Source organism: Peptostreptococcus anaerobius VPI 4330 = DSM 2949 (genome assembly GCF_000381525.1).
Taxonomy (GTDB): Bacteria; Bacillota; Clostridia; order Peptostreptococcales; family Peptostreptococcaceae; genus Peptostreptococcus; species Peptostreptococcus anaerobius.
On the sequence record NZ_KB906621.1, the window covers coordinates 1 to 42,081 of the forward strand.

Annotated in this window: 33 protein-coding genes; all 33 read left to right on the top strand. The window is 35.7% G+C overall.

Going from position 1 to position 42,081, the window contains the following annotated elements:
* On the top strand, positions 1-1,177 hold a 1,177-nt coding region (locus tag F823_RS11335; protein WP_242831489.1), incomplete at its 5' end, for a hypothetical protein.
* A gap of 575 nt (positions 1,178-1,752) precedes the next feature.
* Positions 1,753-2,328 (top strand): cell division protein ZapA, encoded by a 576-nt coding sequence (locus F823_RS0105970; RefSeq protein WP_002845400.1) that lies wholly within the window; start codon positions 1,753-1,755, stop codon positions 2,326-2,328.
* Between the two features lie 68 nt (positions 2,329-2,396).
* Positions 2,397-4,880, top strand: coding sequence for a U32 family peptidase (locus tag F823_RS0105975; protein WP_019595485.1), 2,484 nt, complete (start codon positions 2,397-2,399; stop codon positions 4,878-4,880).
* A gap of 33 nt (positions 4,881-4,913) precedes the next feature.
* Positions 4,914-6,530 carry a bifunctional ADP-dependent NAD(P)H-hydrate dehydratase/NAD(P)H-hydrate epimerase gene (locus F823_RS0105980; protein WP_002845398.1) on the top strand — a complete coding sequence of 539 codons (1,617 nt, stop codon included), beginning with the start codon at positions 4,914-4,916 and terminating at the stop codon, positions 6,528-6,530.
* 21 nt (positions 6,531-6,551) lie between these two features.
* Entirely contained in the window at positions 6,552-7,010 is a 459-nt protein-coding gene (locus F823_RS0105985; protein ID WP_002842768.1) for an NfeD family protein, read from the top strand.
* An 18-nt stretch (positions 7,011-7,028) separates the two neighbouring features.
* The gene (locus F823_RS0105990; RefSeq protein ID WP_002842825.1) at positions 7,029-7,976 is read left to right on the top strand and encodes an SPFH domain-containing protein; all 948 of its coding nucleotides are present in this window, start codon (positions 7,029-7,031) and stop codon (positions 7,974-7,976) included.
* A 117-nt stretch (positions 7,977-8,093) separates the two neighbouring features.
* Complete coding sequence (locus F823_RS0105995; protein WP_002842798.1) at positions 8,094-8,435, top strand: DUF6483 family protein; 342 nt, start codon at positions 8,094-8,096, stop codon at positions 8,433-8,435.
* Positions 8,436-8,647: 212 nt separating this feature from the next.
* On the top strand, positions 8,648-10,150 hold the full coding sequence (locus tag F823_RS0106000) for a DUF1846 domain-containing protein (protein ID WP_019595486.1): 1,503 nt from the start codon (positions 8,648-8,650) through the stop codon (positions 10,148-10,150).
* A 208-nt stretch (positions 10,151-10,358) separates the two neighbouring features.
* A complete protein-coding gene (locus F823_RS0106005) occupies positions 10,359-11,597 on the top strand; it encodes a 30S ribosomal protein S1 (protein WP_019595487.1) in 1,239 nt (412 codons plus the stop codon).
* A 154-nt stretch (positions 11,598-11,751) separates the two neighbouring features.
* Positions 11,752-13,254, top strand: a complete 1,503-nt coding sequence (locus tag F823_RS0106010) for a DUF3329 domain-containing protein (protein ID WP_002845395.1) — start codon at positions 11,752-11,754, stop codon at positions 13,252-13,254.
* Between the two features lie 12 nt (positions 13,255-13,266).
* The gene (gene ybaK / locus F823_RS0106015) at positions 13,267-13,752 is read left to right on the top strand and encodes a Cys-tRNA(Pro) deacylase (RefSeq protein ID WP_019595488.1); all 486 of its coding nucleotides are present in this window, start codon (positions 13,267-13,269) and stop codon (positions 13,750-13,752) included.
* Positions 13,753-13,763: 11 nt separating this feature from the next.
* Positions 13,764-14,603: a fumarate hydratase gene (locus F823_RS0106020; RefSeq protein ID WP_002845393.1), complete on the top strand. Its 840-nt coding sequence runs from the start codon at positions 13,764-13,766 to the stop codon at positions 14,601-14,603.
* Positions 14,604-14,612: 9 nt separating this feature from the next.
* Positions 14,613-15,152 carry a Fe-S-containing hydro-lyase gene (locus F823_RS0106025; protein ID WP_002845392.1) on the top strand — a complete coding sequence of 180 codons (540 nt, stop codon included), beginning with the start codon at positions 14,613-14,615 and terminating at the stop codon, positions 15,150-15,152.
* A 9-nt stretch (positions 15,153-15,161) separates the two neighbouring features.
* A complete protein-coding gene (locus F823_RS0106030) occupies positions 15,162-16,337 on the top strand; it encodes an NAD(P)-dependent malic enzyme (protein WP_002845391.1) in 1,176 nt (391 codons plus the stop codon).
* A 9-nt stretch (positions 16,338-16,346) separates the two neighbouring features.
* Positions 16,347-17,195, top strand: a complete 849-nt coding sequence (locus F823_RS0106035; protein WP_019595489.1) for a CvfB family protein — start codon at positions 16,347-16,349, stop codon at positions 17,193-17,195.
* 390 nt (positions 17,196-17,585) lie between these two features.
* A complete protein-coding gene (gene secA / locus F823_RS0106040; RefSeq protein ID WP_019595490.1) occupies positions 17,586-19,943 on the top strand; it encodes a preprotein translocase subunit SecA in 2,358 nt (785 codons plus the stop codon).
* Positions 19,944-19,964: 21 nt separating this feature from the next.
* The gene (locus F823_RS0106045) at positions 19,965-21,356 is read left to right on the top strand and encodes a hypothetical protein (protein WP_002845388.1); all 1,392 of its coding nucleotides are present in this window, start codon (positions 19,965-19,967) and stop codon (positions 21,354-21,356) included.
* A 12-nt stretch (positions 21,357-21,368) separates the two neighbouring features.
* On the top strand, positions 21,369-22,856 hold the full coding sequence (locus tag F823_RS0106050; RefSeq protein ID WP_002845387.1) for a stalk domain-containing protein: 1,488 nt from the start codon (positions 21,369-21,371) through the stop codon (positions 22,854-22,856).
* A 181-nt stretch (positions 22,857-23,037) separates the two neighbouring features.
* On the top strand, positions 23,038-24,885 hold the full coding sequence (locus F823_RS0106055; RefSeq protein WP_019595491.1) for an N-acetylmuramoyl-L-alanine amidase: 1,848 nt from the start codon (positions 23,038-23,040) through the stop codon (positions 24,883-24,885).
* 211 nt (positions 24,886-25,096) lie between these two features.
* Entirely contained in the window at positions 25,097-26,212 is a 1,116-nt protein-coding gene (locus F823_RS0106060; protein ID WP_002842834.1) for a cell wall-binding repeat-containing protein, read from the top strand.
* Between the two features lie 15 nt (positions 26,213-26,227).
* Complete coding sequence (locus F823_RS0106065) at positions 26,228-26,890, top strand: sugar transferase (protein WP_002845380.1); 663 nt, start codon at positions 26,228-26,230, stop codon at positions 26,888-26,890.
* A gap of 13 nt (positions 26,891-26,903) precedes the next feature.
* On the top strand, positions 26,904-27,674 hold the full coding sequence (locus F823_RS0106070) for a glycosyltransferase family 2 protein (RefSeq protein WP_019595492.1): 771 nt from the start codon (positions 26,904-26,906) through the stop codon (positions 27,672-27,674).
* Between the two features lie 99 nt (positions 27,675-27,773).
* Positions 27,774-28,586, top strand: a complete 813-nt coding sequence (locus F823_RS0106075) for a glycosyltransferase family A protein (protein WP_002842845.1) — start codon at positions 27,774-27,776, stop codon at positions 28,584-28,586.
* 20 nt (positions 28,587-28,606) lie between these two features.
* Positions 28,607-29,794: a CDP-glycerol glycerophosphotransferase family protein gene (locus F823_RS0106080; protein ID WP_002842837.1), complete on the top strand. Its 1,188-nt coding sequence runs from the start codon at positions 28,607-28,609 to the stop codon at positions 29,792-29,794.
* Between the two features lie 52 nt (positions 29,795-29,846).
* A complete protein-coding gene (locus F823_RS0106085; protein WP_002842833.1) occupies positions 29,847-30,941 on the top strand; it encodes a hypothetical protein in 1,095 nt (364 codons plus the stop codon).
* A gap of 58 nt (positions 30,942-30,999) precedes the next feature.
* A complete protein-coding gene (locus F823_RS0106090) occupies positions 31,000-31,773 on the top strand; it encodes a glycosyltransferase family 2 protein (RefSeq protein WP_002842843.1) in 774 nt (257 codons plus the stop codon).
* A 27-nt stretch (positions 31,774-31,800) separates the two neighbouring features.
* Positions 31,801-33,096: a UDP-glucose dehydrogenase family protein gene (locus tag F823_RS0106095; protein WP_002842842.1), complete on the top strand. Its 1,296-nt coding sequence runs from the start codon at positions 31,801-31,803 to the stop codon at positions 33,094-33,096.
* Positions 33,097-33,118: 22 nt separating this feature from the next.
* The gene (locus tag F823_RS10530; RefSeq protein ID WP_416389753.1) at positions 33,119-34,609 is read left to right on the top strand and encodes a polysaccharide biosynthesis protein; all 1,491 of its coding nucleotides are present in this window, start codon (positions 33,119-33,121) and stop codon (positions 34,607-34,609) included.
* 15 nt (positions 34,610-34,624) lie between these two features.
* Positions 34,625-36,184, top strand: coding sequence for a murein biosynthesis integral membrane protein MurJ (murJ, locus tag F823_RS0106105; protein WP_002842832.1), 1,560 nt, complete (start codon positions 34,625-34,627; stop codon positions 36,182-36,184).
* A gap of 109 nt (positions 36,185-36,293) precedes the next feature.
* Positions 36,294-37,766, top strand: coding sequence for a C40 family peptidase (locus F823_RS0106110; protein WP_019595493.1), 1,473 nt, complete (start codon positions 36,294-36,296; stop codon positions 37,764-37,766).
* A 347-nt stretch (positions 37,767-38,113) separates the two neighbouring features.
* Positions 38,114-40,240 (top strand): family 10 glycosylhydrolase, encoded by a 2,127-nt coding sequence (locus tag F823_RS0106115; protein WP_002845374.1) that lies wholly within the window; start codon positions 38,114-38,116, stop codon positions 40,238-40,240.
* 102 nt (positions 40,241-40,342) lie between these two features.
* On the top strand, positions 40,343-41,680 hold the full coding sequence (locus tag F823_RS0106120; protein WP_019595494.1) for an alanine/glycine:cation symporter family protein: 1,338 nt from the start codon (positions 40,343-40,345) through the stop codon (positions 41,678-41,680).
* A gap of 226 nt (positions 41,681-41,906) precedes the next feature.
* The coding region (locus F823_RS10875) for an IS200/IS605 family transposase (RefSeq protein ID WP_019595447.1) at positions 41,907-42,081 on the top strand (175 nt) is incomplete at its 3' end.

The window sequence follows — 42,081 nt, forward strand, 5'->3', positions numbered from 1 at the left end:
AGATGCACTTTCATCAATAAATATACTTAATGCCAAAGCGAATACATCAATTATGCTTGTAGGCTCTAGTATGTCAGAAAGCCAGAAAAACTACATCAAGGATATAAAGAGCAGGTTTATAATAGGTGGAATGTTATCTACTCCAGTTGAAAACATTATATATGGTAGAACATCAGTAAATCCAAAGCCAAATCCTGGTCCTGTAACACCTCCAAAGCCAAATCCTGGTCCTGTAACACCTCCAAAGCCAGCAGAAAACAAGTACACATATATAATAAAGTCAGTAGACAACAATAGCAATTTGAAAACTGTTGTTGTAGACAAGTTGAATTACGAATCAGTAGAAAAAAGTATACCATCTGGCTACAGCATATTAAGTACAAGAGAAGAGGTTAATGCTTTTAGGGTTAATGGTACAAGCGTTTTGTATGTTAAGCCTAGTTCAATGAAGTACTTTGCAACACAGCAGGATTATGATAGATATATATTCAATGGATTAAAAAATCAAGGTTTAGATAGTGAAAAAATATTATTGAACAGTTCAGTCACTCCAAAAAAATCATTTGGAATATTAGCTAGAGGTCTTGGTTTCTCATTATCACAGTATGAAGTATCTGTAGATAAGTATAAGGTTGTAGATATAAACATTTGTATAGAAAAGACTTTTTACACAATGGAATCTTATAGTAAGGAAAAATATGTTTCAAACTTAGCAAAAATAGATGAACTTATAACTAAGTCAGGTGCTGATAAAATGCCTAACGAAAAAGAAAAGTCACTGAAATTTGCTAGATTCTTAATGATGACATATCCATACAACGAAAACATCACAGATAACTCAGCTGAAAATCATAGAAAATCTAGAAGCCCATACTCAATAACTGATTACAATACAGCAGTTTGCGAGGGTTATGTATACACATTCAATCAAGCTATGCTAAGAATGGGAATAAAATCATTCGAAATACATGATGAAAAACATATGATGGCGTTCACTAAAACAGATGGTACATGGCATTTTATGAATGTAACTGGATTTGCAAAGAACAATATCCCTAGTGATGAAAAGACAATAAATGATGAAAAAATATATCATGGTTATATAATGAAGAATCCTATAGTAGGACCTAGGCATGTAATAACACCAACTGATGATATAGAATACCTATATAGGTAAATACATAAAAGAGAGAGGTTTAACTCTCTCTCTTTTTTTCTACCAACGTTAAAATGTGTAGAGCCCATTAAGGTGTTTATTTTTACCTTAGTTTCATATAATATATCTTATTTTTACAACTAGATATTAATTGTGATAGCTAGAGTGAATACTTTTAAGAAAACATTGGCGATGAATATTAGTAACTTCATGTGAGTAAACGGTTAAAAAATTCCAGTGCAAAGCACATTGGAATTTTGAGTGTCGAGCATAGAAGTTACATATTCATGCGACAGTTTTAAAAAGTATTCATTCAGCTCTACAGACAATACATTCAGCTATCTAAATAAGATATATTATATCAATATGCATATTCATGCGACAGTTTTAAAAAGTATTCATTCAGCTACACAGACAATACATTCAGCTATCTAAATAAGATATATTATATCAATATGCATATTCATGAGACAGCTTTAAAAAGTATTAAGAATCTACCAATGGAATTGATGTAAGATAAAGCCATAAATGTATGGTAATGGTCTTAATTATTTGATATACTAGAAAGTAGTATAAATATTATGACGAGGTGCATTATGAACAGAGTAAGTGTTAAGATAGATGGTGTTGATTACAATATAGCAGGTGAAAAGCCCGAAGCAGAAATAGTAAAGGTAGCAAAATACATAGACAATGAACTTAAGGAGATTTTCTCAAAGGCTCCAAGTCTTACAAAGATAAATGCAGCTATTCTTATGTCTGTAAATGTGGCGGATAAACTATTTGATGCTAGGAGTGAGAATGACCAGCTTAAGGATAAGATAGAAAAACTAGAATCTTCAATCACAAACACAAGTGAAGATCTTGAAAAGGAGTTTGACAGCGTATTAGAAAAATTGGCCCAGTCTGATGAAATGCTAGCCAAGGTCAAGTCTGAAAGGGATCAATTGAAACTTGACCTAGAAGAAAGAGACTCTAAGATAGAATCTATATCACTTGCAGGAGCTAGTGCTAGTGACCCTGATATAGAAAAAAAGATAAAGTCAATGCAGATGCAGATAAAGGAAATGGAGAACAAAGTAGCAGTTGCTGAAGCTATGGCTACTGAATTTCAAAATAAGGCCTATAATATTCAGCTAAATTATGAGGAATTAAAAAATAGCATAAAATAATGACATATACTAAAGGCTACAGAGATTGATCTATGTAGCCTTTTGTAACGAAAATAAGGTGGTAAAGTATGATAAATAAAAACTTAGAATTATTGGCTCCTGTGGGTTCTTTTGAGGCCTTAAAGGCAGCGGTTCAAAATGGAGCAAACGCTGTATACTTAGGCGGAAAGGACTTTAGTGCTAGGGCTAGTGCTAACAATTTTGACAGGGATGAATTGATAGAAGCTGTAAAATATTGCCATATAAGAGGATGTAGGGTATTTGTGACGGTGAATACTCTTATAAAGCAGACTGAGATAGAAGACTTTATAGAATATATAAAATTTCTGTATTCTATTTCTATAGATGCCCTTATTCTTCAGGATATAGGTATGGCTACAAGAATACACGAGATTTTACCTGATTTTGAATTACATGCCTCTACTCAGATGGCAGCCCACAGTCTAAATGATGTTAAGTACCTTGAAAGTCTAGGCTTTAAAAGAGTTGTACTTGCTAGGGAATTAAATGTAGGTGAGATTGCCCAGATATGCCAGGCTACAGATGTGGATATAGAGGTGTTTGTTCATGGAGCCCTATGCGTTTCTTATTCAGGCCAATGTCTGATGTCTTCTGTTATGGGGACTCGTTCAGGAAACAGGGGAAGGTGTGCCCAACCTTGTAGGCAAAAATATAAGATATACAATGAGATAGAAGAGACATATGTAGATACTGGGGGGGACTACCTACTCAGTCCAAGAGACTTAAATTCTATTGAATATATTGGAGATGTCCTTGAATCAGGCCTGATGTCACTCAAGATAGAGGGCAGGATGAAAAGACCTGAATATGTAGCCACTGTTGTATCATCTTATAGGGATGCTGTATTAAATTATCTTGAAATGCAAAAAAACAGGACCTCAAGTCTTGGTAGACGAGATATAAATATAAATGCAAAATCTATTAGAAAGCCTGTATCACAAGAAACTATTGATAACCTATACACAATATTCAATAGGAAGTTTACCCATGGTTATTTGCTAGGTGAGGTTGGCTCGGATATAATGAACAAGCAAAAGCCAAATAACAGGGGGCTATATATAGGTAAGGTTATAGGATTTAATTCAAAGTCTAAGAAACTGAAGATAAAGCTAGAAAAGGAACTTAAAAAAGGAGATGGCCTAAATATAGGTGGGGGCCAGATAGGAAGAATAATAAGGGGCAAGACTATAGACACAATAGGACATCCTGGTCAAGTCGTTGAAATAGACTATACCCAAAATATTCCTAAGGGAACTGAGATATTTAAGACAAGTGACAAGGACCTTATAGACAGGGTGCAGAAGACCTATTCTGAGGACAAGGACTATGTCAAGATTCCTCTAACTGCAAAGTTGTATTTGAGTTTGGGTGAGTATCCTTGCCTAGAAATGTCAGATCCAGATAAAAATCATGTCAGAGTGTATGGGGAATCTAGGGTTGAAAAAGCCTTAAAGGTTTCAATTGACCAAGAAAAGGCCTACAAACAGCTAGCCAAGCTTGGAGATACGCCATACTGCTTGGACAAGGCGGATTTTGAGATAGGACAAGGCCTAAGCCTACCAATTAGCCAGCTGAATAATATCAGGAGGGCTGCTATTGAAGAACTATCTGCTATGAGGGTTAAAATAAAAGAGAGGAATTATTTATCTCTAGGAGAGCACAAGGATAGACTGTCTAGCCACCATGAAAATAAGAACTATGTAGAAGAGATAAATGTTTCTTGCAAAAATATAGAACAATTAAAAGTACTACTAGACCTAGAGGTTGATAGGGTATATTATAGAGATATAAGGACTATAAAAGAGGCTATAAAAATATCTAAAGAAGCAGGTAAAAAAATATACTACTATATGCCTAGGATTATCAGAACAAATGAAAAAAATATATATTCATGTCTTGACCAGTTAGAAAGAGACTACCTAGACCAGCTAGATGGTTTTAGGCTGTCGAATTATGGTGAGATATACTATATTAGGAAGAACTTTGCTGACAAGGAAATACTTGTGTCATCTTGGCTTAATATTTTCAACGAGAGGTCTATACATTTTTACAGGGAAAACAATATGGGACTTATGTGCCTATCTCAGGAAATGTCTTTGAACCAAATCAGGAATCTGGCAACTAGCTGTCATGACCTAGAATACAGGGTCTATGGCTATACTGAAATGATGTTGAGTGAGTACTGTCCAATGGGAGTATTAACAAAGGCCTGCAAGAAAAACAAGAGGGATGCCCAATGTTCAAAGGCTGATTATTATCTTGAATCCAGTGATAATAGAAGGTATAGGCTATCCCAGGATGAAAACTGTAGGACTACAATATACTCAGACCAAAGAGTGAGCCTAATCCAAGATCTAGATAGGTTGGAAGATGCGGGCATATCAAAGTTTGAACTTGATTTTAGTTTTGAAGATTCTTTAGAGACGAAGAAAATAGCAAGGGCTTATATAGATAGGTTGAAGAATTCTAAAGAGGTTGACCTTGATATTAGAAATTATGATACAGGCCATCTCTACAAGGAAATAGACTAGAAGAAAAAGGTAAATATTAAAGGAGGTATTGTCATGATAATAGGATCAGCAGCTTTGACAAGAAAAATGGACGAAATGTGTATGGATACTTTTAAGATACCATCGATTGTTTTGATGGAAAATGCTGCATCAGCTGCCACTAAAAGAATAGAAGAGATATTGGATAGTCAAGGCCTGTGTGGTCAAAGGTTATTTACAATATTGAGTGGTGCTGGTAATAATGGTGGAGATGGTCTTGTTATAGCAAGAAAGCTAAGCATAATGGGTCATAGTGTAAGGGTCATTTTTATCGGTCAGGAAGAAAAGATGACAGAGTCTACTAGGACCAACATGGATATTATTAGGTCCATGGGGATTGAAATCCTATCCTTTGAACATGGAGACTACCATATGAATGATACAAAGATGACAGGAATCCTTAAACAAACTGACTATCTCATAGACTCCTTATTTGGTGTCGGTTTAAATAGGGACTTAGATTTTTCCTACATTGGCCTAATTGGAATGGTAAATAGGGCTAGAGAAATGTATTCTTTTAAAACAATAGCCATTGACACTCCATCTGGAATAGATCCTACAAGTGGTCAAATAATGGGAGATGCAATAGAGGCTGACTATACGATTACTTTTGAGTATTTTAAGGAGGGGTTCTTGAACTACTCTATAGAAGACTATCTTGGTCAAGTCTTTGTAGAGCCGATTGGAATACCTGATAAAGTATATAATTATATAGAAAGGCAAGATAGGACTAAGTTTGGAGCTAGTATAGACCAGTCCGCAGACAGACGAGACTTTATAAGTGGTAGATTTGTAGATATAGACTATATAAATGACATACTCAAAGATAGAAAGCCTTCATCTAACAAATCTGACCTTGGAAAAGTACTGATCTATGCTGGTTCTAAGGGCTATTATGGGGCTGCATATCTAGCTTCTAGGGCTGCAAGTAAAACAGGTTCGGGACTTGTTACCCTAGTTTCTGACGAGGATACTGTCGGGGTAAATGCTACTAGACTAGTTGAGGAGATGACATGTCTAGATGATGATAAGGAAAGACTGGAAAAGTTGCTAGCAAAGGCTGACGCAATTGCATTTGGACCGGGAAAGGCTGACAAAAGAATCAGTAAGGTTCAGTTGGAATCCTTGTTAGGTGACTTAGAATCAGGGACTAATAAGCCTAGTCTTGTTATAGATGCAGGTGGTTTGGATGTATTCGATCCTAGTAGAATGGCAAAAGGAAAAGATGTCATCATGACACCACACAGTGGAGAGTTTGCGAGGATGATAGGTCTTAGCCCGAGTGAGGTAGACCAAAATAGGTTTCAACTAGCAAAGGGCTACGCAGCTAGAAATGGTATCGTCTTAGTTTTAAAGGGTAAGAATACGATTATTAGCGATGGAAATAGGACATACGTAAATACAACTGGTAATCCAGCTATGGCAAATGGTGGTATGGGAGACGCCCTTACAGGTATTATAACATCCCTTTGTGGTCAAGGTTATGAAGCTTTTGAAGCTGCTGTTTTGGGAGTTTACCTACATGGATTAATTGGAGATGTAATATTTAAAAATAAATATGTTATAAACGCAAGAGATTTAATAAAAATGATACCAAAAACAATTAAAATATTATATAATAGAAAAAAATAGTTTTTTGTAAAGGAGGCTATCATGTTTGGGTTAAGTATAAAGGTTATTTGGATATTAATAGCAGTTGCCTTTGCTATAGGAGAGGCTGCAACTCTTAGTCTCGCCCTTATATGGTTTAGTGTGGGCTCATTGGCTGCACTAGCTGTATCATATTTTACACAATCACTGGCAATACAGTTGGCGGTATTTTTGATAGTATCTTTTGGTCTTCTATTTATAGCTACTAAAAAGCTGATTAAGATGGACAGGGATAAAAATAATACCCATTGGGCAAGTGTAGATACGAATACGGATGCCTTTATAGGCAAAAAAGGCTATGTTATTGGAAGAATAAGTCCTGAACAACCTGGTCTTGTCAAGGTCAAGGGTGAAGAATGGACAGCTGTTTCCAATGAAGAGGGGCAAATCCTTGAAGTAGGAGAAGAAATCCTTGTAAAGGGAATACAGGGTGTCAAACTCCTTGTAGAAAAAAGAAAATAATATTTTTGGAGGTAGTTTATGGTAAGATCAGTAATTACAACAGTATTAATCCTTTTGGTTTTGCTAGTAGTAGTCAGGTCAATTAGGATAGTAAAGCAGGCAAGGATGGGTATTATCATGAGACTTGGTAAATTCCATACAGAGGCCAAAACAGGTATTCACTTATTAGTTCCATTTATTGATACTATGTCTTATATGATTGACCTTAGGGAGATGGTAGTGGATTTTCCACCTCAGCCAGTTATAACTAAGGACAATGTAACTATGCAGATAGACACAGTTGTATACTACAAGATAACAGATCCAAAGTCATATGTGTTTGAGATAGCAAACCCTATATCCGCTATTGAGAACCTGACAGCGACTACTCTAAGAAATATAATAGGTGACCTTGATTTAGATGAAACTCTTACTTCGAGAGACCTTATAAATGCCAAGATGAGGACTATACTTGACGAGGCAACAGATATATGGGGTATTAAGGTCAATAGAGTTGAGCTTAAGAATATAATGCCACCAAGAGATATACAGGCTGCTATGGAAAAACAGATGCGTGCAGAAAGAGAAAGAAGAGAGGCTATACTTCAGGCAGAAGGAGAAAAGCAGTCTAAGATTCTTATTGCAGAGGGTGAAAAGCAGTCTGCAATCCTAAGAGCAGAAGCTAAAAAGGAATCAATGATAAGAGAAGCTGAAGGTGAAAGAGAATCTAAGATTCTTGAAGCACAGGGTGAAGCTGAGGCTATTAGAAATAAAAAACTTGCAGAAGCAGATGGTATTAGAAGTGTATTCACTGCTATGAAAGAAGCAAATGTGGATGATAATATACTTGCACTTAAGTCAATGGAAGCTATTGAAAAATTAGGTGAGAGTCCATCTTCTAAGTTAGTACTTCCATCAGATGCTGTAAATTTCCTAGGTACTTTTAAGGGCATAAAGGAAGTAATGTCTGACAAGGAGAGTAAATAGTTATATATATTATGGGTCCTCAACAATATGCTTGGGGACTTTTATATGTCTTAGAACTTTGTTTTTGAATTTAAGATGAAATTTTTTTTGAAATATAAATTAAGGAGATTATAAATTATGGGTTTAATAGACAGATTACAAAATCAAAAAAGAGAGCAAGTATTCAAGGAGCTCTTAGGGAAAAAATACTCTAGCCTAAATGATTTAAATTTTGCATATGATCCTATTGAAGAGATTCTTTTGATAAGAATTAAAAGACTCGTAATGGATGGTAAAATAAATGAGGCAGAGGATGTACTATTTGAATCAATAAAAAAGTCAAAGACAGCAAATTCAATCTATATAGCAGGTGAGTTTTATACTATGTTAAAAGAATTGAGTGAAGAACAGTTGAAGGAGAGAAACTTTAGTCCAGAGGAGATAGATGAAGGAATTGCAGATATTAAAGAGCTATTTTAGTTAGGTGATAGAATTCAATAAAAATAAAGGTAAATACCGTCTTGATTTTTACCAGAAAAAATTGTATAATAAATACTTATTGATGCAAAAAACATACAGCTAGGCCGTATGTCATGTATTAAAGAATTTGTGATGGAATTCTATTTTAATACATTTTATGGCTTTAGTCAAGAAGTTTTTTGAAAATAAAATTATAAAATAGGAGAGTTAATATGAAAATTGGATTTGATCACAACAAATATCTAGAGGAGCAGTCAAAATATATACTTGAAAGAGTTGATAACTTTGACAAGCTATATATAGAATTTGGAGGTAAGTTGATAGGAGACTTACACGCTAAAAGAGTTTTACCAGGATTTGATGAAAATGCAAAGATTAAGGTTCTTAGCCATATAAAGGACAAGGTTGAGATAATTATATGTGTTTATGCTGGTGATATAGAGAGAAACAAGGTAAGAGGAGACCTAGGCATAACTTATGATATGGAAGTTATGAGATTGATTGATGACTTGAGAGGTTATAATCTTGATGTCAATTCAGTTGTTATAACTAGGTACGAAAATCAGCCTGCAGCAACAATACTAATTAACAAGTTAGAACGTAGGGGCATAAAGGTATATAGACACGGACCAACAAAGGGGTATCCAGTTGACGTTGATACTATAGTAAGTGAAGAGGGATTTGGAGCCAATCCATATATTGAAACAACTAAGCCTATCGTAGTTGTGACTGCGCCGGGTCCTAATTCAGGAAAGCTTGGAACATGCCTAAGTCAGCTATACCATGAAAACAAAATGGGAAAAACTGCTGGCTATTCAAAGTATGAGACATTCCCAGTATGGAATCTACCTCTTAAGCACCCGGTAAACATTGCCTATGAAGCAGCAACAGTAGACCTAAAGGATGTCAATATGATAGATTCATTCCATTTAGAGGCCTATGGTGAGTCAACTGTAAACTATAATAGGGATATTGAATTATTCCCAGTTCTTAAGAAGATTATAGAAAAGATTACAGGTGAAGAATCTATGTTCCAGTCTCCAACTGATATGGGTGTTAACAGGGTTGGATTTGGTATAGTGGATGATGATGCTGTAAGGGAAGCTTCAATACAGGAAATAATTAGAAGATACTACAAGACAATATGTGACTACAAAAAGGGTAACTTGGACAAGGAAGCTGTAGATAGGATGAAGATGATAATGGAAGGCCTAGGCCTAAAGGGCGAAGATAGGGAAGCTGTCAACGTTGCTAGAGCCTATGTTGAATCACATTGTCCGAACAATGATAATTCTGCTTGTCAGGGACTAGGTATGGTATTAGAAGATGGTAGAAAAGTAACAGGTAAGTTCTCAGATACAATGAATGGGGCTGCAGCTGCTATCTTGAATGCAGTTAAGATACTTGCAGATATAAATGACGATATCCACCTTATATCACCATTGGTACTTGAACCTATTATAAACCTAAAGAAAAATGTCCTAAATAGCAGAAATGTCTCACTAAATGCTGAAGAAGTTTTGATGGCTCTTAGCATCAGTGCTGTAACAAATCCAGTAGCAAAGTATGCTGTTGATAAACTTGACTTGTTAAAAGGGTGTCAAGCCCACTCTACAGTAATTCTTTCAAATAGTGATGAACAGGTATTTAGAAAGCTTGGTGTAGATGTTACCTGCGATCCTATATACCAGTCAACTAACCTTTACGAGGGATAAGAGACTAATAGTAAGACAAAAATAAATAAAATGTCGTTTAGTAGGTCTACTTATGAGATGAAAACCAAAAAGTATAGGTCATATTTTTGAAACTATAGTAAAAAATCTGAAAATAAGTACAAAAAGTGAAATATTTTTTTACATATACATGAAGACTTGTGTTATAATATTAGATATGGATACTACGCGACGAAAGGATGTTATTATAATGGAAAATTTAACAATGCAAGAGCTTCTTGATATGCAAGAACAAGAGCTAAGTAAGATTAATGTAGGTGAGGAAATCACTGGAAAGGTAGCTAGAATAACAAATGATGAACTAACTCTCAAACTAGAGGTTGGTTTTGATGGAGTTATACCTGCAGGTGAAGTGAACCTAGCCAAGGGACAGACTTTAGCCGATGTTTACAAGCTAGACGAAGAAGTGACAGGTGTGATCACAAACGTTAGCTACAAGGATGCTACAATAAAGATCTCTATATTAAAGTTAGAGCAGCAGAAGGACCTAAAGGAACTACAGGTAGCAATGGACGAACACAAGACTATAACTGTACACACAGTTAAGGCTTTAGATAGAGGATTATACGCAAGTTACAAGTCTCACAATATGTTTATGCCAATATCTCAGATAGATACTAAGTTTGTAAAGGATACAAATGAATACGTTGGTATGGACCTAGAATGTTACATCAAGGAAATAAATGCAAGAAAGAACAGAATAATTATTTCTCATAGAGAAGTTGCTCAGGAAATACTTGATGCTGAAAGACAGGAAAAGAGAGAAAAATTCAAGGCAGAAAGAGAAGCTGAAAGAGCTAGAATTAAGGCAGAAAGAGAAGCTGCTAAGATTGCTAGAGAAGAACTATTCAATTCACTTGAAGTTGGAGAAAAGAGAACTGGTAAGGTTACAAATATAATGTCATATGGTGCATTTATAGACTTAGGTGGCGTTGAAGGTCTTGCTCATATAAACAACCTTTCTTGGACAAGAGTTGCAGATGTAGAATCTGTAGTTAGTGTTGGAGATGAAGTAGATGTATATATCCAGGATATAAACCCAGAAAACAAGAGAATCGCACTTTCTCTTAAGAACCCTGATGAAGATCCATGGAAGAAGATCGCTGAAGAAGTTTCAGTAGGATCTCATGTGACAGCTAAGGTTCTTAGAATAATAGACAAGGGTGCTTTTGTTGAAGTTAAGCCTGGTGTAGAAGCTTACTTACCAATAGGTGAATTAAGTGAAAACAGAGTTAACAAGGTTGAAGATGTTGTAAATATAGGTGATGAAGTTAAGGCAGCTATAATAAAATTCAACCCAGATACAAAGAGAATGATGCTTTCTATAAAGGAACTTACTAGAGAACCAGAAGAAGACTTCAGCCAGTATATGTCAGTTGGTGATGATTCTATGGGCACTATAGGTGAACTTATAAAGGAAAAGAACTAATCATCAGAAATTAAATCTAATCTATGTATTTTGAACTATAGTCAATTATACATAGTTTGAACATACGTAAAGAGGGAGTCTGATGGCTCCCTCTTTTAATAAAAAATTGTTATTTATCGGGTCTTTTAAGGACCTAAGCTAATAGGAGATTGTAATGGAAATACAAGACAAGTTAAGTGAGGGTGAATATATAGACGGTCAGTTTATAGACAGGGATTATATTGACCGTAAGATGAAAGATTATAATAAAAATAGAAGATATAAATTATATGACGAATGGTCATACAATTTTGGAATTATTGTTGTATTGTTGCTGATATTTTTCCTTATACTGCTCCTGAACTCTTATACAACCTTTGTTGCTGACGACTTCAACAACTTATTTACAAAAAGTGGTGAGAGGATAAGCTCGATTAAGGATATATTCTTAATCCAAAAAAACAGGTACTACTCAATAAATGGTAGGGCTATTGCACATGGAATGGGGCAGTTTATGTTGATGTTTAACAAGTCCTTTATAAACTTTTTTAATAGTATATTTTTCTGTACTTTTATTTATAGTATTTATAGGTTTGTCGTTATGCCAGATGCTTATGGCTTGACAGGGGATAGCAAATATCTTGAAAGTGTGATAAACAGCAATAAATATGGAAGGCACATATTTAAAACAGGTGTTTTGATTCTTGTGTTTTTACTTGTGTGGAACTATACGCCGGTATTTGGTCAGACATACTTATGGGTCATCGGTGCAGCCAACTATATGTGGACAAGTCTTATGATTTTAGCTGTTCTACATATATCCAGAAGAGTGGCTATAATAAATGATACAGGCCATTTATATATGTGGATTCCCCTTATAGTCATACTTTGCTTTTTGACAGGGTGGACCAATGAAAACACTGTAGTTGGATTGTTATTTGTCCTTGCCTATCAACTGATTAAGATGATGATAGACAATACAAAGGGTATAAGTATTATGGTTATGATGACAGTTTCTACTTTGATGGGATTTATCATTATGATAACTGCACCTGGAAATTTTGCGAGGATGAAATTGTTTAATGAGCCGGAGAATTTTAGTGTTAAGTTAATATTGAGATTTACAAAGATGAGCCAAGCTTATTCAAAATACATAATGGTATTATTTATAATTTGCCTTATTTTCGTAATTGTTTCGAGGATTATGGATATGAGAAAGAATTTGGAAACAGAGGTATATTTTGTAGCTGGCCTATTGTCATTTTGGTCAATGCTTGCGGCACCGACATTCCCACCTAGGGCTATGGTTGGTACAGTATTCTTTTTTATAGCTGCTATAGTTATGTCCATAGCTACTATTGATAGAAAAGACAACAAGTTGGCTGCCTTAATTGTCATGATTATGATATTGTTTGCTGGATACGGATTTGTAAAGACGGTTCCTGATGCTATACTAGCAAGTAGTGAGTATCTTTCAAAGTATAACGCTAGAGAACTTGTTATTCTTGATAACAAGTCAAGTGGTAAGGTTCAAAATGTAGAGGTTCCAGCCCTGCCAGCAGAAAATAAGTATATGGCTGGTTTTGGATTGGGGGACTGTGAACACGATCCTGAAAACTGGATTAATGTAACAATCGCTAGGTATTATGGTATAGGATCAGTAGTTTTAAGAAAATAATAGGAGTGTGTTATGTCTAAAAAAACAGTTAAAACTAATGCTATGAGGATACTTGATATAGAAAAAATAGACCATAAAGAGCTCTCATACCCTGTAGACAAGGACCATGTAGACGGGGTTACAGCAGCAAAAGGTCTTGGCAAAGACCCAGCAACTGTATACAAGACCTTGGTTACGCAGGGGCATAGTAAACAATACTATGTATTTGTCATACCAGTAGCTGAAAATCTAGATATGAAAAAGGCAGCTAGGGCTTGTGGTGAAAAGAGCATAGAAATGATAAACGTAAAAGATATAAATAAGGTGACAGGATATATTAGGGGAGGTTGTTCTCCTATTGGTATGAAAAAGTCATACCCAACATATATAGACGAGTCTGCAAAAGACATAGACACTATAACTGTCAGTGCAGGTAAAATTGGATTTCAGGTTGAACTTGAACCGAGCGACCTTCTTAGGGTTACTGGTTCAGAGTACGCTGACCTGTTGATGAAATAAGGAGTAGAGATATGAGAATAGTATCTTCAAAGAATATAGAAGATGCAGTCAGGGATATGTGCATAGATGGCTGTATAAATTTAGATGAAAATTTGATAAATACTATGCAAGAATATCGTGATAGGGAGTCTTCAGATGTTGCTAAAAACATATTAGGAATCTTGATAGACAACGCCAAAATAGCCAAGGAAACTCAGACTCCACTTTGTCAGGATACAGGTATGGCGGTATTTTTTGTTAAGATAGGCAACGAGGTCCTAGTAGAAGGAGATCTCATAGAAGATGCTATCAATAAAGGTGTTAAGAGGGGCTATACTGAGGGTTATCTGAGAAAGTCCGTAGTCAGTCCTATATCTAGGATAAATACAAAAGACAATACGCCAGCCATAGTCCACTATGAGTTTGTAAGGGGAGACAGGATAGAAATAGAGTACGCAGCCAAGGGGTTCGGCAGTGAAAATATGAGCCAGATGAAGATGTTAAAGCCATCTGACGGTATAGAGGGCATAAAGAAATTTATTATAGATGTTGTCAGAGAAGCTGGTCCAAATCCATGTCCACCTATGGTAGTAGGTGTAGGCATAGGTGGAACAGTCGACAAGTGTGCTACTATAGCTAAGAAGGCCTTGTTCAGAGAAGTCGGTGTCCACAACCCTGATCCTGAAATAGAGGCACTAGAGATTGAACTCCTAGAAAAGATAAACAAGTTGGGCATAGGTCCACAGGGCTTGGGAGGTATTACAACAGCCCTATTCCTGAATATAGAAACATTCCCAACTCATATTGCAGGTCTACCTGTTGTGGTAAATATAAACTGCCATTCATCTAGACACAAAAAAGTAATGATATAGGAGGCAGCTGTGATAAGACTAGAAACACCTTTAAAAGAGAAAGATATAAGAAAATTAAAAGCAGGAGACACGGTAAGTCTTTCGGGTATTGTATATACGGCAAGAGATGCAGCTCATAAAAGAATCTGTCAGGCCATTGACCAAGACCAGCCAACCCCATTTGATATAGAGGGACAGGCTATCTACTATGTTGGACCATCACCAACCAAGCCAGGGGAGATAATAGGATCTGCAGGACCTACAACTAGCTATAGGATGGATGACCTTACCTTGCCACTTTTGGAAAAGGGTCTAAGGATTATGATAGGTAAGGGCAAAAGAAACCAAGTTGTCATAGACGGCATGAAGAAGTATGGTGCTGTATACCTAGTTGCCATAGGTGGAGCGGGTGCCTACCTATCAAATAGAATCAAGTCATCAGAGGTGATTGCATATGATGATTTAGGGGCAGAAGCTGTTAGAAAAATTCGTGTTGAAGATATGATGCTTACCGTATGTATAGATTCAAAAGGAAACAACCTGTATGATAATATAAAAGCGATTGACTAGGGAGGATATATGAATTATTCAGAAGAAGCTCTAAGAGTTCATGAGGAGAAAAAGGGTAAAATAGAAGTAATAAGCAAGGTGAAGGTTGAAAATAAGGATGACCTATCAGTGGCCTATACTCCAGGAGTAGCCCAGCCTTGCATAAAGATAAGTGAAAATAAGGAAGATGTATATAAGTATACATCAAAGTCCAATATGGTAGCTGTTGTTAGTGACGGTTCTGCTGTATTAGGTCTTGGTAACATAGGTCCAGAGGCTGCTATACCAGTTATGGAAGGCAAGGCTATACTATTTAAGGAATTTGCTGGGGTTGATGCATTCCCTATATGTTTGGCTTGTCAGGATGTTGATGAAATTGTAAAGTCAGTCAAGATGATTGAGCCGGTATTTGGTGGAATAAACCTAGAGGATATAGCAGCGCCTAGGTGTTTTGAAGTAGAAGAGAGCCTAAAAAAAGAGCTTGATATACCTGTATTCCATGATGACCAGCACGGTACTGCTATAATAGTCACAGCTGGAGTTATAAATGCAGCAAAACTTATGAAAGACAAGGATATAGAAGACCTTGAAGTTGTTATCAATGGGGCTGGTTCTGCCGGTATAGCAATAGCCAAGATGCTTCTAAACTTAAATGTTAAAAACATAGTATTATGTGACAGGTATGGTATCCTAGAAGAATCATCACCTGACATAAATTGGGCTCAAAAGGAGATGTTGAAATATACAAATAAGAACAAGGAAAGAGGTAGCCTAAAGGACGCTGTTGTTGGCAAGGACGTATTTATAGGTGTTTCTAGACCCAAGATGCTTACTAGTGACATGATAAAGACCATGAATGACCAGCCAGTTGTATTTGCCATGGCAAATCCGGTTCCAGAGATACTTCCAGAAGAGGCCAAGGAGTCAGGGGTATTTATAATGGGTACAGGCAGGAGTGACTATCCTAACCAGGTCAATAACGTACTAGCATTCCCAGGAATATTTAAGGGAGCTCTTAGGTGTAGGGCTAGGCAGATAAACGAAGAGATGAAGGTAGCAGCAGCCATGGCTTTAGCCAACTTCATTGACGAAGATAAGTTATCTGTAGACTACATTTTACCATTGGCATTTGAAAAAGGAATAGCTGAGGCTGTAGCCAAGGCAGTAGAAGAAGCGGCTAGAAAAACTGGTCTTGCAAGAATTTAGAGGTGCAAATTGATTAATTTTGGAAATTACAACAACTTAAAGGTGATGAGAGAAAAAGAATATGGTTTCTTTTTAGATGGTCAGACTGGAAATACTAGTGATGACATACTATTGCCTAGCAAAAATATAGTACAAAAAGAAAAGATAAAAATAGGCGATGAAGTCAATGTATTTGTATACAGAGATTCGCAAAAACGTCTAGTAGCAACACAGAAGACACCAAAGGCTTGTGCAGGTGACATAGCAGTACTTAAGGTGTGCGACAACACAGAGATAGGTTCATTTGTAGATATAGGACTTGAAAGAGATGTACTAGTTCCATTTAGGGAAAGAACATACAAGATATTTGTCGATGAATCATATCCATTCTATGTTTACGTTGACAAGACTGGTAGACTTGCTGCAAGTCTTGATATTGAAGACCGTCTGTCTGTTGATTCTAGCCTACAACTTGGCGACAAGTGTAATGGATATGTCATAGGTTTTCAATCAAATGGAACTGCAGTAGTGTGTATAGATCCTGACAAGTTAGGGATAATTCTAAAGGATGAGTATTACTCAAGTCTCAAAGAAGGTGACTACCTAAAGGACCTAAGGGTTATTAGAGAATATGAGGATGGACGTTTGGGGCTTTCTACAAGGGGCGATAGAGTAGAAGAGATGTCTAGTCTTGAAAGATCAATCCTGAGTTACCTTGAAGGGAATGACGGCTATATGTCCTTTAATGACAAGTCTGATCCAGAAGATTTGAGGATAGTATTTTCTACAAGTAAGAAAAATTTCAAGAGAACACTAGGAACTATGATGAAAAAAGGTTTGATAAGACAGGATAGTGAAGGAACTTATTTAATAAAATAAGTCATATGAGCTATTAGAGCCGATTGGAGGAGTTAGTGTTATAAAAGTATTATTTAATTTTTGACAAAATATAATACAGATAATTCTGAAAATTTAAAAGGGCAAAAAAAGAAAGGGTGAATAATCAACCCCTCTTTTTTTGTGAGAAATACTTAAAAAGGAACATAATTTTTTAAGTACCTTTATTATACAATATTAATGAGCAAATGTCTAATAAAATTTATACTTTTTGGATATAAAAGGACAATATTTTCATAGTGACTAGTATTTGTGGATTTTATACTTGATAAATTATTAAAAAGACGCTTATAATCATCATGCATCTTAATTTTAATTATGTTTTGTGGTATAATAAAGTGGTTATTAACAAATGAAAGTAAGGGGGTTACTATGTCAGTAATTGATTCGTTCTTGAATAGACAAGATGAAATTGAAATAAAGAAATTAAATAAAATAGTAGATCAAATAGAAGCACTAGAATCGGAAATACAGACTCTTAGTGATTTAGACTTATCAAATAAGACTAAAGAGTTTAGAGATAGATTAGATAAGGGTGAGACCTTGGATGACTTGTTAGTAGAGGCTTTTGCTGTTGCAAGAGAGGCTACTAAAAGAGTACTTGGTATGAGACAGTATAGGGTACAGCTAATAGGTGGTATAGTACTTCATCAGGGCAAGATAGCAGAGATGAAGACAGGTGAAGGTAAAACCCTAGTTGCGGTTGCACCTTGCTACTTAAATGCCCTTAGTTCAAAGGGTGTCCATGTAATAACAGTAAATGACTACCTTGCAGACCGTGATGCAGATACTGTAAGACCTGTATTTGAGTTTTTGGGAATGACAGTAGGAACAATAATAGCAGGTCAGACTCCTAATATTAGGCAGGAAAAGTACAGATGTGACGTGTCTTACGGAACAAATTCAGAGTTTGGATTTGACTACCTAAGAGACAATATGGTTAAGGATCTTAGACAGAAGGTACAAAGAGAGCTTAACTACTGTATTATAGATGAGGTTGACTCAATTTTAATAGATGAGGCAAGGACTCCTCTTATTATTTCAGGTGAGGGAGAGGCAATCAACGAACTATACTATAGGGCAGATGACTTTGTGAGGACCCTAGTAGAAGAAGATTATGACCTAGATGAAAAAGAGCACACAGTATCATTTACTGAGTCAGGTTTTAAGAAGGCTGAAAAATTCTTTGGTATAAGAACAATCACAAATGTAAATAATATGTTCATCTACCACCATATCAATCAGGCCCTAGCTGCCCACAAGCTTATGCATATAGATGATGACTATGTTGTCAAGGACGATGAAGTATTTATAGTAGATGAGTTTACAGGTAGAATAATGGATGGTAGAAGGTTCTCTGATGGGCTACACCAGGCCCTAGAAGCTAAGGAAAAGGTGACTATTCAGTCTGATAACAAGACTATGGCAACAGTTACCTACCAGAATTTCTTTAGGATGTATGATAAGATGTCTGGAATGACTGGTACAGCCAAGACAGAAGAAGATGAATTTGAGCAGACATACCATATGAATGTTGTGCAGATCCCTACAAATAGGCCTGTAATAAGAGGGGACTTAAACGATAGGGTATACACAACTGAAAAAGAAAAATTTACAGCAGTTGTAGAAGAAATAGCTAAGATACATGAAAAGGGTCAGCCAATACTAGTGGGTACAGCTACAGTTGAAAAGTCTGAAATCCTATCTAGGATGTTAAAAGAAAGAGGGCTTGACCACGAGATTTTAAATGCCAAGGAAAATAAGAAAGAGGCAGAAATAGTCGCTAAGGCTGGGACACTTAACTCTATCACTATAGCTACAAACATGGCAGGTAGGGGTACAGATATCAAGCTTGGTAACGGCGACAAGGAAATGGAAGAAAAGGTCAGACAACTTGGAGGCCTATATGTATTAGGAACAGAAAGACATGAGTCTAGGCGTATAGATAACCAGTTAAGAGGTAGATCAGGACGTCAAGGTGACCCTGGTACATCTAGATTTTTTGTAAGCTTAGAAGACGAGATAATAAAATTATATGGTGGAGCTGCAATCAAGAAGCTAGGTAAGAAGTTGAAGCCAGACCCACATGGAGCAATATCAAGCAAGGCCTTGACTCGTGCTATAGAAAATGCCCAAAAGGGTATAGAGGGTAAGAACTTTGAGCAGAGAAAAGACGTCTTGAAGTATGATAATGTTATAGACAAGCAGAGAAAAGTAGTATATGGTGAAAGAGACAACGTACTAGAGGGAGTAGATCTTAAGGAGACAATTCTACAGATGGCTAGGATAGTCATAGATGAGAATGTTGCAAAATATATAGATACAAAACCAAGAAACTACTTTAAGTTCTATAGGACTATGTACAATCAATTTATGCCAGAAGGAACCCTATTGATACCAGATGCAAATGCCCTTACAAGTAAGGAATTTGCTGATACTGTTTATTCTATAGCTGAGAGAGTTCTTGATATGAAGGCTATGTTGATAGGTGAGCAGGAGGTTGCAAGACAAAGAGAAGAAGTCTTGCTTGAAGTAGTGGATAACTATTGGGTAGACCATATAGACCTGATGGACCAGATGAGACAGTCTGTTGGATTGGTTTCAGTAGCCCAAAAGGACCCTGTAAAGGAATATACTATGGAAGCCTACCATATGTTTAATGAATTGAACAGAAAGATAAGGCTTGAAACATTGAAGTTTGTGTTTTCTTTTGATAACGAGGAAGACTAGGATTAAGATAGGGTGGTGCATATGAGTATTAAAATAAAAAAAACAAATATGGCCAATAATGACGAAGAATCATGGATTAGAAAGATAGTTTATAATTATTATGAAAAACTCAAGTCATATTATGAATATAAGGCGGATTTAGATGCAAAATATGAGGATATGAGGGTTCAGTCAATAGATTATATGAGGGGACTTCTAGTAATATTATCTATGTTTATGATTAATCAGGGTTTAGAAAACCAGATTAGCTATGCTTTTCAAAATTCTAAGTGGAATGGCATGACTTTACTCGATATATTGGTTCCAATGTTTTTGTTGGTAATTGGTAGCTCGATACCATTTTATGTGAAGAAACATTATGAGGAAAATGAAGACCTTAGGCATATTGTAAAGATGTCCTTTATCAAGTCTATAATAGTTTTTGTGATAGGCTTGATTTTCTCTTGTATATACTATCCTGCAAATGACTATGTAAGACTTACTGGTCCCATACAAATGATGGCCTTTGTATATATTATGAGTTTGTTACTTTATATAGGCTTCCTAAAAATGAGGATAAAAAATAATGCATTGACTTATATATTTATTTCTATGGGAATTATAGTGTCCATAATATTCACTGCAATTGGATTTGCTCACTCTTTAAAAACAGGAGAGAGTAGTATATTTGTGGTGATGGATAAGGCTCTATTATCAACTTTTAAAAGTGTTTCAATGGCAGACCCAGAAGGAATACTTGTCTGTATATCAGGTGTATCTTTAGGCTTGATAGGTTTGGGACTGGCTTGCATATTGAATAAAAAGCCCGTAGAAAACAAGAGGTACATAAGATATAAGAGGACCAGTTGGGTCAAGGAATCAGGATATAGTAGAAAAAATGTCCTACATGATATAAAGTCATGGATAAATCCTAGGTCTATAAAGGCCATTCTTAGTAATTACTATAGGATAAATTTAGAGGCAAGAAAACTTGTAGACATGTTATTTATAGCCATCTTATTTTATATAGTGTCAAAAGTTATGGGCATATGGTTACCTTTGAATAGAAATATTCTTAGCCTAACATTTGTACTCAGGGTATCGTCATATTTTTATTTTATGATGTTTGTTCTATATATAATATGTGACATACTAGCTATAAACTTTGGTACTCTTCTTGTAAAGAGGTTGGGACTTAATTCTCTGGCTGTAATAGTTATAACTACTGTAATATATAAGCTGGTTAACCTTATTACGATAAAATCTATATACACTAGTACTTGGCTACACTTTAACAACTGGTTTACAGTAGATTTTATCCTTCCTATATTCGGTAGTGATTATGCATCAGGTGTATATGCAGCTATAATTACCGTGATTTGGATATTATTGGGTAACCTATTGCATAGGTTTGATATTAAGCTAGGTTTATAATTTGGAGGAGATATGTTAGAAAATATAGATAGAAAAAGGGCGAAAATCTGGATAAAGATGGCTATTATTATTTTAGCTACCCTTGTTCTAATTTTGAGTTTGTTTCGACTATTCCTCTATAATAGTAACCAGAGGAAGTTGATATCAGAATTTAAGAACACTAAAATAAGAGAAAAGTTAATAATAAATAACAAAAAGGCAAAGATGGATAAGCCCTATAAGATTAGGGATGGTATTGTATACGTACCTGTCCTAGAGTTATGTAAAAACTTTAATTCTAAGACTAGTTACAAGCTTGAGTCCAAGGGTGGCATTGAGTTTAGCTATAACAACGATGTATACAAACTTGCCAGAGGGTCTAATGAGGTAAGATTTAAAGAGAACAAGGATATCCTAAAAATGGACGGTATTGTCCAATACATGGAAGATACAATATATGTTCCACTAGATTTTATATACAAGGTATTGGATGTAAATGTTGTTCAGGCTAGTGATGGAACTGTATATATGGACAATTATCCTAAAAAGTTTAACTATGAGTGGGTTAAGGAGAATAGGTATATTGCACACGCAATGGGCGGCATAGGTGGAAATACCTACACCAACTCTAAAGAAGCTATGGAGAATTCTTATAAGAGAGGCATAAGGGTGATGGAGGCAGACTTTTCTCTTTCTTCTGACGATAAGCTTATCCTGTGTCATTCATTTGATACTAGCTCTTTATCATCACTGGGCTTACCACTTTCTTGGAATAAGGAAAAACCTGGTGAAAGGGAGTTTTTGAGCAAAAAGATATTGGGAACTTACCATACTATGAATTTTGAGGATGTAGCTAAGTATATGAAAGCCCATAAAGATATGTACTTGGTAGTTGACCTAAAGACTAATGATATAAAGTCTGTGGAAAAATCATATAGGGAACTTGTTAGAGTTGCAAAGAAAGTAGACCCAGATATAATGAAGAGAGTCATACCTCAGATCTACTATGAAGAAATGTATAGACCTTTGATGAATATATATAATTTTAAGTCTATGATATTTACTACATATAGGTTGGAGGAATTGAAGGCTCAGAAAATAGTTGACTTCTCTTATGAACATGGTATAAAAATTGTCGCTGTAAATAAATTTAAATTCTCTAATGTATTAACTAACAAGTTACTTGATAGGGGTATAAGTCTTTATATGTTTACATACAATGACGAAAAAATTGTAAATACACTTAGAAATAACTATGTTAGTGGCTTCTATACAGATTTTTTACCAAAGGACGGAATCAAGAGGGATGATGAGGGTAGAGTCATAATAGAGAAGAAAAATACAGAACAAGAGGGGCAAAATCTTAACCAGGACGGTCGATCACCAGATACAAATGGCCAGACTAATGATCCTAATGCAGCTGATTATAGCCAAGTAGGACAAGGAACAGGAAAAACAAGTGAAGATATAGAAACAAATAATAGAACATCAAATGATGAAAATTTAGGAAGTGTAAATTAATTCACTTTAAAGTCAAAATAAAAATAATAGTGGAGAATGGTTAAACCAATCTCCACTATTATTTTGGAAAAATCTTAAGAAAAATTAATAGAAAAATTAGATTAAAAGGTTACAGAATGTAACTATATGTGTTATAATATGCTTTAGGATAATAAGGTATGATTATAAGTAGGAGGATATGATGAGAAAAAATATTAAGAGAAAAGTCTTAGCAACGATTTCTGCACTTGCTCTAGCATTTAGTATGATTCCAACATCACTGGCTGATGAAGTGGATACAGATGCATCTAGGTCAGAGTTTGTTAATCAATTAGATTCAGTAAATATAGAAGAAAAAACTTCTGATACACAGGGTGTAGAAATAAAGTTAGAGATGGTAAATGTTGACAGTGAAGGAAAGCTAGAGAAGATAGGGTCGACAGGTTTGGAAACGGAATCTAAGCTTGATTCAGATAACCAAAAGCAGTCTGGAAATATGACTAGCCTATCAGGTAGCAATAGGTATCAAACTGCTGTGAAAATCAGTCAGAATGGTTGGCCTAGGGGTGCTCAAAATGTGGTTTTAGTTAATAGCTCAAGTACAATATCAGGTACTATGGCGACACCGCTTGCAACAACTTACAATGCGCCAATATTACTTTCAAGTAATCAGACGCTTAACCCGAATACCTTGACTGAGATAAAAAGGCTTAGACCTAGAAAAATATATATAATAGGTGATACGAGAGCCCTGTCACCAAATATAGAAAGATCTATTAAGAGTATGGGTATATCTACAGTAAGGTTATCAGGCGCTACTGTTGGTCAGACATCAGCAAAAATTGCCAATGAAATATCAAGACACCATGATGTTGATACATCATATGTTGTAAGTATTCAAAACGGATCTGCAGATGCACTTTCTATAGCTGCACAGGCGGGTAGGACTAAAAACCCGGTATTGGTGTCAAATGCTAGTGTCTTAAATTCTGATGCTATGAATTTTATAAGAAATAACACACCAAATGTATACTATATCGGTGGTACTGGATCAATAAATACTACATTACTATCTAGAATATCTTCTAGTGTAGCTAATGGTTCTGAAGCCAATAGAATCTCAGGTGTAGATAGACATGATACTAATGCTAAAATAATAAGTAAGTTTTTTGGTAAGGGACCATTTTCTAATATGCTAATAGCCAAGTCTGATGATATCGGAATGATAGATACAGTTGCAGCTGGTCCGCTGGCAGCTATGAAGAATGCTCCAATATTGATAACAAAGAAAGATAGAATACAGAGGACAACTAATACATATATATCAGGAATAAGGGCATCTAACCTAATTCAGGTAGGTGGAGGTTTCTCATATAGTGTTACTAGCGGCCTACAAAGAGCCTTATTTGGAATAAGCTCTAATCCAAGCCCGGCACCAAGACCTTCTCAGCCATCACCAAGACCTCAGGTAACTCCAAGTAGAGGTATAAAGGGCAAGACTATAATAATTGACCCAGGCCATGGAGGAAGAGATACAGGTGCTGTAGGATTAAATGGATACAAGGAAAAAGACTGGACACTTGTTACAGCCCATGCTTGTGCCGATTATCTTAGAAGGGCTGGAGCAAAAGTAATTATGACAAGGACTGATGACACATATCCAACTCTTCCTGAGAGAGCTGACTTGAGTAATAATGAGGGCGCAGTATTATTCTGTAGCATACACTACAACAAGGGCGGAAATTTAGTCAATGCTGATACAGGCGAACTAAGTGGTAATGGAGTTGAAGTCTATAAGGGTAAAGGTCAATTCGCAAATAGTGTAGCCAATAAGATATTGAATAATATACTAAATAACTTCAATCTTAGAAACAGAGGTGTGAAAGACGGTACTCACCTTTATGTTATATCAAACACAAATGCTCCTGCTATTCTTGTAGAGGGTGGATTTATGTCAAGTTCAAGGGATGTAAACCAGTTGAAATATAAGGATGCACAGAAGAAGATGGGTATACAGATTGCCAAAGGTATAGTGGCAGCTTTTAATTAAAAATATTAATATTATATAAAACAAAAACAGTCCATCAGGACTGTTTTTGTTTTATATAATAGAATACAAGCCTTTAAAAAGTGACTACAAATTATTAGAAGTAGAAGTATTTAATTTTTCCTATATTGTCATTAGGATTGCTTGTTACTGCTTATGGTGGTATAATATAATGTGAGTGAAAATGATTAAAAATAAGCAAATAGGAGTAGTTATGAGAAAATATTTAAAATACATAGTAGCTATTGTCATCTTGTCAGTAGTTTATATAGGAGGAGGCAAGGTCTTAGATAGGATGTATTTAAACAAATACCATATAGTAGACTATACAGGACAAACTAGGTACTCCACAGTTAATAGGGTTATTGATAAACGATTTAAAAAGGCGGACGAAGCTATAATTATAAATACCAATATGATTGACCATGCTGTCTCAGTGGCTAACTATGCCTATCAGTTAAATATACCAGTATTCTATACAATGGACCAAAAACTGAGCCCAGATACATACAAAGAGATAGAAAAATTGGGTATAAAAAAGATTAGGTTAGTGGGCGGAACAAGATTTATTGATGAAAAGGTAGAGAGAAGTTTCAAAAGAAATGGCTATAAGGTTAGCAGGATAATAGAGATTCCTAAGGTAGATATGTCTATAAAGATGGCAGATATGACTTACAAGGTCAAAAAGTTTACTCAAATAGCTGTTGTCACTAGAAATGAGATGGACTTGCCTAATGCAGTATCATTTTCTCCTATTTCTCAGGCAAGAAATATTCCCATTATTACAATAGATAATAATAAAAAGGATATAAGTAAGCTAGAGGCACTGGTTAAAAGATATGATATCAAAAAAGTATATTTGATAGGAAATAACTCCTATATCAATCCAAACATAGATAAACTATTTAAAACAGTGGTTAAGATCAATGGTAAGGATAGGTACGACGTAAATAGAAAGATAATAGATGAATTTTTTGTCGATGGAAAAAATGATAAAATATATTTATCTAAGGCTGGTGTCATAATGCATAAGAGGCATATTGAAGCAGGGCAGCTTATAAATGCCATGGCTATATCACCTCTAGCTGCTGATACAAGGTCTGCCCTATTATTTATAAATGAAGACTACTTTAACACTGAGGAGTCAAAACTTATAAAAGATAAGGGCTATAAGGAAATAAATGAGGTAGGTTTTAAGATAAAAAGAAGAGCATTCTTTAATGTAGAGAGATTTAGACTTCCATCTACAATTGCTTTGATTCTTATTTCAATAATTATAGCTTCTAGAGAGGTTAAAATAAAAGGTAAAAAAGATATAAATTCAATATAGATTTGGGGGTACAAGATGTCTTTTAACAAGTATAAAGGCGATGATAAGGTTCTAAAGGAATACATCGATACCATAGATTATTCGATCGTCAAGAGAGGAAAGCTATTTGAAGCATGTCAGAGGACTGTAGATATAGTTTTGTCCCTAATAGGTTGTATAGTAGGGATACCATTTATTATTATATTTGGACTACTGATTAAAATAGAAGATGGTGGTCCTATTACCTACAAACAGGAAAGACTTGGTAGGTATGGCAAGGAATTTTATGTATATAAGTTGAGGTCAATGAGGACTGATGCAGAAAAATTTGGTGCTCAGTGGGCTGAAAAAGATGATCCAAGAGTGACTAAGGTTGGAAAATTCATCAGAAAGACTAGGATTGATGAAATACCTCAGTTGTGGAATATCTTAAAGGGGGATATGGGGATTATTGGACCTAGGCCAGAGAGATCATTCTTTGTAAAGGAATTTGAAGAAAAATATGACCATTTTGTATATAGACTAGCTGTAAAGCCTGGTTTGACAGGTTGGGCGCAGGTCAATGGTGGTTACGAAATGGATCCAGGTGAGAAGTTAGTATATGACTTGGAGTACATTAGAAATAGAAGTTTACTGTTTGATATAAAGATAATACTAAAGACAGTAACAGTCTTGTTCACTGGAGATGGAGCAAGATAGAAAGGATAAATATATGAGAGATAAGTATGTAGATGGCTTGGTTTCGGTTATTGTTCCGGTATATAATGCCAAAGATTATCTTGGTGAAACACTAGAGAGTATATTTAAGCAGACCTACAAAAATATCGAAATTATTTGTATAGATGATATGTCAACTGACGGTTCAAGAGACCTAATAGCTGACTATGCTCAAAAACATGACAATATTGTTCCACTCTTGTTAGAAAAAAACGGTGGTGTAGCCAATGCTAGAAACAAGGGTATTGAGGTAGCTAGGGGGAGGTATATAGCCTTCTTAGATAGTGACGATATATGGCTTGAGTCAAAGATTGAAAAACAGATAACCTACATGCAGGAGAAAGACCTTGCATTTACATTTACTGGATACCAGTTCATGGATGAGAATAGTAAAAAAATGAATACAATAGTAGGTGCCAAGGATATGCTAAATTATGATAAGCTTCTTAAGCATAATGCTATTGCATGTTTAACTGTTGTAATAGATAGAGACAAGGTAGATAGGATACATATGCCTAATATACGTCATGAAGACTATATAACATGGTTAGACATACTAAAGGCAGGTCATATTGCACATGGTATTGATGAGACCTTAGCTCTTTATAGGACTAGGGCAAATTCACTATCAGGCAACAAGATCAAGGCAGCATCTTGGACTTGGAATATTCTTAGGAATGTTGAGAAGCTGAGCCTACCAAAGGCCTTGTATTGTTTTACATATTACGCAATAGTAAACCTGAAAAAACACGTTTTTTCAAAATAAAATAAGAAAACTTAAAGCGTCTGACTTGTAATTTAACTTGTATACTTAGGTATATTGTTGATATAGACTAGGGTCTTACTTAGCGATTAAGGAGGATATATGAAATTTAGTTTACTTCTAGGTACTTATGGCTCTAGGCTAAAGGACCTAGATTATTTATTTGATAGCTTTGATAGGCAGACCTACAAAAACTTTGAACTTATTGTAGGGTCACAGACAAATTTTGATGAGATAGAAAAACTACTTATGAAACATAGTTTTGAATATAAACACGTCCATGCAGATGGTATAGGTTGTGCCAATTCAAGGAATGCTACTATGGATCTTGCAACAGGAGACGTCTATACGTTTACTGATGATGACTGTTGGTATAGGGATGATGCATTAGAAGTGGTCAAGTCTTATTTTGACAAACACAATCCTGATGTGGCTATATTCCAGCACTACGATCCTATAAAAAAGAAGTCTACCCTGAATTATCCAGACAAGGAGATATTGGGTATATCTAAGAGACAGACCCTAAAACAGGCAACCCTTGATATGTGGTTTAATGCCCATTCTATAGATCCTCATACTCACAAGTTTGACGAGAGATTTGGAATAGGTACTAAGTACAATTCAGGTGAGGAAAATATATATATTATGGATGCCTACAATGAAGGTAAGACAAAAATGTACTCATTCCCTGAGATTGTAGCATATCATCCATACAAGGCAGTCAACTATATAGATGAAAAATCTATGTTGGGCAAGGGTCCCTTGTTTAAGAGGTTGTTTGGTCCATTTATGGGATTTTTGATATTTATAGCCTTTGGTTTAAAAAAGAGAAAAGAGATAAAGGCCAATAACGACGGTAGATTTATGTCTATTTTTATAAGGGCACTGAAAGAACAATTAATTTTCAAATTATAATATATGCGAAAGGAAAAACTATGTCGAAATTAGAGAAAATAACTAGACTATCCAAGCAGGCCTTGGATATGTATAAGTATAAAAAATTATCAAAAAAATACATAGATGATCCTAAGTATAAAGATATGTGGCTGATATCTGAGAGAGGGGTAGAGGCTAAGGATAACGGGTTCGCATTTTTTAAATATCTTAGGACCAACCATCCCGAGGTCAATGCTTGGTATGTAATAGACCCTTCTTATGAATTAGACTATGAAAAGGTCAAGCCCTATGGTAATATAATAGAGTTTAATAGTCTAGACCACAAGATTGCCTTTATCCTGTGTAAGTACGCAATATCCACTCATACAGGATATCTTGAGCCATGGAGCTACAAGCTCTACAAGATGCTAATAGATAGAAATGACGAGAAGTTCTTTGTATTTATGCAACATGGAGTAATCTTTGCCAACTTGAGTGACTACCTAAATGGGTCCAACAAGTTTGACCTATTTATCACTACTACCAAGAGGGAGTATGAATACCTATCCTCGGATGTATATGGTTTTGATGATGGAGTAGTTGTAAAAACAGGTATAGCTAGGTATGATAACCTCCTGGACTTCAAAACAAAAAATCAAATACTTCTTATGCCTACATGGAGGAAGGGGCTAGTGATTCCTTCCTATATGAACAAGGGAGTAGGAGATAAAGAAGCCTTTAAAAAGTCTGATTACTTCAAGGCTTGGAATTCATTTATCAATAATAAAAGACTTGTCAAGATGTTAGATGATAATGATATAGACCTTATATTTTATCCTCATTTTGAGATGCAGCCCTACCTAGACTGCTTTGATATGTCAAGTGACAGGGTGGTTTTTGCTGACAAGGATAAATACGATGTGCAGACCCTGCTAAAAGAGTCAAAGATGATGATAACAGACCTGTCTTCTGTGCTTTTTGATATGGCTTACATGAAAAAGCCTGTTATATACTATCAAAAAGTAAAGGAAGATTGTTACAGGGAAGGTTATATGGACTTTGCAACAGAAGCCTTTGGAGAACTGGTATTTGAAGAAGGTGACTTGATGGATTGTCTTGAATACTATTTTGAAAATGACTTTGTAATGAAAAAGGAATTTGAAGATAGGGTCGACGCTACCTTTACATACAGGGATAGCAAGAATTCACAGAGAATTTATGAGGAAATATTGAAACTTAAAAAATAAAATGTGAAAAACGTAAAAATAAACGTAAAAAGAAAAATGAAAGAGGTAGTCAATGTTAAAAGAAAAGTCTAAAAACTTGCTTGCGGGAATGCTTATGTTCCTAATGGTGACAAAATTTTATATAGTATATTTTGAGTTTGCAAGCGTATCAAAATTTTTGATGCTATTTTCTTTAGTACTATCTACTATTCTGATTATAGATAATAGGAAGAGTTACAATTGGGTCCACTTAGCATTTTTTGGGCTTGCTGGTATCCAGTTTTTTATGTCAAAGAATATTACGGTATTTTATACTTATTATATATGTCTTGGACTGGCAGCAGTTGATTTTAGGAAGTTGGCCAAGGTGTTTGTAGTTATAAACTGCATTTACTTTGCCTTGTTCTTGGTGTCAAATCTTATGGGCATACATCCAACTGAGTATATAGAGGCTAGAAATGATTTTGGGTTTGGTAATCCGAACTCAGCCTTTATATGCATGTACCTGATTTGGTCAGCTTTTTATTATCTTATATTTGATAGTAATAGAAAGTCTGATTACATACTTATGTTTTCTATGGTATTTCTTATGTATACTCAGACTACTACAAGAACAGGACTTTTAACTGCCATCATGACCATTATAGCCTATGCTATATTGAAACAGGCAGACCTTTCAAAAAGGATACATAGGATTTTTATAGCTTCATTTCCGATTTTTATGTCGGTTCTAAGCTTGGTAATGGGTACGGTACTTAGTTCTAGTTATTTTTTAAATAAGGTATTGTCACATAGACCACTTTATTGGAGTCTATACCTACTCAACCCAAGTCATGGTATCAACTTGTTTGGATACGCAGCAAATATAAGAGATATATTATTTACCCAGAGAACGCCGCTTGATAGTGGTTACATCTGGACCCTATACAGTCATGGAATTATTGTCTATTTTGCTTTGATAGCTATGATGACATGGGCTCTCTATTATCTTTGTAAAGAAAATAAAAAAGACCAGATTCTGCTTATAGTATCACTTTTGATATATTGTTTTGCCGAATCTATAATGATAGATGTTGCGACTAATATAGGACTTATATTGGTTGTCCAGACACTTACCCACCTAGATATCAAAAATATTGGTAATAGGCGTAAGGGTAAGATTAGTTAATTTTTAAGTAAGTAAAGAGGTATATAATCTATGTACGCTCTTGTTTAGGAGGATATTTATGATAGAAGGCTTGGTGTCCATCATAACGCCTGTGTATAATGCTGAAGATTTTATAGAAGAGACAATATTTTCAGTTCAGGCACAAACTTATGAAAACTGGGAAATGTTATTGGTGGATGATTGTTCTAGCGATTCTTCAGCCCAAAAGATTAAGTCTATAGCTAAGAATGACAGTAGAATTAAATACATAAAATTGGAGCAAAACTCAGGTGCAGCAATCACTAGGAATATAGGCATCGATATGGCTAAGGGAAATTATATAGCCTTTTTGGATAGTGATGATGTATGGAAAAAAGATAAACTACAGATACAGGTTGATTTTTTAAGAGACAATGGAGTTGGATTTTGTTTTACTTCATATAGGTACTTTATGGAGAATGGTGAGCAACTTCCAAAGGTTGCTAGGGCACCCCATAAGATAGATTATAATGGTCTGCTTAAAAATACAATCATTGGATGCTCTACTGTTTTGATAGACAGAAATATCCTAGGAGACTTTAGAATGATAAATGTCAGGCGTGGTCAGGATACGGCTACTTGGCTTCAGCTCCTAAAAAAGACCGATTATGCATATGGTATATACGAAGACCTTGTACTATATAGGGTAGTAAATGGGTCTTTATCTAATAATAAATTAAAGGCTATAAAAAGGACGTGGAATACTTATAGGAATATAGAACATTTGAGTATAGCCAAGTCTGCCTATGTCTTTGTTTTCTATGCTTATAATGCCCTAAAAAAGAGGATTATAAAGGAAAAAGACAATTTGTAATAAGAAGAGTAATTAAAGGAGACAGATATGAATATAGCAGTAGCTGGTACAGGCTATGTTGGTCTAGTGACGGGTGTTTGCTTGGCTGAAAAGAGCGACCATACGATCACTTGTGTAGATGTGGACGAAAAAAAAGTCCAGACCTTGAACAAGGGACTATCACCCATATATGAAGATGGGCTAGAAGACCTGTTAAAGGACAATTTAAAAAAGGGAAGCTTGAAGTTTACGTCCGACTATAAAGAGGCATATTCCAAGGCAGACCTTGTGTTTATTGCTGTTGGTACACCTGAGAGAAGCGATGGTTCAGCCAATCTCGACTATCTAAAATCTGCTATAAGGGATGTTGTATCATGTGCTAGTAAGGATATGTTAATAGTAATAAAGTCTACTGTGCCTATAGGTACCAATGATATAATGGAAAAGTATGCCTTGGCAAATAAGAAGGATTCAATCAGAATTGAGTTAGCATCAAATCCAGAGTTTTTGGCCCAGGGAACCGCTGTTAGGGATACCTTTGAGGCTTCTAGGATAGTTATGGGAGTAAATTCGGATTGGGCAAGGCAGACGCTAGAGAAGGTATATGAAAATTTTGATAATGAAAAGATAGTTACAGATAGAAATTCCGCTGAGATGATAAAGTATGCTTCAAATGACTTTCTCGCTCTTAAGATTTCCTATATGAATGATATTGCAAATCTGTGTGAGATAGTTGGGGCAAATATCGAGGATGTAGCTCTTGGTATGAGCTTTGATGATAGGATAGGTAAGAAATTTCTAAGGGCAGGACTTGGATATGGTGGTTCTTGTTTTCCAAAGGATACCAAAGCCCTGCATTGGTTGTCCAATTCAAACGGATATGAGCTAAAGACTATAAAGGCTGCAATTGAGGTCAATGAGCTTCAAAAGATGAAACTTGTCAGAAAGGCATCTGAGATGATTGACTCATTCTATGGTCTAAAGGTTGCCGTATTAGGACTTACATTTAAGCCTGGTACTGATGACATGAGAGAGGCACCATCTATAGTGAATATAAATTATCTACTTGAGAGAGGAGCAAATGTCTATGCTTATGATCCAATAGGTATAGATAGGGCAAGGAAGATTTTCTCAGACAAGATAAACTATACGAACAATATAGATAAAGCAATTGAAGGTGCTGATATGTGCTTTATAATGACAGAGTGGAAAGAAATAGTAGACTATGATTTAGACAAGTATGTAGATTTGATGTCTAGACCCCTAGTCTTTGATGGACGTAACTGCTATGATTTAAAAGAAGTAAAGAAGAGACCTATTGAGTATTATTCAATAGGCAGGTAGACTATTTAGACTTTGTAAGCAGGTGTGTTTTATAAAGTCTATTTTTATAGATTGTGAGGTGGCTACAATGAATAGTAAATTGATAAATGTCATGATTGTTGGGGCTGGAGAGGCCGGTCAGATACTCGTTAGGGAGATAGATAATAATCGTTCAAAAATTAATAGAAGAGTTGTCGTCCTAGTAGATGACAACAAGGATATAATTGGAAAAGATCTATTAGGAATACCTGTCAGAGGGGGAGTAGATGAAATCAAGCAAATTGCTGGAGAATTTCATGTAGATGAGATAATATTTTCAATAGCCAATATAAAGAACTCTAGAAAAAAAGAAATATTGGATATTTGTAGGTCTACAGGTCTTAGGACGAGGACGATACCTGCAATGGTGGATATTATTGATTGTAATGTAGATATCAAAACTATCAGGAATGTTGAAATAGATGACCTACTTGGAAGAGAAGCAGTCACACTCGACATTGAAAAGATAAGTGGATACCTAAAGGATAGGTCAATAATGGTTACAGGTGGTGGTGGTACTATAGGATCGGAGTTGTGCAGACAGGTTGCCAATTATAACCCTAAAAAGCTGATAATACTTGACAACTATGAAAACAATGCCTATTCTGTTGAACAGGAACTAAAGATAAAGTATAAAAACAAGTTGGATATAGAGGTTGTAATAGCAAATATAAGAGAAGAAAAGAGGCTTGATTATGTATTTGAAAAATACAGGCCAGAAATATTGTTCCATGCTGCTGCCCACAAACACGTTCCACTTATGGAATTTAATAAGACAGAGGCTGTTAAGAACAATATCTTTGGTAGTCTAAATCTGATAAAGGCAGCTGACAAGTACAAGGTATCAAGGTTTGTACTTATATCCAGTGACAAGGCGGTCAATCCAACCAATATAATGGGTGCAACTAAGAGGGCTGCTGAAATGATGATTCAAGTCTACAATGAGTTTTCGTCAACAGAGTTTGTTGCAGTGAGATTTGGTAATGTCCTAGGAAGCAGCGGGTCTGTAGTACCCCTATTCAAAAAGCAGATAGCATCCGGTGGACCTGTAACGGTAACACACAAGGATATCATAAGATACTTTATGACAATACCAGAAGCGGTTGCCCTTGTCATGCAGGCAGGAGCAATGGCCAAGGGTGGAGAGATATTTGTCCTTGATATGGGTGAGCCAGTAAAAATAGACGATTTGGCAAGAAATATTATAAGGCTTAGTGGTTTTGAGCCTGATGAAGATATAAATATAGAGTATACAGGTCTTAGACCTGGTGAAAAATTGTTTGAGGAATTATTGATGGCAGAAGAAGGCCTAAAAGATACTGACCATAAGAAGATATTTATAGGTAAACCCCAGACATTTAATAAGGATGAAATATTTGTATTGATAGAAAAACTGAGGGAAGCGGCCTTCAATGAAAGGGAAGAAGAGATTAATCCCCTTATGAGAAAGTTAGTAAAAACATATGTGAGACCAGAAGATGTTAATGGTCTATAAATAAAGGAGTAATTTATGTCAAAAACAGCTAAGGCTACCTTCGCCCTGATGGTAGTTACGATATTATCAAAGATACTAGGTCTCTTAAGAGAGTCGGTCTTAGCATCTGCTTATGGAACAGGAGTATATGCTGCTGCCTACACTACTGCAAATAGTATACCAATTGTATTATTTGCAATAATAGGGTCTTCGTTAGCGACTAGTTTGATACCCTTATACAGTAGGTTGTCTGTAGAGGATTCAGAAGAGAGAGCTATTGGATTTTTAAATACAGTAATTAATATAGTTATAATAGTATCCATAGTGCTTTCAGTTATAGGAATAGTATTTGCAGGACCTTTGGTTAGGTTATTTGCACCAGGATTTAAGGGGCAGACCTATAACTTATGCGTGAATTATACTAGGATGCTTTTACCTAGTTTGGTCTTTGTAGGTCTTGCTAATGTTTATACAGCCTATCTGCAGGTTAAAAAGAGATTTGTTGCATCTGGAATAATAGGGATGCCTTACAGCCTTATAATCATAGGTTCAATAATAATAAGTATAAACACAAGTCCAAATGTTTTGGTATGGGGTACGCTTCTTGCTATTGCATCTAAAGCCTTGATCCAGTTGCCATTTCTTTACAAAGAGGGATATAAGTACTCTACAAGGGTAGACCTAAAAGATCCTATTATGAAGGATATGATGGTACTTATACTGCCAGTAGTAATAGGTGTTGGAGCCAATCAAATAAGCGCCATAGTTGACAAGGCTCTAGCTTCCTTGTTGGGTGCCAATGTTGTATCTTCATTCGCCTATGCAACTAGGCTATATGAATTTGTCCAGGCCCTCTTCATAGCATCGATACTTGCTGTAATATTTCCTAAGTTGTCAAAGCTTGCTGTAAGTGACAAGATGGATAGCTTCATAACTAGTATGAAGCAGACTATAAATGTAGTACTGATAGCTCTTGTTCCAGTAGTTGCTGGTTGCATAGTTTTGGCCAAGCCAATAGTGGAGATACTTTTACAGAGAAAGGCATTCACTGCGAATGATACAGTGATGACCGCTACCATACTTATGATATATGTTACAGGTATTATAGCATTCTCTGTTAGGGATGTTATGTCAAGAGGATTCTATTCTATGGGGGACTCTAAGACACCTATGTTCAATGGTATAATAGCTATAACATTAAATATAATCCTAGACCTTGTCTTGATCAAGCCTCTTGGTTATACAGGACTTGCCCTTGCTACATCTATATCAGCCTATATAGCCCTAGTAGTATTTATAATGACAATGAAAAAAAGAGTTGAAAACTTTACTGTAAAGGACAATCTGATTGTATTTGCAAAGTGCCTTATAGCATCACTAATAATGTCACTTGTTGTCTATTTTATATACTACACACTCGGAAATATATTAGTTGGCGGTTTTATGGTCAAACTAGTAAGACTTGCAGCTAGTGTTATGGTTGGAGTGGTAGTTTACATTGTAGTTATGTATCTTTCGAAGGTTGAGGAGTTTATGATTTTATTTAATATGGTCAAAAATATAGGTAAAAATAAAATCAAAAAAGTAACAAATTAACCTGTAATTAAGTCTAAAAGTAACAAAATGTAATTTTTAACTTGCATATGTTATTTTATTATGCTAAAATATTACTTGTATGGCGATAACAATTGTAAAGGAGAGAACAATGCAGTTAATTAAAAAAACTAATAAAAAGGTAATTGCTATAGCCTTGGCAGCTGTTATTGTATCATCTAGTCTACTATCATCTAGTATAGTGGCTGACGATTCAGTGATACAGACAGAACCAGTTGATACTATCAGCCTTGATGGTTCACAAAAAGAGGTTGTAGATTCCAATGTTAGTGACAAACAAATAGATGGACTTGTTAGCGAGGAGACTGCTGGCCAGGATGAAGGAAGTGTAATAAATGTGTCTTCATCAACTAGTCAGGTGTCTGAGCAAGCGGGACTTGAAATATCTGTTGATGAAAAAGCGGTAAAGACTTCATCTAATTCATTTACTGGTTTTGCCAAGGATGGTAATGGATGGCATTTTTATCTAAATAATGTGCAAAAAAAGGGATGGATAAACTATAAAGGAAATAAATATTATGTTATAAACACATATGCATTGCCACAGAATATGTGGAGAAAAATCAATGGATATCTTTACTACTTTAATAAAGACGGTGTAATGATAAAAGACCAGAGGGTTAAGATCGATGGAGTTGAGTACCAGTTTGACAAAAATGGTCACAAGGTAAACTTGGACAATAGTAAAAAACTTGGTGACGTTACTCCAGACCAGCAGGCCCTATATGACTTAGGAGCAAAGATACTAAAAGAAGAAGCATCAAATGTCAGAAATGGTATTATGAATGATGCCGGTAAGTGGTACAAGTATGTAAACAATGCCAGAACTAGGGGTTGGTACCAAGAAGGTAACAAGACTATATTCTTCCTGAATACCTTAAATAGGGCTGAAAATATGTGGAGAAAAATCCAAGGAAAGACATATTATTTCGAAGCTGATGGTAGAAGGGTTACTAATACAGTTAAGTATATAGACGGTAGGACTTACAAGTTTGGTACAGACGGTGCCTTGGTTGAAAATGCAAACACATCACTTGTCAATTACAATGTAAGTGTAAGAGGCAAGGCAGATGAAAGTTCTGATATAGTTGGTAAGTTACAAAAAGGTAATGGTGTAGAGATAATAGGAAAAAGTGGCTCATATGTAAAAGTCAGAACAGGCAATTCAAGCTTTGATGGTTGGGTTAGAAGTTCAGCAGTTGTAACTGAATCACAGGCTAAGTTAGATAGGGTAATAGCTGTTGCCAAGTCTAAGTTGGGAACAAGTTACGTTTGGGGAGCAACTGGACCTAATACTTTTGACTGTTCAGGACTAATGTTATATGCATTTAGAAATGGTGCAGGAATAACACTTCCTAGAGTATCTAAGCACCAGGCTACAGTCGGTACATATGTGAGTAGGCAGAACTTGAGACCTGGAGACCTTATATTCTGGGGTAGACCAGTACACCACGTTGCTATGTATATAGGAGATGGAAAGTACATTCATGCTCCATACCCAGGAACTACAGTTCAGATAGCTAGGTTGGGTGCTTACACTACTGCAAGAAGAATAATAAATTAATAAAAGACAAGTTGGTATAAGGATTTATACTACAAATCAGATGAGTAATTTTGAGGCGGACTAAGGGCCAAGATTTCTATCAGAGATATAAGCTATCTTTGGTATGATAGTTTCCCTTCCGCCTCTTTTTTTATAAAAGGAGTTAGAAATACTTATAGAAAAAAACTATTTAGAATATAGGATATTTACATAATAAGTTTTTGATTAATTGTTTTAATTGTATTGATTTTATAAATAATTGCTGATATTATTATGGATAAGAAGTGAAATATAAATAATAAACTATAAAAACACAATTGAAACACACAAAGTATTCAAGCTCCTTTCTAAAATAAAAGGAGGAAGATATGAGAAAAAATGTTTCAAGATTTTTGGGTCTATTCTTGGCTGTACTTATAGCCTTTGGACCACTAGTAGGAGCAAAGTCTAGTGCTCAGGAAGAGATGAGGGCAGCATGGGTGTCTACTGTATTTAACATAGACTGGCCATCTAAGTCTTCATATGGAAATGTAACTAGACAAAAGGATGAGTATATTAGGCTTATAGACAATCTAAAGTCTACAGGCATCAATACTATAATTGTACAGGTCAGACCTGAATCAGATGCCATATATAAATCTAGTATAAATCCTTGGTCTAGATTTCTGACAGGGAGACAGGGACAGAACCCTGGCTATGACCCACTAGAATTTATAATTCAAGAATCACATAAGAGGGGGCTAAAAGTCCATGCCTGGTTTAACCCATACAGGGCGTCTATATATGATGACAAGTCCTCAACAGCAAGTACTAACGCAATTAAGAAACATCCAGACTGGACTATCCACTATGGTGGTAAATGGTATTATGATCCAGCTTTGCCGGATGTTACTAGATATATAGCAGATACTGTAGGAGAAGTAGTTAGAAATTATGATGTAGATGGTATACATTTTGATGATTATTTCTATCCAGGTCCAGCCTTTCCAGATGATGCTTCATACAGAAGATTTGGAAGAGGTATGAACAAGGGGAACTGGAGACGTAATAACGTAAACAATATGGTAAAAACAGTTAGAGATAGGATAAAATCTATCAAACCTGAAGTTGATTTTGGTATAAGTCCAGCAGGTATCTGGAAGAACAAGTCTTCTGATTCAAATGGTTCAAACACAAGTGGTGGAGAATCTTATTACAAGCAACATTCAGATACTAGGTACTGGATTAAGAACAAGCTTGTAGACTACGTTGCTCCACAGGTATATTGGAGGATTGGACATCCAAAGGCAGACTATGAGACTTTGGTCAGATGGTGGTCAGACCAAGTATCTGGTACAAATGTAAAATTATACATAGGTCAAGGTATATATAAGAGTGGCCAAAATGTATATGGTGGAGAAAATGTAGCTAGAGAAATAGGAAGACAGCTACAAATCAACTCTAAGTATCCAAATGTATCTGGAAGTATCTTCTTCTCAGCAAGGGATATAGTGAATAGTAAGCAGGTTTCTAATGACATAAGGTCATTTTATAATAATAGACAAAAGCCAAGAGACCCTAATAACCGTCTACCATACCAAAATACAATGATGGGTAGGACTAGGGCAGATACGGCTATAAATATAAGTCAAAGGGGTTGGGCAAATGGCTCAAAGACAGCCTTATTAGTAAATGGCCAAGAAGAGTTGACAGGAGTTGTATCTAGTCCGCTGGCAGCCTACAATAAGGCACCTATCCTACTGAAGTATAAGCACTTGAGTGTCAATACTATAAATGAATTAAAGAGATTAAATGTAGATAATATAATACTTGTAGGTTCAAACCAGTCATTTAGTCAAGAAGAGATAGATAAACTAGAAGCTAACCTAGCAAATGTAAGAATAGATAAGATATTCAAAGATGATATCAAAGACCTATCTCTAGAAATAGCCAAGACAATAAGACCTGAAGGCGTGTCAAGGGTATATATAGCAAGTCAGAAAGCCATGGTAGATGCCCTATCAATAGCACCAAAGGCGGGTAGGGAAAATAACCCTATACTTATAGCATCAGAAGATGGAATAGGTAAGGAAAGTCTAGATTGGCTTAAAGAAAAAAATCCTGAGGATATATACTTTATAGGTGGTTCTAAAGTACTATCTGATAATGTGATATCACAGGTAGAAGGAAGTCTAAATAGAGTCCTTGATAAAAACAGAATAGCAGGAAGTAATAGAATAGAGACTAACACAAAAGTGATTGATAAATTTTACGAAAATAAGTATTCTTTAAAGGCTTTCACAACAAGAAGTGATGCGCCTATAGATGCAATAACAGTGAGTGCTCTGGCCCAGAGGACAGATTCTCCAGTGATTTTGGTTGGTAACAGTGTGAGCCAGTATCAAAACGACGTATTGTATCCTAGAAGTGCCAGCCTAGTATATAGGGTTGGGGGTAAGATAAATAACTATGCTTATAACAAGATATACAATTTACTTGGGGGTCTGATGAAGTAGACCTAAATAACAGTTTTACTATTACACCCCCGTAAATTAGAATTTAGTTGGTTATCCTATAAGGGATACTGATTAATATAAATTTATTAGGGGGTGTTTTTATTGTTAGAAATTGTAAAAGCCATAAATGGTATTTTATGGGGAATCGTGCTAGTTGTAGTGCTAGTAGGTTGTGGTATTATCTTTACATTTTATTTAAGAGGGATCCAGATTAGAAAGTTTGGCAAGGCTTTCAAGCAGGTATTTGGTGGCTTTACACTTAAGGGTGAAAAGGCGGGGGCAGAAGGTATGTCCTCATTCCAGTCTCTTGCAACTGCTATAGCTGCCCAGGTTGGTACAGGTAACCTAGCAGGTGCAGCTACAGCTATAGTATCAGGAGGTCCAGGAGCTATATTCTGGATGTGGTTGAGTGCTTTCTTTGGTATGGCTACAATATTCTCAGAAGCAGTATTAGCCCAATTGTTTAAGAAGGAAAAGGACGGAGAGGTCACAGGTGGTCCAGCCTATTATCTAAAGTATGGATTAAAGAGTGACTTTTTAGCCAAGTTTTTTGCGGTTACAATCATTCTAGCTCTTGGCTTTATAGGTAATATGGTTCAGGCAAATTCAATAGGTTCTGCCTTTTCATCAGCCTTTAATATCAACCCTCTAATAGTCGGTATATTACTTGCAATAGTTTCAGGTTTTGTATTTATAGGAGGTATATCAAGAATAGCATCACTAACAGAAAAACTAGTTCCTATTATGGCAGGTTTCTATGTTATAGGTGGTGTGATAATATTGGTATTAATGGGTTCAAATACACTAGATGCTATTAGGATGATATTTGTTGGAGCCTTCAATCCTAGTGCAGTCCTAGGCGGTGCAGCAGGTGTCATGGTAAAGGATGCTATCAGATATGGTGTTGCAAGAGGTCTATTTTCTAATGAAGCAGGTATGGGATCTACTCCTCATGCCCATGCAGTTGCTAAGGTAGATAATCCGGTACATCAGGGTCTTGCCGCTATAGTAGGTGTCTTTATAGATACATTTATAGTCCTAAACATCACTGCCCTTGTAATAATATCTACAGGAGCAAACCTATCAGGAGAAACTGGCATAGCAGTTACTCAAAAGGCCTTCGAAATAGGTTTTGGTCACTTTGGCCTGATATTCGTTGCAGTGTCATTACTATTCTTTGCTTTTTCAACTATTGTAGGATGGTATTTCTTTGCCGAAGCTAATATCAAGTTTTTGTTTGGTAGCAAGGGATTGACTCCATTTAGAATTATAGTTTTAATATTTATAGTGATAGGTACAACTCAGAAGGTTGAGCTTGTATGGGAGCTTGCAGATATGTTCAATGGTATAATGGTTATACCTAACGTAATAGGTCTTATAGGTCTTGCCAAAATGGTAAAATCAACTCTAGATAAGGCAGAGAAGAACAATCTGATATAGCGCTTAGTTAGCAGTTTTCTACTAATTTTATATACCTTAAAATTGGGCAGACCCTTTGGTCTGCCCAATTTAATTATAGGGACGTGTCCCTGTTGAGCTCGCAAAGCGTGCGAAACAATAAACCACCCGCTATGCGGGTGCGCGACAGATGTTATACAAAAAAATCACCATTCCATAGTATAATTGAATTGTTCAAGCTCAATAATACGAATAGGAAGGTGATTTTATGGCAAACAAAGCGAACAGCTTGTCTCATACAAAATGGATGTGTAAATATCACATTGTGTTTACTCCAAAATACAGGAGAAAAATAATATACAATCAATACAGAAATAGTATTGGTAAGATATTGAGACAACTATGTTCATACAGAGGTGTTGAAATACTCGAAGGTCATCTGA

Coding starts and splice junctions, on each gene's coding strand:
- F823_RS0105970 (WP_002845400.1), top strand. CDS start 1,753: ATGAACAGAGTAAGTGTTAAGATAGATGGTGTTGATTACAATATAGCA.
- F823_RS0105975 (WP_019595485.1), top strand. CDS start 2,397: ATGATAAATAAAAACTTAGAATTATTGGCTCCTGTGGGTTCTTTTGAG.
- F823_RS0105980 (WP_002845398.1), top strand. CDS start 4,914: ATGATAATAGGATCAGCAGCTTTGACAAGAAAAATGGACGAAATGTGT.
- F823_RS0105985 (WP_002842768.1), top strand. CDS start 6,552: ATGTTTGGGTTAAGTATAAAGGTTATTTGGATATTAATAGCAGTTGCC.
- F823_RS0105990 (WP_002842825.1), top strand. CDS start 7,029: ATGGTAAGATCAGTAATTACAACAGTATTAATCCTTTTGGTTTTGCTA.
- F823_RS0105995 (WP_002842798.1), top strand. CDS start 8,094: ATGGGTTTAATAGACAGATTACAAAATCAAAAAAGAGAGCAAGTATTC.
- F823_RS0106000 (WP_019595486.1), top strand. CDS start 8,648: ATGAAAATTGGATTTGATCACAACAAATATCTAGAGGAGCAGTCAAAA.
- F823_RS0106005 (WP_019595487.1), top strand. CDS start 10,359: ATGGAAAATTTAACAATGCAAGAGCTTCTTGATATGCAAGAACAAGAG.
- F823_RS0106010 (WP_002845395.1), top strand. CDS start 11,752: ATGGAAATACAAGACAAGTTAAGTGAGGGTGAATATATAGACGGTCAG.
- ybaK (WP_019595488.1), top strand. CDS start 13,267: ATGTCTAAAAAAACAGTTAAAACTAATGCTATGAGGATACTTGATATA.
- F823_RS0106020 (WP_002845393.1), top strand. CDS start 13,764: ATGAGAATAGTATCTTCAAAGAATATAGAAGATGCAGTCAGGGATATG.
- F823_RS0106030 (WP_002845391.1), top strand. CDS start 15,162: ATGAATTATTCAGAAGAAGCTCTAAGAGTTCATGAGGAGAAAAAGGGT.
- secA (WP_019595490.1), top strand. CDS start 17,586: ATGTCAGTAATTGATTCGTTCTTGAATAGACAAGATGAAATTGAAATA.
- F823_RS0106045 (WP_002845388.1), top strand. CDS start 19,965: ATGAGTATTAAAATAAAAAAAACAAATATGGCCAATAATGACGAAGAA.
- F823_RS0106050 (WP_002845387.1), top strand. CDS start 21,369: ATGTTAGAAAATATAGATAGAAAAAGGGCGAAAATCTGGATAAAGATG.
- F823_RS0106055 (WP_019595491.1), top strand. CDS start 23,038: ATGAGAAAAAATATTAAGAGAAAAGTCTTAGCAACGATTTCTGCACTT.
- F823_RS0106060 (WP_002842834.1), top strand. CDS start 25,097: ATGAGAAAATATTTAAAATACATAGTAGCTATTGTCATCTTGTCAGTA.
- F823_RS0106065 (WP_002845380.1), top strand. CDS start 26,228: ATGTCTTTTAACAAGTATAAAGGCGATGATAAGGTTCTAAAGGAATAC.
- F823_RS0106070 (WP_019595492.1), top strand. CDS start 26,904: ATGAGAGATAAGTATGTAGATGGCTTGGTTTCGGTTATTGTTCCGGTA.
- F823_RS0106075 (WP_002842845.1), top strand. CDS start 27,774: ATGAAATTTAGTTTACTTCTAGGTACTTATGGCTCTAGGCTAAAGGAC.
- F823_RS0106080 (WP_002842837.1), top strand. CDS start 28,607: ATGTCGAAATTAGAGAAAATAACTAGACTATCCAAGCAGGCCTTGGAT.
- F823_RS0106085 (WP_002842833.1), top strand. CDS start 29,847: ATGTTAAAAGAAAAGTCTAAAAACTTGCTTGCGGGAATGCTTATGTTC.
- F823_RS0106090 (WP_002842843.1), top strand. CDS start 31,000: ATGATAGAAGGCTTGGTGTCCATCATAACGCCTGTGTATAATGCTGAA.
- F823_RS0106095 (WP_002842842.1), top strand. CDS start 31,801: ATGAATATAGCAGTAGCTGGTACAGGCTATGTTGGTCTAGTGACGGGT.
- murJ (WP_002842832.1), top strand. CDS start 34,625: ATGTCAAAAACAGCTAAGGCTACCTTCGCCCTGATGGTAGTTACGATA.
- F823_RS0106110 (WP_019595493.1), top strand. CDS start 36,294: ATGCAGTTAATTAAAAAAACTAATAAAAAGGTAATTGCTATAGCCTTG.
- F823_RS0106115 (WP_002845374.1), top strand. CDS start 38,114: ATGAGAAAAAATGTTTCAAGATTTTTGGGTCTATTCTTGGCTGTACTT.